Source organism: Pseudarthrobacter sp. DSP2-3-2b1 (assembly GCF_049895945.1).
GTDB lineage: Bacteria > Actinomycetota > Actinomycetes > Actinomycetales > Micrococcaceae > Arthrobacter.
Genome location: NZ_JAFCTI010000014.1, coordinates 57061 through 111850, shown reverse-complemented (window position 1 = coordinate 111850; position 54790 = coordinate 57061). Strand labels below are relative to the sequence as shown.

General features: G+C 65.8%; 57 protein-coding genes and 2 riboswitches (2 of these 59 running past the window's edge). Of the genes, 29 read left to right on the top strand and 28 right to left on the bottom strand.

Translation table 11 applies throughout. The annotated features are described in order from the left end of the window. The 6 genes in view from ACP7AX_RS16335 to ACP7AX_RS16310 are tightly spaced (at most 48 nt apart) and all read left to right on the top strand, a layout consistent with a single transcriptional unit that may run on beyond the window. Positions 1-923, top strand: the 3' portion of a protein-coding gene (locus tag ACP7AX_RS16335) for a fumarylacetoacetate hydrolase family protein (protein WP_426227898.1). The gene continues 559 nt to the left of window position 1, outside the view; the window shows 923 of its 1482 coding nt (coding positions 560-1482); its start codon lies off the left edge, out of view; its stop codon occupies positions 921-923. 7 nt (positions 924-930) lie between these two features. Then, positions 931-1605 (top strand): GntR family transcriptional regulator, encoded by a 675-nt coding sequence (locus ACP7AX_RS16330; protein ID WP_426227896.1) that lies wholly within the window; start codon positions 931-933, stop codon positions 1603-1605. Between the two features lie 48 nt (positions 1606-1653). After that, positions 1654-3168, top strand: coding sequence for a 5-carboxymethyl-2-hydroxymuconate semialdehyde dehydrogenase (gene hpaE, locus ACP7AX_RS16325; protein ID WP_131683222.1), 1515 nt, complete (start codon positions 1654-1656; stop codon positions 3166-3168). A 30-nt stretch (positions 3169-3198) separates the two neighbouring features. Beyond that, entirely contained in the window at positions 3199-4296 is a 1098-nt protein-coding gene (gene hpaD, locus ACP7AX_RS16320; protein ID WP_131683223.1) for a 3,4-dihydroxyphenylacetate 2,3-dioxygenase, read from the top strand. 2 nt (positions 4297-4298) lie between these two features. After that, a complete protein-coding gene (gene hpaH / locus ACP7AX_RS16315) occupies positions 4299-5084 on the top strand; it encodes a 2-oxo-hept-4-ene-1,7-dioate hydratase (RefSeq protein ID WP_426227860.1) in 786 nt (261 codons plus the stop codon). Beyond that, a complete protein-coding gene (locus tag ACP7AX_RS16310; protein ID WP_426227858.1) occupies positions 5069-5926 on the top strand; it encodes an HpcH/HpaI aldolase family protein in 858 nt (285 codons plus the stop codon). Before hpaH ends, ACP7AX_RS16310 begins: the two co-directional genes overlap by 16 nt. 6 nt (positions 5927-5932) lie before the next feature. Here ACP7AX_RS16310 and urtE read toward each other — a convergent pair whose 3' ends face one another. The 12 genes from urtE to ACP7AX_RS16250 all read right to left on the bottom strand — a co-directional run bounded on the left by urtE (position 5933) and on the right by ACP7AX_RS16250 (position 17272). Beyond that, on the bottom strand, positions 5933-6625 hold the full coding sequence (gene urtE / locus ACP7AX_RS16305) for an urea ABC transporter ATP-binding subunit UrtE (RefSeq protein ID WP_426227856.1): 693 nt from the start codon (positions 6623-6625) through the stop codon (positions 5933-5935). Further along, the gene (gene urtD / locus ACP7AX_RS16300) at positions 6625-7464 is read right to left on the bottom strand and encodes an urea ABC transporter ATP-binding protein UrtD (RefSeq protein WP_426227854.1); all 840 of its coding nucleotides are present in this window, start codon (positions 7462-7464) and stop codon (positions 6625-6627) included. Before urtD ends, urtE begins: the two co-directional genes overlap by 1 nt. Then, entirely contained in the window at positions 7461-8696 is a 1236-nt protein-coding gene (gene urtC, locus ACP7AX_RS16295; RefSeq protein ID WP_426227852.1) for an urea ABC transporter permease subunit UrtC, read from the bottom strand. The genes urtD and urtC overlap by 4 nt, the downstream gene beginning before the upstream one ends. Further along, a complete protein-coding gene (urtB, locus tag ACP7AX_RS16290) occupies positions 8693-9577 on the bottom strand; it encodes an urea ABC transporter permease subunit UrtB (RefSeq protein WP_426227850.1) in 885 nt (294 codons plus the stop codon). Before urtB ends, urtC begins: the two co-directional genes overlap by 4 nt. A 36-nt stretch (positions 9578-9613) precedes the next feature. Continuing rightward, positions 9614-10879, bottom strand: a complete 1266-nt coding sequence (urtA, locus tag ACP7AX_RS16285; RefSeq protein WP_426227848.1) for an urea ABC transporter substrate-binding protein — start codon at positions 10877-10879, stop codon at positions 9614-9616. 368 nt (positions 10880-11247) lie between these two features. After that, on the bottom strand, positions 11248-11619 hold the full coding sequence (locus ACP7AX_RS16280; RefSeq protein WP_426227894.1) for a hypothetical protein: 372 nt from the start codon (positions 11617-11619) through the stop codon (positions 11248-11250). A gap of 148 nt (positions 11620-11767) precedes the next feature. Continuing rightward, positions 11768-12193, bottom strand: a complete 426-nt coding sequence (locus tag ACP7AX_RS16275; protein WP_426227846.1) for a heat shock protein transcriptional repressor HspR — start codon at positions 12191-12193, stop codon at positions 11768-11770. A gap of 15 nt (positions 12194-12208) precedes the next feature. Further along, positions 12209-13183 carry a DnaJ C-terminal domain-containing protein gene (locus ACP7AX_RS16270; RefSeq protein WP_426227844.1) on the bottom strand — a complete coding sequence of 325 codons (975 nt, stop codon included), beginning with the start codon at positions 13181-13183 and terminating at the stop codon, positions 12209-12211. A 271-nt stretch (positions 13184-13454) separates the two neighbouring features. Further along, positions 13455-14168 carry a nucleotide exchange factor GrpE gene (locus tag ACP7AX_RS16265; RefSeq protein WP_426227842.1) on the bottom strand — a complete coding sequence of 238 codons (714 nt, stop codon included), beginning with the start codon at positions 14166-14168 and terminating at the stop codon, positions 13455-13457. A 2-nt stretch (positions 14169-14170) separates the two neighbouring features. Continuing rightward, positions 14171-16042, bottom strand: a complete 1872-nt coding sequence (dnaK, locus tag ACP7AX_RS16260; RefSeq protein WP_426227840.1) for a molecular chaperone DnaK — start codon at positions 16040-16042, stop codon at positions 14171-14173. A 223-nt stretch (positions 16043-16265) separates the two neighbouring features. Further along, positions 16266-16436, bottom strand: coding sequence for a hypothetical protein (locus ACP7AX_RS16255; RefSeq protein ID WP_426227838.1), 171 nt, complete (start codon positions 16434-16436; stop codon positions 16266-16268). A gap of 98 nt (positions 16437-16534) precedes the next feature. Continuing rightward, a complete protein-coding gene (locus ACP7AX_RS16250; protein WP_426227836.1) occupies positions 16535-17272 on the bottom strand; it encodes a TetR/AcrR family transcriptional regulator in 738 nt (245 codons plus the stop codon). Positions 17273-17406: 134 nt separating this feature from the next. Between ACP7AX_RS16250 and ACP7AX_RS16245 the strand changes: the two genes are divergently transcribed. Further along, positions 17407-18336, top strand: coding sequence for an NAD-dependent epimerase/dehydratase family protein (locus tag ACP7AX_RS16245; protein WP_426227834.1), 930 nt, complete (start codon positions 17407-17409; stop codon positions 18334-18336). A gap of 29 nt (positions 18337-18365) precedes the next feature. Here ACP7AX_RS16245 and ACP7AX_RS16240 read toward each other — a convergent pair whose 3' ends face one another. Next, on the bottom strand, positions 18366-20573 hold the full coding sequence (locus tag ACP7AX_RS16240) for an MMPL family transporter (protein WP_426227832.1): 2208 nt from the start codon (positions 20571-20573) through the stop codon (positions 18366-18368). 141 nt (positions 20574-20714) lie between these two features. Between ACP7AX_RS16240 and ACP7AX_RS16235 the strand changes: the two genes are divergently transcribed. The 6 genes from ACP7AX_RS16235 to ACP7AX_RS16210 all read left to right on the top strand — a co-directional run bounded on the left by ACP7AX_RS16235 (position 20715) and on the right by ACP7AX_RS16210 (position 26179). Continuing rightward, entirely contained in the window at positions 20715-21230 is a 516-nt protein-coding gene (locus ACP7AX_RS16235) for a MarR family winged helix-turn-helix transcriptional regulator (protein WP_426227830.1), read from the top strand. Positions 21231-21289: 59 nt separating this feature from the next. Then, positions 21290-22111: a methyltransferase domain-containing protein gene (locus tag ACP7AX_RS16230; RefSeq protein WP_131683235.1), complete on the top strand. Its 822-nt coding sequence runs from the start codon at positions 21290-21292 to the stop codon at positions 22109-22111. Between the two features lie 80 nt (positions 22112-22191). Further along, positions 22192-22644, top strand: a complete 453-nt coding sequence (locus ACP7AX_RS16225) for a hypothetical protein (RefSeq protein WP_426227828.1) — start codon at positions 22192-22194, stop codon at positions 22642-22644. A gap of 92 nt (positions 22645-22736) precedes the next feature. Further along, complete coding sequence (locus tag ACP7AX_RS16220; RefSeq protein ID WP_131683237.1) at positions 22737-23360, top strand: LysE family transporter; 624 nt, start codon at positions 22737-22739, stop codon at positions 23358-23360. A gap of 115 nt (positions 23361-23475) precedes the next feature. Next, a complete protein-coding gene (locus tag ACP7AX_RS16215) occupies positions 23476-24036 on the top strand; it encodes a low molecular weight protein-tyrosine-phosphatase (RefSeq protein WP_426227825.1) in 561 nt (186 codons plus the stop codon). A gap of 16 nt (positions 24037-24052) precedes the next feature. Continuing rightward, positions 24053-26179 carry a chorismate-binding protein gene (locus tag ACP7AX_RS16210; protein ID WP_426227823.1) on the top strand — a complete coding sequence of 709 codons (2127 nt, stop codon included), beginning with the start codon at positions 24053-24055 and terminating at the stop codon, positions 26177-26179. Between the two features lie 27 nt (positions 26180-26206). Here ACP7AX_RS16210 and cls read toward each other — a convergent pair whose 3' ends face one another. Continuing rightward, a complete protein-coding gene (cls, locus tag ACP7AX_RS16205) occupies positions 26207-27679 on the bottom strand; it encodes a cardiolipin synthase (protein WP_426227892.1) in 1473 nt (490 codons plus the stop codon). 98 nt (positions 27680-27777) lie between these two features. Between cls and ACP7AX_RS16200 the strand changes: the two genes are divergently transcribed. From ACP7AX_RS16200 to ACP7AX_RS16190, 3 genes are all read left to right on the top strand, one after another. Continuing rightward, entirely contained in the window at positions 27778-28719 is a 942-nt protein-coding gene (locus ACP7AX_RS16200; protein ID WP_426227821.1) for an aminodeoxychorismate lyase, read from the top strand. Positions 28720-28998: 279 nt separating this feature from the next. Beyond that, positions 28999-30042 carry an NAD(P)-dependent alcohol dehydrogenase gene (locus tag ACP7AX_RS16195; RefSeq protein ID WP_426227819.1) on the top strand — a complete coding sequence of 348 codons (1044 nt, stop codon included), beginning with the start codon at positions 28999-29001 and terminating at the stop codon, positions 30040-30042. Between the two features lie 139 nt (positions 30043-30181). After that, positions 30182-30670: an NUDIX domain-containing protein gene (locus tag ACP7AX_RS16190; protein WP_426227818.1), complete on the top strand. Its 489-nt coding sequence runs from the start codon at positions 30182-30184 to the stop codon at positions 30668-30670. Here ACP7AX_RS16190 and ACP7AX_RS16185 read toward each other — a convergent pair. Then, a complete protein-coding gene (locus ACP7AX_RS16185; protein ID WP_426227817.1) occupies positions 30660-32192 on the bottom strand; it encodes a family 43 glycosylhydrolase in 1533 nt (510 codons plus the stop codon). The two genes, ACP7AX_RS16190 and ACP7AX_RS16185, sit on opposite strands and share 11 nt — an antisense overlap. 203 nt (positions 32193-32395) lie before the next feature. Between ACP7AX_RS16185 and ACP7AX_RS16180 the strand changes: the two genes are divergently transcribed. Beyond that, on the top strand, positions 32396-32860 hold the full coding sequence (locus tag ACP7AX_RS16180) for a pyridoxamine 5'-phosphate oxidase family protein (RefSeq protein ID WP_426227815.1): 465 nt from the start codon (positions 32396-32398) through the stop codon (positions 32858-32860). A gap of 31 nt (positions 32861-32891) precedes the next feature. Here the strand turns inward: ACP7AX_RS16180 and ACP7AX_RS16175 are convergent, their stop codons facing one another. Then, positions 32892-33602 carry a TetR/AcrR family transcriptional regulator C-terminal domain-containing protein gene (locus tag ACP7AX_RS16175; protein ID WP_426227813.1) on the bottom strand — a complete coding sequence of 237 codons (711 nt, stop codon included), beginning with the start codon at positions 33600-33602 and terminating at the stop codon, positions 32892-32894. A gap of 223 nt (positions 33603-33825) precedes the next feature. On the opposite strand from ACP7AX_RS16175, the gene ACP7AX_RS16170 reads away from it, so the two are divergent. The 3 genes from ACP7AX_RS16170 to ACP7AX_RS16160 all read left to right on the top strand — a co-directional run bounded on the left by ACP7AX_RS16170 (position 33826) and on the right by ACP7AX_RS16160 (position 36185). Then, complete coding sequence (locus ACP7AX_RS16170; protein ID WP_426227811.1) at positions 33826-34080, top strand: hypothetical protein; 255 nt, start codon at positions 33826-33828, stop codon at positions 34078-34080. Positions 34081-34338: 258 nt separating this feature from the next. After that, the gene (locus ACP7AX_RS16165; protein ID WP_131683246.1) at positions 34339-34896 is read left to right on the top strand and encodes a GNAT family N-acetyltransferase; all 558 of its coding nucleotides are present in this window, start codon (positions 34339-34341) and stop codon (positions 34894-34896) included. 92 nt (positions 34897-34988) lie between these two features. Continuing rightward, positions 34989-36185 carry an acetyl-CoA C-acyltransferase gene (locus ACP7AX_RS16160; protein WP_131683247.1) on the top strand — a complete coding sequence of 399 codons (1197 nt, stop codon included), beginning with the start codon at positions 34989-34991 and terminating at the stop codon, positions 36183-36185. 33 nt (positions 36186-36218) lie between these two features. Here the strand turns inward: ACP7AX_RS16160 and opgC are convergent, their stop codons facing one another. Together opgC and ACP7AX_RS16150 are read right to left on the bottom strand one after the other, a co-directional pair. Further along, positions 36219-38696 carry an OpgC domain-containing protein gene (opgC, locus tag ACP7AX_RS16155; RefSeq protein ID WP_426227808.1) on the bottom strand — a complete coding sequence of 826 codons (2478 nt, stop codon included), beginning with the start codon at positions 38694-38696 and terminating at the stop codon, positions 36219-36221. 139 nt (positions 38697-38835) lie between these two features. After that, the gene (locus ACP7AX_RS16150) at positions 38836-39171 is read right to left on the bottom strand and encodes a hypothetical protein (protein ID WP_426227806.1); all 336 of its coding nucleotides are present in this window, start codon (positions 39169-39171) and stop codon (positions 38836-38838) included. Positions 39172-39459: 288 nt separating this feature from the next. After that, a riboswitch (SAM riboswitch) is annotated at positions 39460-39575 on the top strand. A 13-nt stretch (positions 39576-39588) separates the two neighbouring features. On the opposite strand from ACP7AX_RS16150, the gene ACP7AX_RS16145 reads away from it, so the two are divergent. The 4 genes from ACP7AX_RS16145 to ACP7AX_RS16130 are packed head-to-tail and all read left to right on the top strand — an operon-like array spanning position 39589 to position 41986. Continuing rightward, entirely contained in the window at positions 39589-39846 is a 258-nt protein-coding gene (locus ACP7AX_RS16145) for a DUF1737 domain-containing protein (protein ID WP_131683249.1), read from the top strand. Continuing rightward, positions 39843-40253, top strand: coding sequence for a rhodanese-like domain-containing protein (locus tag ACP7AX_RS16140; protein WP_426227804.1), 411 nt, complete (start codon positions 39843-39845; stop codon positions 40251-40253). The genes ACP7AX_RS16145 and ACP7AX_RS16140 overlap by 4 nt, the downstream gene beginning before the upstream one ends. Then, positions 40254-41462: an O-succinylhomoserine sulfhydrylase gene (locus tag ACP7AX_RS16135; protein WP_426227802.1), complete on the top strand. Its 1209-nt coding sequence runs from the start codon at positions 40254-40256 to the stop codon at positions 41460-41462. 5 nt (positions 41463-41467) lie between these two features. Then, the gene (locus ACP7AX_RS16130; protein ID WP_426227800.1) at positions 41468-41986 is read left to right on the top strand and encodes a methyltransferase family protein; all 519 of its coding nucleotides are present in this window, start codon (positions 41468-41470) and stop codon (positions 41984-41986) included. On the opposite strand, the gene ACP7AX_RS16125 is transcribed toward ACP7AX_RS16130, so the two are convergent. Together ACP7AX_RS16125 and ACP7AX_RS16120 are read right to left on the bottom strand one after the other, a co-directional pair. Continuing rightward, the gene (locus ACP7AX_RS16125) at positions 41945-43150 is read right to left on the bottom strand and encodes a glycoside hydrolase family 26 protein (RefSeq protein WP_426227798.1); all 1206 of its coding nucleotides are present in this window, start codon (positions 43148-43150) and stop codon (positions 41945-41947) included. The genes ACP7AX_RS16130 and ACP7AX_RS16125 overlap by 42 nt on opposite strands. A 62-nt stretch (positions 43151-43212) precedes the next feature. Then, complete coding sequence (locus ACP7AX_RS16120) at positions 43213-44103, bottom strand: LysR family transcriptional regulator ArgP (protein ID WP_426227796.1); 891 nt, start codon at positions 44101-44103, stop codon at positions 43213-43215. A 69-nt stretch (positions 44104-44172) separates the two neighbouring features. Between ACP7AX_RS16120 and ACP7AX_RS16115 the strand changes: the two genes are divergently transcribed. Both ACP7AX_RS16115 and ACP7AX_RS16110 read left to right on the top strand, forming a co-directional pair. Then, the gene (locus ACP7AX_RS16115) at positions 44173-44796 is read left to right on the top strand and encodes a LysE family transporter (RefSeq protein WP_131683255.1); all 624 of its coding nucleotides are present in this window, start codon (positions 44173-44175) and stop codon (positions 44794-44796) included. Positions 44797-44970: 174 nt separating this feature from the next. Further along, entirely contained in the window at positions 44971-45633 is a 663-nt protein-coding gene (locus ACP7AX_RS16110) for a hypothetical protein (protein ID WP_426227793.1), read from the top strand. Positions 45634-45640: 7 nt separating this feature from the next. Here the strand turns inward: ACP7AX_RS16110 and ACP7AX_RS16105 are convergent, their stop codons facing one another. Together ACP7AX_RS16105 and ACP7AX_RS16100 are read right to left on the bottom strand one after the other, a co-directional pair. After that, positions 45641-46870, bottom strand: a complete 1230-nt coding sequence (locus ACP7AX_RS16105) for a glutamate--cysteine ligase 2 (protein ID WP_426227791.1) — start codon at positions 46868-46870, stop codon at positions 45641-45643. 61 nt (positions 46871-46931) lie between these two features. Next, on the bottom strand, positions 46932-48455 hold the full coding sequence (locus ACP7AX_RS16100; protein ID WP_131683257.1) for a UDP-N-acetylglucosamine 1-carboxyvinyltransferase: 1524 nt from the start codon (positions 48453-48455) through the stop codon (positions 46932-46934). 234 nt (positions 48456-48689) lie between these two features. Here ACP7AX_RS16100 and ACP7AX_RS16095 point away from each other — a divergent pair, with 234 nt between their 5' ends. Continuing rightward, positions 48690-49553 carry a hypothetical protein gene (locus tag ACP7AX_RS16095; RefSeq protein ID WP_426227789.1) on the top strand — a complete coding sequence of 288 codons (864 nt, stop codon included), beginning with the start codon at positions 48690-48692 and terminating at the stop codon, positions 49551-49553. Positions 49554-49581: 28 nt separating this feature from the next. On the opposite strand, the gene ACP7AX_RS16090 is transcribed toward ACP7AX_RS16095, so the two are convergent. From ACP7AX_RS16090 to ACP7AX_RS16080, 3 genes are read right to left on the bottom strand one after another with little or no spacing between them, the layout of a single operon-like run. Continuing rightward, a complete protein-coding gene (locus ACP7AX_RS16090) occupies positions 49582-50376 on the bottom strand; it encodes an energy-coupling factor transporter transmembrane component T family protein (RefSeq protein WP_426227787.1) in 795 nt (264 codons plus the stop codon). Then, a complete protein-coding gene (locus ACP7AX_RS16085) occupies positions 50373-52007 on the bottom strand; it encodes an ABC transporter ATP-binding protein (RefSeq protein WP_426227785.1) in 1635 nt (544 codons plus the stop codon). The genes ACP7AX_RS16090 and ACP7AX_RS16085 overlap by 4 nt, the downstream gene beginning before the upstream one ends. Then, positions 52007-52660, bottom strand: coding sequence for an ECF transporter S component (locus ACP7AX_RS16080; RefSeq protein ID WP_426227783.1), 654 nt, complete (start codon positions 52658-52660; stop codon positions 52007-52009). The genes ACP7AX_RS16085 and ACP7AX_RS16080 overlap by 1 nt, the downstream gene beginning before the upstream one ends. A gap of 67 nt (positions 52661-52727) precedes the next feature. Continuing rightward, a riboswitch (TPP riboswitch) is annotated at positions 52728-52869 on the bottom strand. A gap of 57 nt (positions 52870-52926) precedes the next feature. Here ACP7AX_RS16080 and ACP7AX_RS16075 point away from each other — a divergent pair. Both ACP7AX_RS16075 and ACP7AX_RS16070 read left to right on the top strand, forming a co-directional pair. Beyond that, positions 52927-53469: a heme-degrading domain-containing protein gene (locus ACP7AX_RS16075; protein ID WP_131683261.1), complete on the top strand. Its 543-nt coding sequence runs from the start codon at positions 52927-52929 to the stop codon at positions 53467-53469. 36 nt (positions 53470-53505) lie between these two features. Continuing rightward, positions 53506-53769 carry a DUF4235 domain-containing protein gene (locus ACP7AX_RS16070; protein WP_108598066.1) on the top strand — a complete coding sequence of 88 codons (264 nt, stop codon included), beginning with the start codon at positions 53506-53508 and terminating at the stop codon, positions 53767-53769. Positions 53770-53804: 35 nt separating this feature from the next. On the opposite strand, the gene mnhG is transcribed toward ACP7AX_RS16070, so the two are convergent. The 3 genes in view from mnhG to ACP7AX_RS16055 are tightly spaced (each overlapping or abutting the next) and all read right to left on the bottom strand, a layout consistent with a single transcriptional unit that may run on beyond the window. After that, positions 53805-54212 (bottom strand): monovalent cation/H(+) antiporter subunit G, encoded by a 408-nt coding sequence (mnhG, locus tag ACP7AX_RS16065; RefSeq protein ID WP_131683262.1) that lies wholly within the window; start codon positions 54210-54212, stop codon positions 53805-53807. Further along, the gene (locus ACP7AX_RS16060; protein WP_131683263.1) at positions 54202-54480 is read right to left on the bottom strand and encodes a monovalent cation/H+ antiporter complex subunit F; all 279 of its coding nucleotides are present in this window, start codon (positions 54478-54480) and stop codon (positions 54202-54204) included. Before ACP7AX_RS16060 ends, mnhG begins: the two co-directional genes overlap by 11 nt. Then, on the bottom strand, positions 54477-54790 hold the 3' portion of the coding sequence (locus ACP7AX_RS16055) for a Na+/H+ antiporter subunit E (RefSeq protein ID WP_426227780.1). The gene runs 232 nt beyond the window's last position; the window shows 314 of its 546 coding nt (coding positions 233-546); its start codon lies off the right edge, out of view — the gene reads right to left on this strand; its stop codon occupies positions 54477-54479. The genes ACP7AX_RS16060 and ACP7AX_RS16055 overlap by 4 nt, the downstream gene beginning before the upstream one ends.

Sequence of the window (54790 nt, the reverse complement as noted above, 5' to 3'; positions counted from 1 at the left end):
CCTCCGTCGCCAAACCGGGGGACGTGCTTGAGGTGGAAGTCAGCACCGCTGACGGGCGTCTGACCACGGGCCGCCTAGTCACCACGGTGGAGGAAGGCACGACGCCGTTCGCCGGTTTTGGTGCCCAGCCGCAGGCTGATGACGTCCAGCGTGAGGAGGCGTACGGTTCGCGTGAAGCCGCGGGTCTGGCACCGGAGGCAAGTGCCGCCGTCGGGCGTGTCCTTTCCGCTGAACTGAAGGCAAAGCTGGAGAGCGTCTGCACCGCCACCCTGTCCTCCCAGCTGCGCAAGCGCGGGCTGAACAACGTCAGCATCGACGGCCTGACCTCCACCCGGCCGGAAAAGCGGATCGTGGGCCTGGCCAGGACCCTGCGCTACGTCCCCAACCGCGAGGACCTGTTCACGGCCCACGGCGGCGGTTTCAATGCCCAGAAGCGCGCCATCGACTCCGTGAACGAGGGCGAAATCCTGGTCATGGAGGCCCGAGGCGAAAAGGGCACCGGCACCATCGGTGACATCCTCGCCCTGCGGGCCGAGGTGCGTGGCGCCGTCGCGATCATCACCGACGGCGGCGTCCGCGACTTCTCCACGGTGGCAGCGATGGAGATGCCCACGTACTATTCCAACCCGCACCCCGCCGTGCTGGGCCGCCGGCACATCCCATGGGACACGGACATCACCATCGCGTGCGGCGGCACCACCGTGCAGCCCGGCGACATCATCGTGGCCGATTCGGACGGCATCCTGGTCATCCCGCCGGCGATGGCCGAAGAGCTCGCGGATGATTCGATCGCCCAGGAGCGCGAGGAAACGTTCATCGCAGAGATGGTGCAGCAGGGCCACAGCGTGGACGGGCTCTACCCGCTGGGCAAGGACTGGCGGGCGAAGTATGAGGAATGGGAAGCAGGCAAAGCCCGTGATTGAAGGAGCACTGACTGAAACAGCTGTGGCCGCCGGCAATGCAGGCAGCAAGTCGGAACAGGCCTACCGCGCTGTCAAGGCACGGATCGTCGAAGGCGCCTACACGCCCGGCTACCGGCTGGTCCTGGGCGCCATCGCCAAGGACCTCGGCTTCAGCGTGGTACCCGTCCGTGAAGCCATCCGCCGGCTCGAGGCCGAAGGCCTGGTGACCTTCGAACGCAACGTAGGCGCCACCGTGGCCGGCATCGACCCCACCGAATACCTCTACACCATGCAGACCCTGAGCATTGTGGAGGGAGCAGCCACCGCCATCTCGGCCCCCCTGATCGGCGCGCAGGACATCCAGCGGGCCCGCAGCATCAACGCGGAAATGCGCGAATGCCTCAAGCACTTCGATCCCGTCCGCTTCACCCACCTGAACCAGGACTTCCACAGCGTCCTGTTTGAACACTGCCCCAACCCGCACATCCTGGACCTGGTCCACCGCGGCTGGAACCGGCTCGCCTCGCTGCGGTCCTCCACCTTCCGCTTCGTCCCCGGCCGCGCCAACGAATCCGTGGACGAACACGAGGCGCTGCTCCGGCTCATCGAAACAGGGGCCGACGCGGACACCATCGAAAAGGCCGCCCGGCTTCACCGCTCCACCACCCTGGACGCCTACCTCGCCCAGGCCAGGAGCATCTGAGCAACCCGTACACAGCAGTACATCCGCGTACCAGTAAGGAAGAAAACAATGTCGTTTACAGCCGAACAGACCACGAAGCATTACGTGCCGCAGGACCTTCCCACCCATATCCAGCACTACATCAACGGCCAGTTCGTTGACTCCGTGGGCGGGGCGACCTTCGACGTCCTGGACCCGGTCTCCAACCAGAACTACGCAACGGCCGCTGCAGGACAGAAAGAGGACATCGACCTCGCTGTCGCCGCAGCCCGGGAAGCGTTCACCAACGGCCCGTGGCCGAAGATGAAGCCCCGCGAACGGGCCCGGATTCTGAACAGGATCGCTGATGCCGTCGAGGCCCAGGAGGAGCGGCTCGCCGAACTGGAAACGTTCGACACCGGCCTTCCCATCACCCAGGCCAAAGGCCAGGCGCTGCGTGCGGCCGAGAACTTCCGCTTCTTCGCGGACCTGATCGTGGCCCAGTTCGACGACGCCATGAAGGTCCCGGGCTCCCAGATCAACTACGTGAACCGCAAGCCGATCGGTGTGGCCGGGCTCATCACACCGTGGAACACCCCGTTTATGCTGGAGTCCTGGAAGCTGGCCCCGGCCCTGGCCACCGGCAACACCGTGGTCCTCAAGCCAGCCGAGTTCACGCCGCTGTCAGCTTCCCTGTGGGCCACCATCTTCAAGGAGGCAGGCCTTCCGGACGGTGTGTTCAACCTGGTCAACGGCCTCGGCGAGGAAGCCGGCGACGCCCTGGTCAAGCACCCGGACGTTCCCCTGATTTCCTTCACCGGCGAGACCACCACAGGCCAGACCATCTTCCGCAACGCCGCAGCCAACCTCAAGGGCCTGTCCATGGAGCTCGGCGGGAAGTCCCCCTGCGTTATTTTTGCAGACGCCGACCTGGACGCCGCGATCGATTCCGCCCTGTTCGGGGTCTTCTCCCTCAACGGCGAACGCTGCACCGCAGGCTCCCGCATCCTGGTGGAACGCGCCATCTATGACGAATTCTGCGAGAAGTACGCCGCCCGCGCCAAGAACATCGTGGTGGGCGATCCGCATGATCCCAAGACCCAGGTGGGTGCGCTGGTGCACCCTGAGCACTTTGAGAAGGTCGCCTCCTATGTGGAGATCGGCAAGTCCGAAGGCCGGCTGCTGGCCGGCGGCGGACGGCCGGAAGGCCTCCCGGAAGGCAACTACATCGCACCCACCGTGTTTGCCGACGTCGCCCCCGACGCCCGGATCTTCCAGGAGGAGATCTTCGGCCCCGTCGTCGCCATCACCCCGTTCGAGAACGACGACGAAGCGCTCGCCTTGGCCAACAACACGAAATACGGCCTGGCGGCCTACATCTGGACCCAGAACCTGACCCGGGCGCACAACTTCGCCCAGAACGTCGAGGCCGGCATGGTGTGGCTGAACAGCCACAACGTCCGGGACCTGCGCACCCCGTTCGGCGGCGTGAAGGCCTCGGGCCTGGGCCACGAGGGCGGCTACCGCTCCATCGATTTCTACACCGACCAGCAGGCCGTCCACATCACCCTTGGCACCGTCCACACCCCCAAATTCGGCGCTTAGCAACACCCCTTTCAAAGAAGAGAGAATCCCATGACCAACTTCGTACCCACCCCCACCGTCCCGGCACCGGACATCGTCCGCTGCGCCTACATGGAGATTGTGGTCACCGATCTCGCCAAGTCCCGCGAGTTCTACGTCGACATGCTGGGCCTGCACGTCACCGAGGAAGATGAAAACAACGTCTACCTGCGCTGCCTCGAGGAGTTCATCCACCACAACCTGGTGCTCCGCAAAGGACCCATCGCCGCCGTCGCCGCCTTCGCCTACCGCGTGAAGTCCCCCGCCGAGGTGGACGCCGCCGAGGCCTACTACAAGGAACTGGGCTGCCGCACCGAACGCCGCAAGGAAGGCTTCACCAAGGGCATCGGGGACTCCGTCCGGGTGGAGGACCCGCTGGGCTTCCCCTACGAATTCTTCTACGAGGCGGAGCACGTCGAACGCCTCACCCAGCGCTATGATCTCTACTCCGCAGGTGAACTGGTCCGCCTGGACCACTTCAACCAGGTCACCCCGGACGTGCCCCGCGGCCGGAAGTACCTGGAGGACCTGGGCTTCCGCGTCTCGGAGGACATCCAGGATTCCGACGGCGTGACGTACGCAGCGTGGATGCACCGCAAGCAGACCGTCCACGATACCGCCCTGACCGGCGGCAACGGCCCGCGGATGCACCACATCGCGTTCGCCACCCACGAGAAGCACAACATCATCCAGATCTGCGACAAGATGGGCGCCCTGCGCATCAGTGACAGGATCGAACGCGGCCCCGGACGCCACGGGGTGTCCAACGCGTTCTACCTCTACATCCTGGATCCGGACGGCCACCGCGTGGAGATCTACACCCAGGACTACTACACCGGCGATCCGGACAACCCCGTGGTTACCTGGGACGTGCACGACAACCAGCGCCGTGACTGGTGGGGCAACCCGGTTGTCCCGTCCTGGTACACCGAAGCGTCCCTGGTCCTGGATCTGGACGGAAACCCGCAGCCCGTCATCGAACGCGAGGAGAAGAGCGAGATGGCCGTGACCGTGGGGGCCGACGGCTTCTCCTACACCCGCAAAACAGAAGGAGAAGGGGCCGGCGCTACTGAACAGAAAACCGGCTTCAAGCTCGGGGCGCAGCTGTAGCCATGCTGGACGCCAAGACGATTGAGGCCATCGCGGACGAGCTGCTGGAGGCCGGGCGTTCCCGCAAGCCGGTCCCCCGCCTGACCGCCCGCTACCCGGGAATGACCGTGGAGGACTCCTACGCGGTGCAGCAGCTCTGGCGGCGACGCAACGAGAAAGCCGGCCGGACTCTGGTGGGCCGAAAGATCGGCCTCACGTCAAAGGCCATGCAGGCGGCCACCGGCATCACCGAACCGGACTACGGCGCCATCTTCGATGACATGGTCCTGGAAACCGGCTGTTCGGTGCAGTGGGACCAGTACTCGCACCCGCGGGTGGAGGTGGAGCTGGCGTTTGTGTTGAAGGACGGGCTGAAGGGCCCGGGCTGCACCATTTTCGATGTCCTGAAGGCCACTGATTACGTGGTTCCGGCCCTGGAGATCCTCGATTCGAGGATCGAGATGGAGGGCCGGACCATCGTGGACACCATCTCGGACAACGCCGCTATGGGTGCCATGGTGATCGGCGGCAACCCGGTGAAACCCGACGCCGTGGATCTCCGCTGGGTCGCCGCGATCCTCTACAAGAACCAGACAGTGGAGGAAACCGGTGTTGCCGCCGGGGTCCTGGACCACCCGGCGAATGGTGTGCACTGGCTGGCCAACAAGATCGCCGCGCACGGGGATTCACTCAACGCCGGGGACATCATTCTCGCCGGCTCTTTCACCCGGCCCATGTGGGTATACAAGGGCGATACCGTCCACGCAGACTACGGACCTCTGGGAGTTGTGACATGCCGCTTCGAATAGAAGACACGTTCCGGGATGCCCTGCGCAATGAAAAGGACGAAGCAGGCCGTCCGCTGGCCGGGATGTGGGTGTGCTCCGGCAGCCCGCTCATCGCCGAACTCTGTGCCGGGTCGGGGCTGGACTGGCTCCTGATCGATGCCGAGCACAGCCCCAACGGGCTCGAATCCGTTCTTGCCCAGCTCCAGGCCATCCACGGCTACCCAATCCACACGCTGGTCCGGCCGCCCGTGAACGATGTTGTGGTGATCAAGCAGTACCTGGACCTGGGTGTGCAGAACCTGCTGATCCCCATGGTGAACTCCCTGGCGGAGGCCGAAGCCGCGGTGGCCGCCACGCGGTATCCGCCCCAGGGGGTGCGCGGAGTTGGGTCTGCCCTGGCCCGCGCGGCCCGCTGGAACAGGGTCCCGGACTACCTGGCCCGGGCCGGGGAGACCATCAGCGTCACCGTCCAGATCGAGTCCGGCGCCGCCGTGGAGGCAGTGGAGGAGATCCTGAAGGTGGACGGAGTGGATGCCATCTTCCTCGGCCCCTCGGACCTTGCCGCCTCAATGGGACTGCTCGGCCAGCAGGACCACCCCAAGGTGCGCGCCGCCGTCGAACTTTGCCTCAAAGCAGCCCAAGCAGCCGGCAAACCCGCGGGCGTGAACGCCTTCAACCCCGACACCGCGCAGCGGTACCTCGACGCCGGCGCCGACTTCATCCTGGTGGGCGCCGACGTCGCCCTGCTGGCGAGGGGATCCGAGGCCCTCGCCGCGCAGTACATCAAGGCGCCCCTTGTGACCAAGACCGGCGAGACTGAGCGCGGGGAGACTGAGCGCGGCGAGACTCCTGCGAGCTACTGAGCCATCTCAGATGAGCATTGCTTGCCGCACATTGGCGGCCGATTCTGCGCCGCCGGCACCCGAGGAGGAGACCCTACCGGCAGAAAGAACGTGGTAGCTATCGGCAGCATGGAGGGCAAAGCCGATGTGCTGCTCTACCAGGAGGATGCTCATGCCGTCGCGCTGGGAAAGCTTGACGATGGTCGCCTCGATCTCGGCCACAACGTTGGGCTGGATGCCCTCCGTTGGTTCGTCCAGGATCAGCAGGCGCGGATCGGTGATCAGGGCCCGGGCAATGGCCAGCTGCTGACGCTGGCCGCCCGAAAGGAGTCCTGCCCGCCGTGCCAGCAGCGGCCGCAGCGCGGGAAACATCTCGAGGGCCTCCGCCACTCGTCCTGCACCGTTCTTCCGCCCGTCCGCCACGAGCTGCAGGTTCTCCATGACGGAAAGCTGCCCGAATGACTGCTGGCCCTGCGGCACATAAGCCATGCCACGCGCCACCCGCTGATGCGGGCGGAGGGCGGAGATGTCCTCACCGTCCAGCGTGATGCGTCCTGCCATGGGTTTGAGAAGTCCGACGACGGCGCGCAGCAGCGTCGTTTTGCCGGCACCGTTGTGCCCCAGGACAGAGACAACGGCTCCGTCGTCAACGGACAGGCTCACCCCCGAAATCACCTGGGTGCGGCCGTAGCCGGTCTGAAGATTTTCGATTTTCAGCATCAGTGGCCTTCCGTTCCCGAGGTGCCTGAGGTGCGAGCGACTCCGGAGGTGCCCGAGGTGCCCAGGTAGACGTCCTGCACCTTCGGGTCCGCCTGCACCTGCGCCACGCTTCCCTCGCTGAGGACCTTTCCGGCGGCAAGGACTGAGACCGACGTCGCGTATTCCCGGACGAAGTCCATGTCGTGCTCAATGACCAGGGTGATCCGGCTGGCTGCGATGCGCCGCAGCAGCTCGCCGGTTTCACTCCGCTCATCCTGGCTCATGCCCGCAATCGGTTCATCGAGCAGGAGCACGTCTGAGTTCTGGACCAGCAACATGCCGATCTCCAGCCATTGCTTCTGGCCGTGGGCCAGGATGCCCGCTTGCTTGTCCGCCGCCCCTTCCAGGCCGATGATTTCCAGGGCCTCCTCCACGGCCGGCTCCACGGACTTCCGGCGGCGGAGCATCTTCAGCGGCCCGCGGCCCGAGCCCGCCGCAATGTCGAGGTTCTGGAGCACTGAAAGGTTCTCAAACACGCTGGCGGTCTGGAACGTGCGTCCCACGCCAAGCCGGGCGATCTGGTGCACTTTGCGGCCCAGGATCTCTGTGCCGGTGTGGTTCACTGACCCCGTGGCCGGTACCAGCCCGGTGATGGCATCGATGACGGTCGTTTTCCCCGCACCGTTGGGGCCGATCAGGAACCGCAGGTCGCCCTGCATCACGTTGAGGTTGACGTTGTCCACGGCCAGGAACCCGTCAAAGGTAACCGAGAGGTCGCGGACTTCAAGGTACTTGGGCCGTCCGTGGCGCAGTCCGCCGGCCTGTGGCTCCCCCTCGGGAAGCAGAGTGGGCGTAGTCATCGGCTGACCTCCTCGGACTTGGTTGTTCTCGTGCCAGCTCCGGAGTCCGGTGCTGCCGGAGTTTGGGCCGCCGCGTCAGTCGCTGCGGGGGATGGTGCTGCGGGGCTCGGGGCCGCATGGCTTGGAGCCCCAGGGCTTGGAACCGCGGGTGCCGCTGCTTCCTGTCTGGCCGCCGCCTGCGGGGTTCCGCGCCGCCGCCGCACCAGCGCCGGCAGGGAGGCAAGCCCGCCAGGCATGAACCCGATGACCAGGACGAACAGCAGCCCCTGGAAGTACACCCAGAAAGACGGGAAAGTGGAGGACAGGCTGGACTGGGCTGCGGCGACGCCAACCGCGCCCAGGACCGGCCCCAGCAGGGTGGCCCGGCCGCCGATCGCCACGCCGATCAGGAAGGCGATGGATGGGATCACGCCCACATCCGCCGGTGAGATGATCCCGACCAGCGGGACGAACAGGGCCCCTGCGATGCCTGCCAGAATGGCTGCAACCACGTAGATGACAGTCTTGACGGTGGCGGGATCGTAACCAAGGAAACGGACCCGCTCCTCCTGGTCCCGGACTGCCACCAGCAACTCGCCGAGCCTACTGTGCATCAACTGCCGGGCAGCGGCGAGGGAGAGCAGGAGGATTACCGCCGCGATCATGTACAGCATGAGCTTGTTGTTCGGGTCCTTCAGGTCGAAGCCGAAGAAGGACCGGAACCCGTTGAGGCCGTTGGAGCCGCCGGTGGTGGCCTGCTGGCCAATCAGGAACACGGCAAAGGCGGCCGCCAGGGCCTGGCTGAGGATCGCGAAATAGGCGCCTTTGACGCGGCGCTTGAAGATGGCCAATCCCAGAATCAGCGCCACCAGGCCCGGCACCAGCACCACGGCCAGCAGCGTCACCGCGGGGCTGCGGAACGGTTCCCACCAGCCGGGCACCTCGCCGCTGCCGTAAAGGGACATGAAGTCCGGAACCCCGGAGCCGCCAAAGAGTGACGCGTCGGCCAGTTTCATGTGCATGGCCATGATGTAGGCGCCAAGACCGAAGAACACCCCCTGGCCCAGGGTCAGCATCCCGCCGCGGCCCCAGGCCAGGCCGATGCCCACAGCCACGATGGCAAAGCAGAGGAACTTCCCGAGCAGGGCAAGGTTGAACGCGGGGAGTACTGCAGGTGCAATCCCCAGGAGCAGGACCGCGCCGAGGGCGAATCCGGCCGCGGTTCCCATCCGTCCGTGCAAAAGGCTTTTCATGCGAGGCTCCTCGTTTTGAGGCTGAAGATGCCCTGCGGCCGGAGCTGGAGGAACACCACAATCACGATCAGGATCAGAACCTTGCCGATGCTGGCCGTCGTCGAATACTCGAAGACGGACTGCAGTACTCCCAGGGAAAACGCGGCGATCACAGCTCCCTTGATCTGGCCGATGCCGCCGGCCACCACCACCAGGAAAGCGTCCACGATGTAGTTGGTGCCCAGATACGGGCTGGTGGAGCCAATCAGGGTGACCGCGACTCCGGCGATGCCGGCCAGGCCAGACCCGATGAAGAAAGTCAGCTGGTCGCTGCGCCTTGTAGACACCCCGGAGGTTTCGGCGAGGTCGCGATTCAGGACAACAGCCCGGATCCGACGGCCAAGCGGAGTTGCCTTCAGCAGCAGGACCAGGCCAGCCAGGCACACCAGCGAGAGCGCCAGGATAAAGAGCCGGGTCAGTGGGATGGGGGCGCCGAGCAACTCGATGTTCCCCTGCAGCCAGGCCGGCGCCCGGACATCCACGCTGGGTGCGCCGAAGATGTCACGTGCGGCCTGCTGCAGGATCAGTGCCACCCCGAACGTGACCAGGAGGGTGTCCAGGGGCCGGTGGTACATACGGCGCAACAGCACCGCCTCGAGCACCAGCCCCAGGACACCTCCCACCAGGAAGCCTGCGGGAATGGAAACCAGCAGCGATACCCCGGCGTCGGAGATGGCCCGCTGGACCACGAAGGCCGTGTACGCGCCGGCCATCATGAACTCACCGTGGGCCATGTTGATGACCCCCATCTGGCCGAAGGTTAGCGAGAGCCCCAGTGCTGCCAGCAGCAGCACCGAGCCGAGGCTGAGTCCGGCGAACATCTGCCCTATCAGGAGTTCCATTCCAGCAGGCCTTTCGTCGCTATTCTGGCGCTGCCGCTACTTGGCCAGGTCCTTGGCCCAGTCGTACGTGGCCAGGAAAGGATCCGGTTCAACCGCCGCAGGCGATGACCACACCGTGTCGATCAGGCCGTCCGCATTGATCTTGCCAATGCGCGGGGTTTTGGTGATGTGGTTGTTTTCCCCGTTGACGGTGACCAGGCCTTCAGGCGCCTCGAAGGTCACCCCGTCCGCAGCGGCCTGCACCTTGTCCACCTCGAAGGATCCGGCCTTCTCCACCATGGCTTTCCACAGGTACAGCGAGGTGTAGGCGGCCTCCATGGGATCGCTGGTCACCCGCTCGGAGCCGAACTTGGCCTTGAACGCGGCAACGAACTTCTTGTTGGCCGGGGTGTCCAGGGTCTGATAGTAATCCCACGCAGTCAGCTGGCCCTGCACGTTGTCCAGGCCGACGCCGGGCACTTCCTCCTCGGCGATGGAGACGGAGACCACGGGCATGGTGTCCGCCATTAGGCCGACGCTCTTGTACTGGCGGAAGAAGGCCACGTTGCTGTCGCCGTTGAGGGTGTTGAAGACCGCATCGGCTTTGGAGTCGCGAACCTTGTTGACGATGGTTGAGAATTCGGTGGAGCCAAGCGGGGCGTACTCTTCCCCGAGGACTTCGATGCCTTTTGCCTCGGCGTACGCCTGGATGATCTTGTTCGCTGTGCGCGGGAAGACGTAGTCACTTCCCACGAGGAAAAGTGACTTGGTCCCCTGCTCGGCCAGGTAGTCCAGGGCCGGAATGATCTGCTGGTTGGTGGTTGCTCCGGTGTAGAAGATGTTCTTCGACGACTCCAGGCCCTCGTACTGCACCGGGTAAAAGAGCAATGCGTCGTTGGCCTCAAACACGGGGAGCATCGCCTTGCGGCTGGACGAGGTCCAGCCGCCGAACACGGCGGCGGTGCAGTCCTGCTGGATCAGCTTTCCTGCACGCTCCGCGAACTTGGTGGGTTCGCTGGCGCCGTCTTCGCTGATGACCTCCAGCTGTTTGCCCAGGACTCCGCCGGTAGCGTTGATCTCCTCGGCAGCCAGGGTCAGGGAGTCGAAGACTGTGCTCTCGCTGATGGCCATGGTGCCCGAGAGCGAGTTGATGAACCCCACTTTGACGCTGCTGCCGGACGTGTCAACGCAGGAAGTGCCGCTGCTGGCGGTGGACCCCGCCGACGCCGGATCCGCGATCTGGCTGCCGCAGCCCGCCAGGACAGTGGCCATGGCGGCTGCCGCCAAGGGAAGGAAAGCGCGTTTGGTGACCGAAACCCTCATGTGTACCTGCTTTTCACTCCGCCGTTGCGCTGGGCAGCGGCTCGCCTCCGAGGTCCGTCAGAAGGGACCCCTTGCGATGAATGTAGGAGCGAAATGTTTCGGCGCCTGCGGTGTTGGTTTCGAGACAGTTTCCGGACTGTTGCCACGGCTGGCCTTGAGCGATGGTGAACACCGGACGAGGCACCGGGAACCGCGGAAAAGCGGGGGCTGAGAGTTAACCTGCGGGAAACCTGCCAGAACGTAACCTTGGCCCACCCGCGGGACACAATCAGTCAAGACCACCGATAAAACGGCTCTGACCTGTGGATATGCGTTGATGACCGCGCGGCAGGGCCGCCGTCACAAGCCGAAGAGGTGAACCCGGGAGGCTACCCCATCGCGGGCGCCACGGAGGTGCCACCGCTGAACTGCCGGCGGGCCCAGCGCGCCAGCTTCTTGCCCTTGCCCTTCCACCAGCTGTCCTCGTCCTTGTCGTGGTGCAGGCGGAAGATGATCGCCACCATCACGAACATCGACATGCAGACATCCATCCAGGACCAGGACAACGCGTCAATCAGAACGCTCATGCCGGTAGCGATGATGGCCGGAATGGCCAGCGTCCGGAACACGGTGCTGGCCAGGTAGCGCCGGTGCGACCGCGGCACGGACAGCGCCCGCACCATGTCGAAACAGACGCACACCACCACGATGGTCTGGCCGATGGCGAGCAGGATCAGCCCTGCCGTGGACCCTGCGAACATATGGACTGAAGAACCGAACACGAGAAAACCCCCCGAGGCTTGAACCTGCAGCTGTGAGACCAGCAGCAGTTTCCATTCAAGACAGTGGGGGCGGAACCGTCACGAGTAGTGAGTACTCTAATTTTCGACGCGGGTGCGTGCACTGCAGCTACGTGCCCAGCGCCCGGGGGCGCCAGATCACCACTGCCTGGGAGCGGCCACGGGGCCGCTGGCCGCGGGCCAGGCTGACCACGTCACCGGCTGCACCGGCGGCAAAGATCCGCTGATCCAGGGGATTACGACGGCGGCCCAGTTCCTCGGTCAGTTCACTCACCCTGTGCTGCAAGGCGGCCACCTGGTTCTCCAGCTCCAGGATCCGTTTAATGCCTTCGAGCGAGACCCCTTCATGGGACAGCCGCTGGACCTGGCGCAGCATGTTGACGTCCCGCTGTGAGTAGCGGCGGGACTTCCCCGGTGCGCGGCTGGGCGAGACGATGCCCAGCCTGTCGTACTGCCGGAGGGTCTGCGGGTGCATGTCCGCCAGTTCAGCCGCCACGGAGATCACGAAGATCGGCTGGTCAGCGCTGATTTCCAAGGTCCGCTCCGTCGCCTACAGCCGGGCCTTGGCGGCCAGGCCGCTCCGGACATCGGCGTCCGCGGTTGCTTCGGCGAACGCCTTCACGGCCGCCTCGGCCTCCTTGTTGAGGTTCTTGGGAACCGCGACGTCGATGGTCACCAAAAGATCACCGGTGGCCTTGGTCGTCTTCACGCCGTGGCCCTTCACCCGGAGCGTGCGGCCGGAAGGGGTGCCTGCGGGGACACGGACCCGGACCTTTTCCCCGTCCAGGGTGGGGACCTCGATGTCGGCGCCCAAAGCAGCTTCCGGGAAGGTGACGGGAACGTGGATGCGGAGGTTATCGCCGTCGCGCGTGTAAAAATCGTGGGGCTTGACGGAAACGGCTACCACCAGGTCGCCGTTGCCTGCGGGGCCGGGCTGGCCCTTGCCGCGGACGCGGACTTTCTGGCCGTCCTTGATGCCTGCCGGCACGCGCACGTCGATGACTTCGCCGTTGGGCTCGCGCAGGCCGATGGAGGTGCCGCGGATGGAGCCTGCGAAGGAAATGGTGGTCGAAGCGGTGCGGTCCGCACCCTTCTGCGGGGTCCGCTGGAAACCGGGCTGGGCCCCGAAGCCGCCGCCACCGAACAGGTCAGCGAACTCGGGCGGAATCCCCCCGGCCGTGCTGAAGCCACCGGCGTGGCGTCCGGTGCTCCCGGTGAACAGGCCACCGAACATGTCCTCGAACCCGCCGTTGGCGGCACCGGTGCCGCCTGGAGCAAACCGTGCGCCGCCACCCATGGCCCGGATAGCGTCATACTGCTGCCGCTCATCAGGATCGGACAGCACGGAATAGGCCTCGGAGATGTCCTTGAACTTCTTCTCCGAGGCAGCGTTCCCGGCGTTGGTATCCGGGTGGTGCTGGCGGGCAAGCTTCCGGTAAGCCTTCTTGATGTCGGCGTCGGAAGCGTCCTTGGCGATACCAAGGATCGCGTAAAAGTCCTTGTCCACCCAATCCTGGCTAGCCAATGGCGTTTCCTTTCAAAGTCCTATAACTAACAGCTCTTCGCAGTACAGGGGCCCCCGCCCCTACGCGTGGTGGCTCGGTCCTGACGGACCAAGCCACCACGCTCCGGCAGGCCCGATGCCACTCCCGGGGCCCCTGTACCGCTGCGAGCTTTGTGGTTACCTCACCTTAGGCGAGATGACCGCCAGCGCGGAGGCCGGATATGGGGCGGCGGTGTGGAGGGCACCGCGAAGCGGGCACCGCCCCATATCCGGCGTAGCGCATGGGTGACCCTTACGCCGGAACTGCGACGATCACTTGTGCGGCCCGGAGGACGCGGTCGCCGGAGCGGTAGCCGGAGCGGAGGACCTGGCTGACGGTGTCAACCTCGATGTCCTCGCCGGGCTGCTGGATGAGGGCCTCGTGGACAGTGGGATCAAACTCCACGCCGGTCTCATTGATCCGGACCAGGCCGTACGTCTTCAGCGCGTTCTCCAGCTTGGTGGCGATCGCGGCGAACGGGCCGTCGGCCAGGTCACCGTGCTGGCGGGCAGCATCGACGTCGTCCAAGACCGGCAGCAGGGAGTTCAGGACGCCGATGACGGCCATCTCCCCTGCCACGGCGCGGTCACGTTCGACACGCTTGCGGTAGTTGACGTACTCGGCCTGGAGGCGAAGAAGGTCATTCTTCAGCTCCGCCGCTTCAGCATGGCCTGCTCCCGGCGCTACGGATTCCTCAGCCGGCACCTCGATGCCGTTGAGGATTTCCTCGGCCTGGGCCAGGGCGTCGCCGTCGGTGTCAACAGGTTCGGCCGCCGGGGACGCCGGCTCGCCAACCGGCGCGGCGGCGTGGTGCTCGCCCTCCGGGTGCCGTGCCTGCCCGGTCACCGGGTCAACCTTGCGGTTGTCCCGGATGACCGGCTCCTGGTGGCCTTCGCCCTGCTGGCGTTCCTGCTGCTCCTGGCTTGCGGATGAGTTGTGCTCTTCCTCGTTACCGTGGTGCGGCATGGCTACTTCTTCGCTTCGTCTTCGTCGATGATCTCGGCGTCGACGATGTCTTCGTCAGCCTTCGCGCCCTCGGGGCCCGCTGCGCCTTCGGCACCTGCAGCGCCGGTAGCGCCATCAGGGGAACCTGCCTGGGCGTAGATGGCCTCGCCGAGCTTGCCCTGGGAAGCCTGCAGCTTCTCGAATGCGGTCTTCACCTCGGCGTCATCGGTGCCTTCGAGTGCCTTCTTGAGGGCGTCGACATCGGCCTGGACCTCGTTCTTGACCTCTTCCGGCAGCTTGTCGGCGTTGTCCGCGATCAGCTTGTCCACGGAGTAGGCGAGCTGCTCGGCGGTGTTGCGGGTGTCGGTCGCCTCGCGGCGGGCCTTGTCCTCGGCTGCGTGCTCCTCGGCGTCCTTGACCATGCGGTCAATGTCTTCCTTGGACAGCGCGGTGCCGCCGGTGATGGTCATGGACTGTTCCTTGCCGGTGCCCTTGTCCTTCGCCGAGACGTGCACGATGCCGTTGGCGTCGATGTCGAAGGTGACCTCGACCTGCGGGACGCCGCGCGGAGCCGGGGCGATTCCGGTCAGCTCGAACGTGCCCAGCGGCTTGTTGTCGCGGGTGAACTCACGCTCGCCCTGGAAGACCTGGATGGCCACGGACGGCTGGTTGTCATCCGCCGTGGTGAAGGTCTCGGATCGCTTCGTGGGGATGGCGGTGTTGCGCTCGATCAGGTGCGTCATGACGCCGCCCTTGGTCTCGATGCCGAGGGACAGCGGGGTGACGTCGATCAGCAGGACGTCCTTGCGCTCGCCCTTGAGGACACCGGCCTGGAGTGCAGCACCGACGGCCACAACCTCGTCAGGGTTGACGCCCTTGTTGGGCTCCTTGCCGCCGGCGAGTTCCTTGACGAGCTCGTACACGGCAGGCATACGGGTGGAACCGCCCACCAGGACGATGTGGTCGATCTCGGAGAGCTTGATGCCGGCTTCCTTGATGACGTCCTGGAACGGCTTCTTGGTGCGGTCCAGCAGGTCCTTGGTGAGGTCCTGGAACTTGGCGCGGGTCAGCTGCTCATCCAGGTGGACCGGGCCGTCAGGGGTGACGGACAGGTACTGGAGGGAGACATTGGTGCTGGTGGAGGACGAGAGTTCCTTCTTGGCCTGCTCCGATGCCTCACGGAGGCGCTGCAGGGCGATCTTGTCCTTGGACAGGTCGATGCCCTTGACCTTGAGCTGCTTGAGCAGGTAGTCAACAACGCGCTGGTCCCAGTCGTCGCCGCCGAGGTGGTTGTCACCGGCGGTGGAGCGGACCTGGATGGTGGAGAAGTTGTCTTCGTCCTTGCCCACTTCGAGCAGGGATACGTCAAACGTTCCGCCGCCGAGGTCGAAGACCAGGATGAGTTCGTCTTCCTTGCCCTTGTCCAGGCCGTAGGCCAGTGCTGCTGCGGTGGGCTCGTTGACAATGCGCAGGACGTTCAGGCCCGCAATTTCGCCGGCCTCCTTGGTGGCCTGGCGCTGGGCGTCATTGAAGTAGGCGGGCACGGTGACGACGGCGTCGGTGACCTTTTCACCCAGGTACGACTCGGCGTCGTTCTTCAGCTTCATGAGGATACGGGCGGAGATTTCCTGCGCCGTGTACTTCTTGTCGTCCACCGAGACGGACCAGTCGGTGCCCATGTGGCGCTTGACCGAGTGGATGGTGCGGTCAATGTTGTTGACGGCCTGGCGCTTGGCGATCTCGCCAACCAGGACTTCGCCGGACTTGGAGAATGCAACCACCGACGGCGTGGTGCGGCCACCCTCGGCGTTGGCAATTACGGTGGGCTCGCCACCTTCGAGAACGGAGACGACGGAGTTGGTGGTTCCGAGGTCAATACCTACTGCACGTGACATGTGTTGCTTCCTTCTTCTCTGGGAAACTTGCTTTCCGCCCAGTCATTGAGCGTTCTGGACTCAACTCTACTCGCGGCACGAAAGCTGTCAACCCAAAGTTGAGTCACCTTCGCTCAACTTTGGATTGTGGGGCAGTTTTTTGCGCGGAAAAGTCCCGGAATGACGGGGCTACCCGGCCCCTCAAAGGCTGAAAACGGACTAGTTCGCTGTGCGTGAACGGACCCTAGGAGTCCCGCTCCTCGTCCACTTCCACCTCACGGGCAGCTTCCGGCACGGGCCGGTCTCCGGCGTCGGCTTGGGCGTGGCCGCCTTCTTCATACTGGTCACCTTCACCGTCCAGGCCCGGCTCGGTGCTGGCCTTCCGGCGGTCATCCTCGGGTACGGTCTCAGTCATGGCATGCCTCTCCGTTGAGTTCCGTGTGTGCGTCGCGGGCGCTCTGGCAGTCTACCCAGCACCGCCCGGCTAAGACAGGGCGAACCATTCTGCCCCCATCAGGAGCGGAGGCCGGCCACCCTCGCGAGTACCGCGAGATGGTGCTCAAACAGCTCGTCGCGGGCGCTGAACGTGTCCGCGCCATACTGGCCGAACACCTCGAAGCTCACCGTTCCAAACAGTGACGTCCACACGAGGGCGCCGTTCGCCAGGACTTCGTCCGGTACTTCAAGCCCCAATTCCGTACGGATCGCCGCCAGGTCGGCGGACAGTGCGGAAGGCACGACGGCGGGACCCGCTTCCTGGATCAGCGCACCGGCCCGGTAGGCAGAGTTGATAGTGCCCACCAGCCTGAAGACCACCCGCGTTCCGGGCATCATGGTCTGGCCGGCGGGGGCCTGGTAGCCGGGCACCGGGCTGCCGAACAGGAGTCCGTAGCGGGCCGGCTCCTTCAGGGCCCATTCCCGCACTGCCCTGCCGAGCGCCAGGAACCGGCCGGCGAAGTCACCCTCGTGCACCTCATCCACCGCGGCGTCGACGGCGTCGCCCAGCTCGTCGTAGGCATCGACCAGTAAGAGCGTGAGGAGCTCGTCGCGGTTGGCCACGTAGCGGTAGACGGCCGACGAGACCACCCCGAGGTCCCTGGCCACAGCGCGGAGCGACAGGGCCGCAGCACCATCCGTTGCCAGGTGCGCCCGCCCCAGCCGGACGATATCCGCGATGGTTTGGGCGCGGGCCCGCTCCCGTGGCGTCCGCTTGGTGGGGATGGTGTCCGTGCTGGCGCCAGGGTCGGTCATGGCTCCAGCATGCTGCACAGCCAGAACACCGTCAACACTTGAGAGCAGTGCTCTTGACTGCAGGGAAACTGGGCGCCAGACTAAAAGGAGAGCACAGCTCTCGTGGTCAGGTAATGCTGATGGAGGAGAAAGTCATGAACGAAGTACACGTAGTCACCGGGGCAGGACCGGTGGGCTGGACCGTCGCCGGGCAGCTCGCGGAAGAGGGTAAAGATGTCCGGGTTCTCACCCGCTCGGGCAGCGGGCCGGAGCACCCCCGGGTGGAACGGCTCAGGGCGGATGTCCGGGATCCTGCCCAGGTGCGGAACGCACTGGCCGGGGCAGCTGCGGTCTATCACTGCACCCACGGCTCCTCCTACAGTGCGAAGGCGTGGCAGGCAGAACTCCCCCTGGCCGAACAGACGGTTCTGGCCGCAGCAGGGGCGGCGGGCGCCGTCGTGGTCTTTCCTGAAAGCCTCTATTCGTACAGCACACCGGAAAGCCGAATGACCGAGGCGGGCCCTCGAAACGCACCGGGTGGTAAACGCGGGGTGCGGACCAGACTGCTGGAGACAAGGGCCGCGTCAGCCACCAAGACCGTGAGCATGGTGTCCAGCGACTTCTTCGGCCCGCGGGTGCGGGGTGCGCATGCGGGCGAGCGCTTGGTCCCCGCCGTACTGGCGGGCAGGAAGGTCTGGGTTGTCGGCAGTGCTGACCTGCCGCATTCGTTCACTTACGTGCCGGACCTGGCGGCGGCGATGATCCACGCGGCGCGCACGCCCACGCTCTGGAACAGGGTGTGGCACGCGCCCACCGGCCCGGCAGTGACCCAGCGGCAGTTGGCGACAGCGTTCACCGACGCCGCCGGGGTGCGCGCCCCGAGGATCGGGACCATGCCGGGCTGGGCCTTCCGGGCAACGGGAGTGTTCTCCCAGGACGTCCGGGAGCTGGCGGAAACGCTCTATCAGTTCGAGAAGCCCTTTGTAATGGACTCCGCAGAAAGCCAGGCCGCTCTTGGCCTGCGCCCCACCCCGCTTGCCGACGCAACCGCAGCAACGGTGGCCTGGTGGCGGGCGCAGGGTTAGGACCACGCCCGCAGTGATGCAGCGGCAGGCTACCGGCGCCCGGCGCCCTCAAGATCGGTTTCGAGGCTGCCTCGGGCGTCGCGTTGAACGGCCGCATCCAGCTCAGGCTTGCCGGGCTTGCTGGGCCACCAGATGCGCGGGCCGATGTCGTAGGCGAGGGCGGGAACCAGCAGCGAGCGCACCAGGACGGTGTCCAGCAGCACGCCGAACGCCACAATGAAGGCCAGCTGCACCAGGAACATGATGGGGATGATGCTGAGTGCGGCGAACGTGGCCGCCAGCACCACGCCGGCTGAGGTGATGACACCGCCGGTGACGCCGAGCCCGCGCAGAATGCCCGGACGGGTCCCGTGTTTCAACGACTCCTCCCGCACCCGGCTCATCAGGAAGATGTTGTAGTCCACGCCAAGGGCCACCAGGAACACAAAGCCGAACAACGGAACGGTGGCATCTGCGCCCGGGAAGCCCAGGAGGTTGTTGAAGACCAGGGCCGACACGCCCATGGCCGCGCCATAGGACAGGACCACGGAGAGCACCAGCAGGACCGGGGCCAGGACGGAGCGCAGGAGCAGCATCAGGATGACGAGGATGACCACCAGGACGATGGGGATGATGATCACCAGGTCACGCTGGGCTGTGGTGTTGGTGTCCAGCGCAGTTGCCGTGACGCCGCCAACCAGCGCACCGGCGTCGACCGTTTTGACCTGCTGGCGCAGGACCTTGACGGCGTCCTCGGCCTGGATCGAATCCGCGGCGTAGTTCAGGGTGGCGTTGATCAGCACCTTCCCCTCGCGGACATCCGGCGAGCTCGGGGCGCCGGGGGCTCCGGTGATGGGGACGCTGCCGGCGGCAAGGAGGTAAGCGTCTCCGACGCCGTCGGCCGCCTTGACCTTCGCCAGCACCTCGTCAGCGTTGGTAGCGTCCGCAACCACGACGGCGGGGCTGCCGCTGCCGGCGTCGAAATGGCGGGCAAGGGCATCCTGGCCGTCAACGGCGTTGGAAGCGGAGAGGATAACGTCCGTCTGCGGCACACCGTTGGCCTTGAGCTGCAGGATTCCGGCCGAAGCTGCGAGCAGGAGGAGGACCGAGGCCACCCAGACGGTCCGGGGCCGGCGCGAAACCAGTGAACCGGTGGCCCGCCAGAGGCCCTTTTGCCCTTCCAGGCCGGTGACCAACTCGGGTTCGCGCTCGTCCGCCGGAACCAGCTTGGGAACAAACGGCCAGAAGGCAGCCCGGCCCAAAAGCGCCATCATGGCCGGCAGCAAGGTCAGTGCGGCAAACAGCGAGCACAGGATGCCGGCAGCGGCCACCGGACCGAGACCCTTGTTGGAGTTCAGGTCCGAGAAGAGGAGGCACAGCAGGGCGATGATGACCGTGGCTCCGGAGGCGAGGATGGGCTCGAACGAGGCCTTCCAGGCGGTCAGCACGGCTGAGGTCCGGTTATGCGTGTGGGTCAGGGCTTCCCGGAACCGGGCCACATAGAGCAGGGCATAGTCAGTAGCGGCACCGATCACCAGGATGGAAAGAATGCCTTGGCTCTGGCCGTTCAGCTGGATCCATTCGAGCTTGGCCATCCCGAACACCAACAGGATCGCGGCGCACAGGGCGAACACCGAGGTCAGGAGCACCGCGATCGGCAGGAGCAGGGACCGGTAAACAATCAGCAGGATCACGAAGACAGCACCCAACGCCACCAGCAGCAGAATCCCGTCAATCCCGGCAAAGGCGCTGGTCAGATCGGCGGCCAGTCCGGCCGGACCGGTGACAAAGGTCTTCATGCCTTCGGGCGCGCCTTCGGCAATGAAGTCACGCAGTTCCTGCACGGATTCCTTGACCTCACCCGAGGAATCGATGGGCGCGATGAACTGAACGGCTTTCCCATCCTCGGAAGGAATGGGCCCGATCACCGCACTGCCCAGGCCCAGGCCCTCAAGCCCGGCCTTCAGCGAGGCAAGCTCCCCGAGCCCGGCGGGGCTGATGGCAGCCTCGCTCTCAATGACGATGACTGCCGGAACTTCATCGGAGTCCCGGAACTTACTTTGCCAGTCCTGCGCCGCAGTTGCCTCGGCACTCGCCGGCAGGAAGGAAGCCTGGTCATTGGACGAGACCTCATCGAGCCGCCCGAAGGTTGGGCCACCCACCCCCGCAATGGCCAGCCAGGCCAGGACCAGCACCGCGGGAATAAGCCAGCGCAGCCAGACCGGAACCCGCGCTTTGTGTTGGGGAGACGATTTCATGATTCCTTCAGAGCTCGGGGCGGGGGACGGGATACAATTGATTCCATCATAGAGTATCTCCACCATGGAGATAAGCGACTCGGGGAAATCCGTGCCGTAATATCCCTCAGGGCACCAATCAGCAAGAGGAGGAACGCGCATATGGCAAAAGAAGCGTTCCAGCGCCCGGCGAACAGCGCCCCTCAGTCTTTGGTGCGGCTACTCCAGGACTTCACGCTTGAGGCGAACCGCTATGTGGATACGGCCGGCGGCCGGAACGACATGCACCGGACCGACCTCAACGCGCTCGCTGCGATAATGCGGCATTCCGCCAAGGGAACCGTGGTCACGCCCGGCATCCTTCGCAAGGAACTCCACCTCAGCTCCCCCGCCACCACCGCCCTGATCGACCGGCTGGTCCAGTCCGGCCACGTCATCCGGGAACGGCTCGGCACGGACCGCCGGCAGGTCCAGCTCCGCATGACCCCCAAGGCGTTCCAGGACGGCGGCGCCATGTTCATGCCGCTTTCGCGCCACATGGGCACTGCCATGGCCGCCTTCGGCGAGGAGGAACTGGAGACCGTCACGCGTTTTATGACCGCCATGGTGGAGGCCACCATAGCCGCCCGTCAGGAAGCGTCCGACGGCGGCCCCTCCTCCGCCCCGCCCCTCCCGTAGGCGTGGAAACCACGCGGCCGTTCCTCCCCATTGGGCCGCGGCGGCGGTAGCGTTTGGTTATGAGTGCGCAGCAGCCTGAAGATGACGATGTGTACACCCACGGCCACCACGAGTCGGTGGTCCGCGCCCACGCCTCAAGGACTGCGGAGAATTCCGCAGCCTTTGTCATTCCGCACCTGACTCCCGGCGTCAGCGTGCTTGACGTCGGCTGCGGACCGGGCAGCATCACATGCGATTTCGCGGCTCTGGTTTCCCCCGGCAAGGTGACCGGACTGGACCGCTCGCCGGACATCATCACCCAGGCCACGGCGCTTGCCACAGAACGCGGCGTGGCCAACGCCGAGTTTGTGGCCGGCAATATCTATGACCTCGACTTTGAGAACGAAACGTTCGATCTGGTGCACGCCCACCAGGTGCTGCAGCACCTGACCGATCCCGTGGAAGCGCTCCGCGAGATGCGCCGCGTGGCGAAGCCGGGCGGAATCGTGGCAGTGCGCGACGCCGATTTCCACGGCATGAGCTGGTACCCCGCCATCCCCGAACTGGACGAATGGATGGACCTCTACCAGCGGATCGCCCGCCGCAACGGGGCAGAGCCCGACGCCGGCCGCCGCCTGGTTTCCTGGGCCCAGTCAGCGGGGTTCACCGACGTAGCCCCCACCAGCAGCAACTGGCTTTACGCCACGAGTCAGCAGCGGCGCTGGCAGGCACGGGTCTGGGGCGAGCGGGTGCTGCATTCGGCCTTCGCGGAGCAGGCGCTTGAGTACGGCTTCGCCAACCCCGCGGACCTGGCGCGCATCTCAGCGGGCTGGCACCGCTGGGGGTCTACCGACGACGGCTGGTTCCTGATTCCGAACGGTGAGGTCATCGCCCGCGCCTGATGCTTCCGCATCAGGGCCCGTTATCCACATAGCCAGGTTTTGGCGGTGCGCGAGCATCGGGCCGCGCATAGCCTCGAAGCATGATCATTCAAGCAGGCTTTGACCTTCAATTGCTTGCCCGTCTGCTGATTGCGCCCGAGGGCAAGGTCAAGCCCAAGCTCGTGGTGATTGTGCTGGACGCCGACATGCAATTGGCGGACCTTCGGGTTGTCAGTCACCAATTCGATGGACTGCTGGAGCCACACTTCGAAGCCATCCTGGATCAGCTGGATCCGGACGGGACGCGGTTTTTTGCCATCGCCCATGCCGGTGCCTGGCCGGAGTGCCCGGAAGCCAACGCGCCGATCCTTGAAGAAGCACACGCGCTGAGAATCCTCGCCCATCAGCACGGATTCCTCATGATCGGGCACTTTGGCCTTGACCGTGCAGAATCCACGTCCAATGGGCCTTACTACTACTTTGACCGCTACCATCTGGGCCTCCCGTGCACCATGGACCATTGGGTGCATTCAAGGCAGGGCCAATGTGAATGAACCTGCCAGCTCCCCGGGCCCGAATTGTGGCCACTTCAGCCGGTTCAGCCCTCTGGCGAAGTCTGCGTGTCAATGCGCCCTAAACTTGACTGGTGCAATTCTCCCTTTGGCTCGCATTGGCGGGCGCCGGCGTCCTGATCAGCTTCACTCCCGGCGCGGGCGCCATCAACACCATGAGCAACTCGCTGACCTCAGGCTTCAAGCGCTCCATCTGGGGAATCCTCGGCCAGCAGGCAGCCCTGGTAATCCACGTGGTGATTGTGGCTTTGGGCGTGGGGGTTCTAGTGGCAAGTTCGCCGGTGGCATTCAACGTGATCCGCTACGCCGGCGCCGCCTACCTGGTGTACCTGGGCATCCGGCAGTTCCTCAGCAAGCCGGACCTGGATCAGGAGCAGGCAGCCGTCCTCCGGAACGAGCCGGCATGGTCGATGTTCCGGCGGGGCTTTTGGGTCAATCTACTCAACCCCAAGGCGATCGTCTTCTTCCTCGCCTTCACGCCCCAGTTCATCCGCCCGGAACAGCCGCTCCTCCCGCAATACCTGGTCCTCACAGCCACCGTAGTGGCCATCGACATCCTGGTCATGTGGTTCTTTTTCGCCCTGGCTGCCAAGTCGTTCCAGCGCTTCACGCACAACGCCCACGGGCAGAAAATCCTGAGCCGGATCTTTGGTGTCCTCTTTGTGGCGGTGGGCATTCTCCTGGCCTTGATTCACTAGGCCGGAGCGGTCGGGACCCGGAGTTTACGGGATTTACCGAGTCATTGACAAAAGTTGTAAATTCCCTTTAATCCGCGCTAGCCAAGACCGCCGCCCGTCCTTCATGCTTAGCTCCATGAACTCACCGTCGAGCCAATACCGCATCATCGCTGTATGCACCGGGAATATCTGCCGGTCACCCATGGCCGAGCTGATGCTGGCCGCAGCGCTCCATGCGGAAGGCCTGGACCATGTGGTGTCTGTGGACTCGGCCGGGACCACCGGGTATGAGGCGGGGCGCCCCATCGACCCCCGGGCCGCCCGCAGGCTGGCCATCACCAAACTGAGTTCAGAAGCCCATGTTGCCCGTGAATGGCAGGCATCCTGGTTCCGCGAGCGGGACCTGATCCTAGCCTTGGACATAGACCACTACGCTTGGCTGCGCGAGGCTGCGCCGGACCTGGAATCCATGAACAAGGTACGCATGCTCCGCAGCTTCGATCCGGCGGTGGCCGGCAGCGACCTGCTGGACCAGGGCATCGAGGATCCCTGGTACGGCGGCCATGCCGATTTTGATGCCGTGTGGCAGCAGATCCACAGCGCCGTTCCCGGCATTGTGGAACACGTCCGCGCGGCACTCCACCAGGCTGCACCGCCCGCCCACCGGACGTCGCCGCGGCAGCAGCTGATCCAGTAGCGGTACGCTCTATTTCATGACCCCCGCACCTGTGATCATCGCCATTGACGGGCGATCCGGCGCAGGGAAGACCACTCTTGCCATCGAACTGGCAGCACTGCTGCGGAACCACCACAAGGTGGCGCTCTTCCATCTCGAGGACATCTACCCCGGTTGGAATGGCCTCACGGCAGGGATCGAGCGCTACGTTTCGACAGTGCTCACGCCATTGAGCCGCGGTGACCATGCCAGATGGATCAGCTGGGACTGGGCCAACCACTATGACGGCGACGCCCGGGTCACTGCACCGGCTGAAATTGTCATCGTGGAGGGCGTGGGGGCCGCCGCCAGGGAGGCACGGCCACTGCTCAGCGCCGTCATCTGGGCCGATTCTCCGGCCAGCGTCCGGCGCGTACGGGCTCTCCAACGCGACGGCGGAACCTACGAACCCTTTTGGGACCAGTGGGCCGCGCAGGAGGAAGAATGGCTGGCGGGGGACGATGTCCCTTACGAGGCTGATATCCGCGTGCTCAACAAAGCAGACGGGTCAGCCCCGCCGGACGTGCTGCAGGCCCTCACGTACCTGCCCGCCCTCGGTCCGGTGCTGATCCCGGAGCTTGCGGCCCGCCGCGGCCTTAGGCTCCGGGCAGAGCGGCTTGAATACCGGCCGGACGCCCCAACACTGTTCAGGACGCTGTACGGGAACTCCGAAAACGCCGTCTGGCTGGATTCGTCCAATGCCTCCGCGGTCACCGCTGAGCCTTCCCCCGGCGACACTGCCCCACTGCCCGCCGAGGCCGCGCTCTCCGCCGCCAGGGAGCGCAGCCGCTTCAGTATCCTCGCGGACGACGCCGGGACGTACGGCCAGGCGGTCACCCACCGTTCCGGCGAAAGCCTGATGACGGCCGGCTCCGCCACCTCCCGCGTGCGCGGCCCGTTCTTCCGCTGGCTTGATACTGTCTGGGGCCGCAGGGCGCTCCGCACCCCGGACGGCTACCCCGGTGACTTCACCCTCGGCTGGCTGGGCTGCCTGGGTTATGAGCTCAAGCGCGAAACCGGCGGGACGGACGTGGCCGCGCCCACCCCGGACGCAGCACTGATTTTTGCGGGCCGGGCAGTCGTCCTGGACCACGCAGACGGAACGGCCTGGCTCCTCGCCTTGGAGGCCCCGGATGCCGATGAGTGGCTGGAAGCCGCCCGCACCGCCGTGGCTGCAGCAACAGCCCCCGCCCCGGATCCCATGCCCACACCAGTGTCCAGCGGTATCACACCAGTGTCCGGTGGCATTTCCTTCAGCAGCCGCGACACCGAGGACGCGTACAAATCCAAGATCGCCGCGGCCCAGCACGAAATCCACGAGGGAAATTCGTATGAGGTCTGCCTCACCACCACCATGACGGCCCGGGTGCCCGCCGCCGAGGCTGCGCCGTTGCCGATATACCTCGCGCTGCGGCGGAAAAACCCCGCGCCGTTCGCCAGCTACCTGCGGTTCGGCGGCCTCTCCGTGGCCAGCACGTCACCGGAACGGTTCCTGAAGATCACGTCCGACGGCGGCATGCGCGCCGAACCGATCAAAGGCACCCGCCGCCGGGGCGCCGATCCCGAAAGTGACAGGCAGCTGCGCGAGGACCTGGCGGGCTCGCTGAAGGACCGCGCCGAGAACATTATGATCGTGGACCTGCTGCGGAACGATCTCAGCCACTTCGCCGAACCCGGCACCGTCACCGTCAGCCGGCTGTGTGAGATCGAAAGTTACGCCACCGTGCACCAGATGGTCAGCACCATCGATGCGCAACTGTTGCCAGGCTCGCCGAGGGCCGAAGCGGTGGCCGCGTGTTTCCCGGCCGGCTCCATGACCGGCGCCCCCAAAATCAGCACCATGGCCATCCTTGACCGGCTCGAAGACGGACCACGCGGGCTGTACTCCGGCGCGATCGGCTACTTTTCGTTGAACGGCGCCACGGACCTGGCCGTCGCCATCCGCACCCTGGTGACCACCACCGGGCCTGGGAACGGCAGCAACACTGAGCCGACGGCGGTCCTGGCACTCGGCGTCGGCGGCGCCATCACGGCTGATTCCGTGCCGGAGGAGGAATACGACGAAATCCGGGTGAAGGCCCACGGCGTGCTCTCCACGCTGGGCGCAGAATTTCCCACCAACTGAACAGTCCCCACCACCTGCCCGGGAGGGCTACTGGACGGTTGCCGTCAGCCTCGCCACGTTATCCACGTACCTGGCTGCCAGCGGACGCCGCACCCAGTCCTTAAGCAAGAGCTCGCTGGAAATATCGCGGTAGGTGTTCTCGACTGCACGCATGCTCTTGACGATGTCCCCTCCCAGCAGCATCACCGAGACCTCCATGTTCAGCGAGAAGGACCGCATGTCCATGTTGCTCGAGCCCAGGACGGCCACTTCGTCGTCGATGGTGAAGTGCTTGGCGTGCAGCACAAACGGCGCCTGGTAGAGGTAGATCCGGACGCCGGCCTCCAGCAGCGCCTCATAGTAGGAGCGCTGGGCGTGGTGGACCAGGAACTGATCGCCCTTTTCGGAGACAAACAGCTCCACATCCACGCCACGCTGGGCCGCCGTGGTGATGGCGTACAGCAGGGAATCGTCCGGCACAAAGTACGGGCTGCAGATGGAGATCCGGTGCTGCGCTGAGTAGATGAGGGTGTTGAACAGGCGCAGGTTGTTTTCCGTGATGAACCCGGGGCCGCTGGGCACCACCTGTGCGGTGACGTTGCCCGGTTCCGGGTTGGCGGGGAGCTGCAGCTGGTATTCCAGGGACTCGTCGGTTTCGCTGAGCCAGTCGGTGGCAAAGACAACGTTCAGGGTGGTGACGATCGGCCCGCGCAGGCAAGCCATCAACTCCACCCATTCGCGGCCGGCTTTGCGGTGCCGCTTGTTGTTGTAGGACGGCTCAATCAGGTTCTGCGAGCCGGTAAAGGCGATTTCGCCGTCGATCACCATGATCTTGCGGTGGTTGCGGAGGTCCGGCCGGCGCCACTGGCCCTGGGTGGGCAACAGCGGGAGCATCCGCCTCCACTGGATCTTGCCGGCCTTGAGCCGCTTCAGGAAGTTGCGGTACCCCGCCACCCGGAGCGTGCCGATGTGGTCAAACAGGACCCGGACTTCCACGCCCCGCTCAGCGGCCTCCTCCAGGGCGGTCAGCAGATCGTTGGTGATGTGGTCCGTGCTCATGATGTAGAACTCGGCGTTGACGAACTTCTTGGCTTTCCGCACAGCCTCCGTCATGGCCAGGATCGAATCGGGATACCCGGGGATGAGGCTGACGGAGTTGCCGTCCACCATGGGCAGTGAGCCCAGCCGGCGGTTCAGTTCGCCCGCGGACTTCACCCACTCCGGGCCGGGGTAGTCACTTTCGACGTCGGCGAGCGCCGAGATGCCCGAGCGCACCCGGGTGTTGACGATCTCCTGCTGCTGCCGGCGCCGGCTGGAGAGCTTGAAGTTGCCGAAGAGCAGGAAGAGGATCAGGCCAACGAACGGGACAAAGAAGATGCCCAACAGCCAGGCCATGGCCGTGGTGGGGCGCCTGTTGCCGGGGATGATGCCAACGGCCAGGACCCTGATGATCAGGTCGGCCACGCCGAGCAGCACCACAACCCATCCCGGGGCCGTACCCAACAGCGAAACTGGCCACAGCACTCGATTTACCCCCGCAGTAAGCACCCCGGCGGACGGATTCCGGCCGGGGCAATGACCCCCAGCTTATCGGCGCCGGGCCCGACTAAGCTGGAGCCATGACTTCTCCTGCCGCTGTGGTGCTTGTTTTCCTGGACCCGGAGCTGCCGGCCGGCCGGCTGGCCGATGCTGCCCAGCCGCAGCTGCTGGCCACGGACCAGGGCGCCACGCGCGGCGACGGCGTGTTCGAATCGATGCTCGCGGTGGGCGGTGCGGTCCGGAAGCTGCAGGCCCACCTGAACCGGCTCGGCGGCTCGGCCGAGGTCCTCGATCTGGTGATTCCCGGCCAGGAACGGTGGCGTGCGGCCATCGAAACCGGCCTGGCAGAACACCGGACCCGGCACCCTGCACCGGCAGAGTCCGAGGACGAACTGGTGGTAAAGCTCATAGCCACCCGCGGAGTGGAAGGCGCAGACTCCCCCACCTGCTGGGTCCAGGTTTCTCCTGTCGGCGCCGCCGGACGCCGCCAGCGCGAGACAGGCATCGACGTCATCCTGTTGGACCGCGGCTATGACAGTGACGTCGCCGAACGCGCGCCGTGGCTGCTGCTCGGCGCGAAAACGTTGTCCTACGCCGTGAACATGGCGGCCCTCCGCCACGCCCGCAAGCAGGGCGCGGACGACGTCATCTTCATTTCCTCGGACGGCCGGGTCCTGGAGGGCCCCACCTCCACCGTGCTGCTGGCGCACCTGGAAACAACCGACGACGGCGACGGCGGCACGCGCACCATCCGCCGCCTCATCACGCCGCAACTGGACAGCGGCATCCTCCCCGGAACCTCCCAGGGAGCCCTGTTCACAGCCGCCAAAGCTGCCGGTTGGGAACTGGGCTACGGCCCGCTGGAACCCCAGGACCTGCTCGACGCCGACGCCGTGTGGCTGATTTCCAGCATCAGGCTGCTCGCCCCGGTCAACCACATCGACGGCAAGGAAATCGGAACCCCGGCCCTGCAGAAGCAGCTGACTGCCGAGCTCAACGCCCTGTACGCCGGGATTCAGTAGCGCTTTCCCGGGTTTCAGCTCTTCCACGATTCGAACGACGGCGGGCGCCCTTGATAGGGTGGAGACCGCCCTGCACGCGGATGTGCCCATGGATCTGGCTCCGCGAGGGGATTCCGGCGCCGCACCTGCGCAACTCTTCCGAAGCCTGGACCTGCAGTCCGCCCACTGTCCCGCCGCCGTGGAACCACCGCTGACCGTAAGTCAGCCCATCCTGTCCTTGGCCGGCGAATAATCCTTTCCCGCTCCCTGAATCATTCGAACAATCAGCACTGGAGAAGAATGCTTACCGTTAACGCTTACGCTGCACCGTCCGCTACCGGGGACCTGGTCCCCACCACCATCGAACGCCGCGACGTCGGCCTCCACGATGTGCTCATCGACATCAAGTTCGCCGGCATCTGCCATTCCGACATCCACACTGTCCGCGGCGACTGGGGACCCCAGAGCTACCCGCTGGCACCCGGCCACGAAATTGCCGGCATCGTCACCGAGGTGGGTGCCGAGGTGACCAAACACAAGGTGGGCGACCGTGTGGGTATCGGCTGCATGGTCAACTCCTGCCGCGAATGCGCCAACTGCGTCAAGGGCGAAGAGCAGTACTGCCTGGCCGGAAACGTCGGCACCTACGGCGCTGTGGACCGCGACGGCACCATCACCCAGGGCGGTTACTCCACCCACGTCGTCGTGACCGAGGACTTCGTGGTGCGAATCCCCGAAGGAATAGAGCTCGACGTCGCCGCGCCCCTTTTGTGCGCGGGCATCACCACTTACTCCCCCTTGCGGCACTGGGGTGCCGGCCCCGGCAAGAAGGTCGCCGTCGTCGGACTCGGCGGACTCGGCCACATGGCCGTCAAGCTCGCCCACGCCATGGGCGCAGAGGTCACAGTGCTCTCCCAGTCGCTGAAGAAGCAGGAGGACGGCCTCCGCCTGGGCGCCGACCACTACTACGCCACAAGCGACGAAACCACCTTCACCGATCTGGCCGGCAGCTTCGACCTGATCATCAACACCGTCAGCGCCTCGATCAACATCAGCTCCTACCTGCAGCTGCTGTCCCTCGACGGCGCCCTGGTGAACGTTGGCGCACCGGCTGAACCCCTGCCCGTCAACGCCTTCGCGCTCATCGGTGGACGCCGGTCCTTCGCCGGATCAATGATCGGCGGCATCCGGGAAACCCAGGAGATGCTGGACTTCTGCGCCGAGCACGGGATCGGTTCCGAGATCGAGGTCATCCCGGCCGGCAAGATCAACGACGCCTACGAGCGGGTCCTCGCCTCGGACGTGCGCTACCGCTTCGTGATCGACACCGCGACCCTGAGCTGATCCTTGCTTGGCCGCTTGAGCTGACCCTCAAGCGGCCAAGCAAACCGAACAAGTAAACGGAGGCGGGCACCGGCGAGGCGCCCGCCTCCTTTGCTGCCCCCGTCCCGCCCAGGTATAGCCTTGGCGGGGAGGAACAGAAATGGCCGTTCGAAGTGCAGGAATCCTGTTGTACCGGCGCGACCCGGCAAACGGGCTTGAAGTCTGGATAGCCCATATGGGCGGACCGTTCTGGGAGCGCAAGCCGACCCATTCCTGGTCAATCCCCAAAGGCGAGTACGCGGCCGGTGAGGATCCGCTGCTGGCCGCTTTGCGTGAGTTCACAGAGGAGATCGGGACGCCCCCGCCGCCCGTGAACTACCTGCCGCTGGGCGGGTTCCGGCAGCCGTCAGGGAAAATCATCACCGTTTTCGCAGCTGAGTCGGACTTCCAGCCCGAACGGATAGTGAGCAACACCTTTCCGCTCGAATGGCCCAAGGGTTCAGGAAATATCCAGGATTTTCCCGAAGTGGACGACGCCCGGTGGGTGGCCGAACCCGACGCCCGGATCAAACTGGTGAAGGGCCAGCTTCCGGTGCTGGATGCTCTCCTGAAGCATCTGGGTGAGCCCGCGTCCGGGCCTACGGACTGACTGCTGAATACTCGAAGCGTTCCAGCACGGCACTGCCGCCACTGGCTGATACACCAATGACCCGGCCGGTGAATCCGCCGGCTACCTCCGTGGACAGATAGCGGCCGTCGAGCCGGGCCAGCACCGTCAGCTTCCCGTTAACGCGGAAGCCAAGCGACACTTCGTCGGGCCCGCAGTTCTTCCCGGGCCGGCCTGCCGACGGTGCCTCGGCGCAGCCGATCTCCAACTCCAGGGGCGAACCGCCCAGGCGGTGCTCCGCTGTCGCGATTTCCTGCTGCAGCGGGCCGATCCGTGCCAGCGCCCGGACGCTTCCGCCGTCAACCTGGACCGTGTACCAATGCGAGCCGTCGACCCTGAGCACCAGTTCAGCGGCCCCGTCCACCGGCCTGAGAGTGGCGCGCGCCACCCACGTTTCGTCGCGCACCCGCGTGGCGAGCAGCGGCGCGGTGTCCGCCGCCGCGTCCTCCCCCACGCCGGAGAGGTGGCGGCCGGCGCCGGGGGCATGCCGGCTGAACGACGCCGGATCGTTGCCCGGCGAAATCCATCTCAGGTGCAAGGCAGCGGACGAAAAGTCATCCCTGAAGGACGTGTCCGCCGTCGGGATCCTGAAGCGCTCCTCCTCGAAGCGGGGCCAACCGTCCTGCCATTCAATCCCGGCAAGGAACGTCTCCCGGCCGAGCACGTGATAGCCGGGGCTGGAGCCGCGGATCCGCACGCCCAGGTGGACTGCAGCCCAGCCGCCGCCGGGGCCCTGCACAAGGTCCGCGTGCCCCACGTTCTGAACGGGGGTGCCCAGGCTGCGGTGGCTGAAAACGGGGTTCTCAGGGTGCGGCTCGAATGGCCCGGTGGGGGACGCGCTCCTGCTGATGGAAACTGAGTGGCCCCGCTCGGTGCCGCCTTCGGCGATCATCAGGTACCACCAGCCACCCGTCCGGTAGAGGTGTGGGCCTTCGGGGTGCGCCAGGCCCGATCCCTGCCAGAGTTTTCGGGGGCTCTCCAGCAGCCTGCCCTCCTCCGGATCCAGCCGCGCCTGGACCACGCCCGAGCCGCCTTCGCCGGGGCCAAAACCCAGCCAGGTGAGGTAGCAGGTTCCCTCGTCGTCCCATGCGATGTCCGGATCGATGCCCGGTGTTCCCGCAATCGGGACCGGTTCGCTCCACGGCCCGGCGGGATCCTCGGCGTGGAACAGCAGGTGCCCGCCGCCGAAATCGCTCATGTTGGTGGTCACGAACCAGAATCGTCCGTTGTGGTGGCGGAGTGTGGACCCGAAAATGCCGCCCGACCGGCGCCTGTCCCCGGCCACGAACTGGCTCCGGCGGGTCAGGACGTTTCCGATCTGTTCCCACTGGACCAGATCGCGGCTGTGGAAGATCGGCGCCCCGGGAAAATACTCAAAGCTCGAGGTCGCCAGATAAAAATCGTCCCCCGCACGGCAGATTGTGGGGTCAGGGAAGAAACCGGGAATGACGGGAGTCAGGGAGCCCGGCTTGAGGCCCCTGCTCCCGGGGTTGCTGTCTGTCACTGAGCTTCTTCTGCCCTCCGCCGGGGGCCTGGGGAAACACCAGACCGGAAGCATTCACCGTACCTGCCCGCGCAAAAGCGACGGGAGCCTGGTTCCAATGGCCGAAACGACAAATCCGGCCGCGGGAAATCGGGCCCGCGGAATGTGACCAATTGCTGGTCAGGCCCTGTTGGGCCGGGAGTCCGGGCCGTAAGGTGTGGTGCATGAACTCGCACACGGAGCCGAACATCAACCTGACGTTTGACGAATGCTGGGAACTGCTCGCCAACGACGCCGTGGGCCGCCTGGCCCTTGTTGTTGACGGCCACCCCGAGATCTTTCCGGTGAACTATGCCCTGGACCGCAGGAGCATCGTCTTCCGGACCTCCGCCGGGACGAAGCTGTGGGTAGCCTCATCGGAGCGGCCTGCCGCCCTTGAAATCGACGGCTACGATCCGCACACCGAGGAGGCATGGAGTGTTGTGGTCCGGGGCGACACAGCGCTGATCGAGGACCAGGGTGAAAAGGACACCGTCGATTCACTCCAGCTGGAACCCTGGCAGCCCGGAAGCAAGGAACACTACATCCGGCTGAATGCCCGGGCCCTGACCGGGCGCCGCTTCAAAGTCAACAAGCCCGATGTGTGGAGCACCAGGCTCTCCGACCGGCGCCGGGCGTCCTTCGAGTAACACCCGGGCGCCGTTCGCGTTTTGCCGGCAGTCAGACTTTTGCGGGCGACGCCTGGCGCGAAAGGTTTGATTCGAGGCCGGAAAGCAGGATGGTGATGCCCTGGTCCAGCTCGGCCGCGCCGTCGTAGTCAGCCAGGACAGGTGCCAGGGCACGGAGCCGGGGGAAGTCCCGGGCCGGCAGCCTGTGCAGCCCCAGCCGGAGCAACGCCTCGTTTTCCTCAGGATCCACAATGAATTCCTGGAGCTCGTTGAGGATATGCCCGTACAGGAAGCCGTAGTAGGCCCGGTAGACATGCAACGCATCCGTGGGTTCGAACCCGGCGTCGACCAGTAGCGAGAGGATCTGTTCCAGCGGCCGTAAGGTGCCCAGCGGCCGGAGCCCGAGTGGCGTGGACAGCGGCCTGGTCACGAGCAATGGGACGACGTTGGGATGCCTCAGGGCCAGGAGCCGCAGGTCATGGGCGATCCTGCGCAGCTGTGCCTTCCAGTCGGGATCATGGGGAAAGATCTCGAGCTCGTTGAAGACCAGCTCCGAGACCCCGTCCAGCAGTGCCGCGCGGTTTTCGGCGTAGCGGTAGAGGCTCATGGGATCGCAGTTCAGCTCCTGGCCCAGACGACGCATGGTGAGCGTGTCAAGGCCCGCACTGTCCACCAGTTCCAAGGCCGTCGCCAGCACAAGTTCCTTGCTCAGCCGGGTTTTTTGCCCGGGAGCGTCGGGGGCTGGATTCTTCGGGGATGGCATGGAAATTCCGTCCTGTGTAGGTGTTGCCTCCAGTGCCAACAAATAATCAAGACGCTTGCTGAATCTGAAGTCTACGACTACAGTCTACATTGTAGGGAAGCAGCCGGAAATGGTTTTCCCTGTTGACCTCGTCGACACCCCGGACTCCCAGTGCAAGGTGTTCAGGCACGGCTGCTGTAGCCGAATGGCAGCTACAAAACGCACCTCGCGGAAGAGAGCCTCCATGGCACATTCCCAGTACGACACATTCCTTTCCGAAGCCACCTCTTGCGATACCGAATCTGAAGTAACCCTTGATAAAGACCCCCTGTACGGCCTGTACACCAGCTGGTGCTACATCAACGAACGCTCCCCCCGGACCGAATCCGTTTTCTGGGCGGCCATGAAGGACCGCATCCGCCCCGACCACAACGGTTTGCGGATGAAGGGTCCGGCCGCTGCCGACTACATTCTGACCAGCTACCCGGGCCTGGTCTAGCCAATGAACGCCCCAGCCTGTTCCTACGTTCCCCGGGGCGCCCTGCAGCCCCGGGGCAGCCTTCCGTGGTGCGCGGATTGCGACACAGACCAGCACCTGAGTGTCAGATCCGTGGTGGTACTTGACGCCCGCAAGGATACGTTGGCGGCTGATATCAACTGCGGCCGCTGCCAGGGCTCAAGGGTTCTGGCAACCACCGCAGCGTTTGTGGCGGCACTTCTCGCCCGGGCGTAGGCAACCGTGACGCAGGAGAACCTAATGCCCACGGATCTCACGCTGCCGCTGATCCCGGGAGTCTGGATCCGCCTGCTCCGCCGTACCGATGCAGCCGGCATGAGCCTGGCGTACAGCCGGAACCGCGATCATCTTGCACCTTGGGAGCCGTCCCGGGATGAGACATTCTTTTCGCCCGGCCATCAGCTGAACATCATCCAGGCCAAACTCGCCCAGCTTTCGGTGGGCCAGGAGATCCCGTGGGTACTGGTGGACGGCGCCGAGTCCGCGAACATCATCGGCGCCGTGACAATGACCGGCATCGTCCGCGGCCCGTTCCTCAGTGCCAACCTCGGGTATTGGGTGGATGCCGGCCTCGGCCGCCAGGGAATCGGCTCGGCGGCCGTCAGGTTTGCCGCCAAACAAGCCCGGGAAAGCCTGGGGCTGCACCGGGTCCAGGCTGCCACGCTGCTCCACAACGAACCCTCACGCAGGATCCTCCGGAGCACCGGATTCCAGGAGATCGGCGTTGCACCGGAGTACCTGAAGATCGCCGGCCGGTGGCAGGACCATTTGCTGCATCAGCTGATCCTCCCCGCCTGAAGCCGCGCGAATGTGGGCCCTCAAACGGACCGACGGATTTCGCCTAAGCTGGCCCTGAGACCACCTGGATCCGCAGCACTGAAAGGCACATCATGGGCAACGACGCTCACATTCCCGTCATCCTCGGCGGTGCCCGTACGCCCTTCGGCAGGTTCCGCGGCGGGCTTTCCCCGCTTACGTCCAGCCAGCTGGGTGCGCACGCCATCCGGAACGCACTGGAACGCTCGGGAGTGGCACCGGAACAGATCCAGGCCGTGATTGTGGGCCAGGTGATCCAGGCCGGAGCAGGCCAGGGGCCCGCGCGCCAGGCGAGTCTCGCCGCCGGCATTGGCTGGGATGTGCCCACCGTGACCATCAACAAACTGTGCCTGTCCGGCCTGACAGCCGTGATCGACGCCGCCCGGATGATCCGCGCGGGCGAGGCCGATTTCATCGTGGCAGCAGGCCAGGAGTCCATGACCAACGCCCCGCACCTGCTGCCCCGGCTGCGGGCCGGTGTGGCGATCGGCGATGCCCCGTTGCTGGATTCCCTGAATTTTGACGGCCTGCAGGATCCGGTGTCCGGTGAACTGATGGGGTCCGCAACCGACGCCCGGAACGCCCAGCTCGGCATCAGCCGGCAGGACCAGGACGCTGTTGCCGCCCGGTCGCACCAACGTGCCGAGGCCGCCAGGGCGGCCGGCATTCTGGCCGCGGAGATTGCCCCGGTGGAGGTGCCGCAACGCCGCGGCCCCGCCACCGTCATAGATGCTGATGAAGGCATCCGCGCCGGCACCACCGCTGAGGCCCTGGCGGAGTTGAAGCCCGCGTTCTCCAAAGACCCGTCAGCCACCATTACTGCAGGTTCCTCGTCTCCGCTGTCCGATGGCGCGGCTGCCGTGGTGGTGGCCAGCAAGGCTGCGGCGGAGGCGGCCGGCCTCACGTGGATTGCGGAGATCGGGAGCCATGGTCAAACCGCGGGACCGGACGGCTCCCTGCACTCCCAGCCGTCCCGCGCCATCGAGCGGGCGCTCAAACTTGAGGGGCTGGGCGTGGATGACCTGGACCTCATTGAGATCAACGAAGCGTTCGCGTCGGTGGTGCTCCAGTCCGCCAAGGATTTGGGGATCGATGCCGGGAAGATCAATGCCGACGGCGGCGCCATCGCTCTGGGCCACCCTGTCGGCGCCTCCGGGGCCCGCCTCGTGCTGCACCAGGCACTCGCGCTGAAACGGCGCGGCGGCGGGACCGGAGTAGTGGCCCTGTGCGGCGGCGGCGGCCAGGGCGACGCCCTGATTCTCAGAGCCTGAGACTGGTCCGCGGGGCGTCAGGTGGAAGTGGCGTCAGGTCGGGATGATCCGGAAAAGGAAACGCTTCCGCACCATGAGCCAGAGCAGTCCCAGGATCACTGCGTAGGCGGCGGTGTTGATTAGGACATCACCCTGGCGCAGCACCGGGATGTTGGCGATGACTGCTATGAGCAGCACGTGCATGACAAAGACGTACAGGGTGGCCCGGCCCAGCGGGATGAGGAACCAGCCCAGGGCTCGCTGCACCGGCTTCCAGTAGGCGGTGAGGAACGCGTACGCGGCGACCACCAGCACCAGGACATTGACCAGGCGTCCGGGGGCCAGGTACGTCCGCGCAAAGTAGGACTCGTACATGGTCCGGTAGGCGCTGTCCGGAATAACGGCCAACCGGATATCGAAGCCGTTTGCCAGGTACGGATTGCCCCAGGACAGGAAAGCGAAAACGGTTGCGGCCACGGTGCAGGCCACCACTGCCCACGGGTTTGCCGTCAGCCACGCCACGACTTTCCGCCGGTGGAAACCCGCAACGAGGCCGATCACAAACAGCACCTGCCACACCAGCAGGGGAAACGAGTCCTCGAACTGGGAGGGCAGCAGGCGGAAGCGTGTGGTTGCGCCCAGCGCATAGATACCCAGCGTTGCCGCCAGCACCCACCAGGCTTTGCCGCGGTTGAGCGCAGCCAGGATCAACGGGCTGGCCAGCAGCAGGATGACATAAAGGCCCATCACATTGAACTGCCACGGCCCGAACTGGAGCAGCAGAATGGCGGGAAGGAGCTGGGGCGGCACCGGAAACTGGAAGAGGGATTCCATGCCCGCATAAAGATCGTAGGTCCGCCCGGCAGCGTCATGGCCGGCGCCCCCTGTGCCTTGGTCTGTGTAGGACGTGAGGGAATCGGTCTGGAAAATTGGCGCCAGCGAAACCAGGAAGATGCCGAGCAGGACCACCAGGGCAGTGACATAGAGCTTTCCGGCCCGCCGAACAGTCAGGTCCACTACCGTGCCGAAATCCTCTTTGACCCGCGGCCCATAGACCATCCCCACCACCAGTCCGGAGAAGAGCACGAACAGCTCAGCTCCGGAAACAAAGCCCACCGCCTCCTGCGTCAGCAGCTGGAACAGGGACGTCATACCGAGGTGGTTCACCACCACAAACACGATGGCGAGGCCGCGCAACAGGTCCACGCGGGAGTCCCTTTTCGACGGGTCGGTGTAGCCCCACGCGCCAACCGCCGAGACTCTTCGAGGGATCTGCCACAGCGCTAGCAGCAGGATGAGCAGGGCCGCTCCCACACTCCAGGCGGCGGCGCCAGTCAGGGTGTTGGCCTTGGAGTAGGCCTGCCCGGCCTGGACTTCGGTGACCGGCCCCGTGACCAGGCCTGACGCATCGAGCCGTGCCCGCGCGGCTGCCGCCACGTCCGGGTTTCCTGTGATGGTCCAGTCGATGCTGGCAACACCGGTGTCCCGGGTGCTGACCCGCTCGTCCCAGACCACGGCGGCTGTCCTGCTGAAGCGCGCGGACGTGGCCAGGTCAAGTGTCTGGTCCCACCAGGCGCCCTTGATCCCGGCTTCCCCGGCACCGCCGGTGGACGGGCTGTAAAAAGCCGCCGTCTGCAGGAGGAACGGCTTGTTCCGCTGCTCAACGTAGCTGGCGTAGAAGTCCTCGTTTCCGGCGCCGGCCAGCATTCCTGCCAGCTCCCCGTCAGCGGGCACGGTGTTGACGGCGGACTTCCCGGCAGTGTCGTCGTGGTAAGCCGAAAGGCCCACCCATTCGACGGCGTCGTCCCCGGGATAATAGGGCGCGTAGGCACCGTCGGCGCTGTCCCAGACGCCGTCGCCGTTGGTGTCCAACAGGGCGAAGCCCTGGCTCCCGGCGGCAGGGGCGTTGCGGTTCCGTTCGAAAGGGTAGTCCCGCCCAAGGTAGGGCTCCCACACCATGACGGTGCCGGCGTCGTCCGTTTCCTTAAACGCGGCAGCTACCGCCCGGAACGCAGAGCGATACGCGGCCGGCTGTTGCCCCCAGTCAACCCAGCTGCCGTTCATATCCGGGGCAAAGCGCACCAGCAGCTGGCCCTGGAAACCCGCCGAGATGCCGGCAACTTCAGCAGCGAAGGCGTCCCCCGCCGCCGCGTCGAGCTGATCAAGCGGAACAGTGGGCTTGACGGTCAACATGGCGTGGGAGCCCACGGCGGCGGCCTGGTCCAGGAACTGCCGGAGATTGACCTTTTCTGCGTCGCGGAACGGAATGGAGATGTCGTGGCCGAAGACGGCGGGGGTGGCCCCCAGCCGTTCGGCAAAGGATTCGGCGGAGTCCTGGCCCCATTCGAGGACAACGCCCAGCAGGGGCTTGCCCTCCTCCGGAGCCGGCCCGGGTTCGGCGGCTGCGGCAGCACCGGCAGGCAGGAGGCCGAACAGGATGAGCAGGGCTGCAACGAGGGCTGCCGGAAACGGGTTGCGGAGACGGGGTACGTCCGACGGCGGCAAACGTCTGACTACGGTGGCTGGTGGCATGCTGGTGTGGACCCTCCCCCAGGACGGCTTATCAGTGATGGCGGCCGGTGCCCCCTGCGAAAACTCTATCGGTCCTGGCGGGTCCGGGTGCCGGCCCCAAGGGCCGGAAGGTCCAGGCTGCCGTGCGCGCTGACCGGCCTTAGCCGGCCACGATCACCAGCGGGACCAGCCGCTCCGCGCATGAAACGCGGACCAGCGCCTGCGGCCCGGACGCCACCCTGTTATTGACTCCGGTATCGTCGCACCAGTCCACGCCGTAAGGGTAGGCGGACACCCCGGCCTTGCCCGCGGCCATTCCCGCCGGGACAGTGAACACCAAGGTGAAGCCGCCGTCGTCGGTCATGGGGGCCAGTTCCTCCAGGACGTTGACTCCGGCAGCGTCCCGGACCGTCACCTGGACTTTGGCGTCCGCACCGTAGCGCGCATCGCACACTGTGTCCTGGGCGCTGACGGTGACCTGTGCTCCGGGCCTCACTTCGGCCGGCGAAACAGTGTAAGTAGGCGGCATGCAGGGCGGCGGTGCCCAAACATCCCGGCAACCGGCCACGCCAGCCAGGATCGAAGCGCCGCAAAGCGCGGCGGCCGCCAACCGCGCAGCGGCGCCTCTCCTACCCGGTGTCCTGCTGATGTCCGCCATGAACCTGATTGTCCCGCCCGGATGCGGAGGGAAGAAGCACGCGCAGGTTACGAAAGTCCGGGTTGGTTACGCAACATGACGGCGGCGGCGGTGCGGCCGGGTGGGCCGGATGTTACGTTTTTGGGGAGTAATGAGAACCGGCGCCAAGCCCTGACTGGCCGGTCGGCAACCCTCCCTTTCGCGGCGGGGTGCCTCAGGTGAATACTCGGCATATCGACCCATTCGAGCTGCAAGCGTGAAAGAAGGAGTTCCGTCGTGTCTGACGCCCCCGCCCCTGAAGAGAAACTGTCGTACCGGCTTGTCACCGGGCCGGACGACAGGTCCTTCTGTGAACGGATTTCCGCTGCCCTGGCCGAAGGGTATGTCCTGCACGGCAGCCCGGCCGCAACGTCCAACGGCGGCCAGGTGATTGTTGCGCAGGCCCTCATCCTGCCCTCTGCCATCGCCACCGCTGACGCCGCCGTCGCCACTGCTGTGGACGATCTCGACTTCGACGGCGAGGGCCACGCATGAGCTACGCCGGAGACCTCACCCCGCAGGAAGCCTGGGCCAAGCTGGAGCAGGGCGCCATCCTGGTGGACGTCCGCACCGAAGGCGAATGGGCGCACATCGGCATCCCGGACACCAAAGCTACGGACAACGATCCCCTGTTCATCCAGTGGACGTTCCCGGGCGGGATCCCCAACCCGGATTTCCTCACCGACCTCACCCAACAGGCACCGGAGGACTCAACCACCGAGCTCGTGTTCCTCTGCCGCTCTGGCCAGCGGTCCATCGCGGCCGCCATCGCCGCAACGCAGGCAGGCTTCACCTCTTTCAATATTCTGGAAGGTTTCGAAGGCGAGCCGGACCGCTATGGCGAGCGCACTGTCAACGGCTGGAAGAACCGCGGCCTGCCCACCAACCTCGGAAGCAACTAAGTGACCTTCAACAAAGATGCCGCCGGCTGGAGCCCTGACACCCAGGCCGTCCGCGGCGGGCTGGACCGCACGAATTTCCAGGAGACCACCGAGCCGGTGTTCCTGAACTCGGGCTTCGTTTACGAATCCGCCGCCGCAGCCGAGCGCGCCTTCACGGGCGAGGACGAACGCTTTGTCTACTCCCGTTATGGCAACCCCTCCGTGGCCACCTTCCAGGAACGGCTCCGCCTGCTCGAAGGCACGGAAGCCTGCTTTGCGACGGCGTCGGGCATGTCCGCTGTTTTCACCGCCCTGGGTGCGCTGCTGGCGGCCGGGGACAGGGTGGTGGCCGCACGCTCGCTGTTCGGCTCCTGCTTTGTGATCCTGAACGAAATCCTGCCGCGCTGGGGCGTGGAGACTGTCTTTGTGGACGGTCCTGATTTGGACCAGTGGCGTGAAGCCCTGTCCGAGCCCACCACGGCCGTCTTCTTCGAATCGCCGTCGAACCCCATGCAGGAGATCGTGGACATCGCGGCGGTCAGCGAACTGGCGCACGCTGCCGGGGCCACCGTGGTCGTAGACAACGTTTTTGCCACTCCCCTGCTGCAGCGCTGCGGCCAGTTCGGCGCGGACGTGATTGTCTACTCCGGCACCAAGCACATCGACGGCCAGGGCAGGGTCATGGGCGGGGCCATCCTGGGCACCAAGGAATTCATCGACGGCCCGGTCAAGCAGCTCATGCGCCACACCGGGCCTGCGCTGTCCGCGTTCAACGCCTGGGTGCTCACCAAGGGCCTGGAAACCATGGCGCTGCGCGTGAACCACTCCTCAGCGTCCGCACTTCGGCTCGCGGAATGGCTGGAACAGCAGCCGGCCGTCAGCTGGGTCAAGTACCCCCTGCTGAAGTCGCACCCCCAGTACCAGCTTGCCGCCCAGCAGATGAAGGCCGGTGGCACCGTCCTCACGCTGGAACTCGCGACGACGGGCGGCCGCTCCGGGAAGGAGGCCGCCTTTGCGCTGCTGGATGCCCTGCGGATCATCGACATCTCCAACAACCTCGGCGATGCCAAGTCGCTGATCACCCACCCGGCCACCACCACCCACCGCGCCATGGGTCCCGAAGGCCGAGCCGCCATCGGTCTCAGCGACGGCGTTGTACGGCTTTCGGTCGGCCTGGAGGACGTGGACGATCTCATCGGCGACCTCGAACAGGCGCTCAAGCAGATCTAAGCATCATGACCGGAAAGCGGGACCGGAAGCGGCTGCTCTCCAACATCCCGTTGCCCGAACAGAACCTCGCCGGCCTCGCGGCGGGCCTGGTACTCCAGCGTGTCGTTCCGCTCCGGATCGGCCGTCCGTCCGGCCCTGCGTCTCCACTGCTGACAACGGCGGGTGCCGCTTCGCTGGCGGCCGGTGGAACGCTCGTCACGTGGGCCTGGTTTGCCGCGCGGAACACCCGACTGGCCCATCCCGAAGCCTTGGTGACCGGCGGACCCTACGCTTTCTCGCGCAATCCGATGTACCTGGGCTGCGCGCTGATCCAGCTTGGAGCTGGACTGCTGCAGAACAATGCCTGGATGGTTGCAGCCCTCCCGGTGGCGTCCGCCGCCATGCACCGCGAGGTGCTCCGGGAAGAAGCCTTTCTGGCTGAGGCTTTTGGCGAGCGGTTTACACAGTACCGGCGGTCGGTTCCCCGGTACGCGGGTTCGGCGCTAGCGCCGGGCAGCCAGTGCCGCCGAGAGGGCAGACGCTGAGGCGGCGCTGCTGTTGATCCGCCAGTCGGTCTCCTTATTGAGGTTGAACCACACGAAGCCGGAGACATCCGGCTGTGTCCTCAGGTAGGAGACCAGCGCCGCATTCCACTCCGGCTTGCTGCCACCGGTTTCGGTGCTGGCCGTTTCGGTGATGACAATCTGTTTGCCGGGGGCGATGATCCGGAGCTCCGCCAGGTGCGGACCGAACACGGCGACAGGCAGTTGCCAAGAACTCCACACCTGGGTGGTTCCCCAGTTGTAGGCGTCCAGGCCCACGGTGTCCACGTACGCATCGCCGGGATACAGTGCGGAGTTTTCAACCGATCCGCCTCCGTTGGGCGCCCACACCCAGTTCACATTGGTTGCTCCGGCGGCGCTGACAAGAGCGTGCACGTGCCGCCACGCCTGAACATAGTCACCGGGACTGTTGCCGTTGACCGCTTCGGCCCACGGGTACCAGTCGCCGTTCATTTCGTGGGCGAAGCGAAGCATTACCGGCTTGCCCCAGGACGCAAGGGCGGCTGCCCACTGGCTGATGTAAGGATCGAAATCTCCCGCGGTGATGCGGGCCAGTGCATAGGCCGGCTGGGTCACTCCGGCACCGGCGATCCATGGTTCCCAGGTGAGCAGCGGCATTGCGCCGCGCTGCACCACCGATTCCAGTTCAAAGACGGGCGGGGCCTGCCGGAAGTCCTTGTAGGAGAGCACGATTCCCGGGCTTTCCCCCACCAGTGCCGCCACTGCGTCAAGCTCGGCGCCGGAGGCAGCCCCGCCTGGGGTGGCGACGCCGAACCGAAGGAACGCCGAACTGACCGGCGGCACACCGGCGAGGACGCTGAACGTTGTGGTGGCGGACATCTTGCCGGAAGCCGCCACCAGTACCACAGGACCCTGCGCGGTCAACCCGATGGTGGCCACCACACTGAAAGTCCCGTTCTTGCCGGTCTGGAAAGCCACCGGCGATGAGCCTCCTGTAATGGTGCCCGCGGACGATCGCGGAAACCCGGTTCCGTTGAGCGTCACACTGCTGCCGGGCGGACCGGCGGCGGGTGTGAGGCTCACGGCAGGAGCCGGGGCTGCGGTTGCAGCACTCGCGCCCACTCCCACGCTGGCAGCAGCCAGCCCGATTCCCAGCAGCGCGCTGCGTCGCGTCGGATAATTCATGCATCGTCCCCCTTGTAGTCGATGCGTTCCTGGACGCGCCGTTGGTCAATAGTATGGCCGCATCAGCGGAGGTGTTTGGCCGCCGTCTCACGGACCGCCGCGGACAACTGGTTCAGCAGGAGTGAATCGATCTTCCAGCGCTGCCAGTACAAGGAAACGTCAAGAGGATGCTCCGGGGCCAACTCCATGAGGTCCCCGCTCCGAAGGTCTGCCAGGCACTGCTGCTCCGGCAACAGCCCCCAGCCCAGGCCCAGCCGGATGGCCTGGGCGAACTCGGCCGAGGACGGAACATAATGCCGCGGTGCAGCCAGGACCGCGCCAGTTACCGCCGTGAAGAATTCATCCTGCAGGTGGTCCTTGCGGTCGAAGTCCACCACCGGCACCCGGCTGCCTGCCGCGAGTTCCGGGCCGGCCGGCCACCAATGGCTGATGTAACCGGGACTGGCCACAGCCCTGTACCGCAGGGCGCCCAGCGCTTCCACGCTGCAGCCTTGGACCGCTTCCGGGGTGGCGGTGACCGCGGCCATCACCATGCCGGTCCGCAGGAGTTGCGTGGAATGCTGTTCGTCCTCCCGGTGGAGCTCAAAGGAGGCGCCGAGGCCCGGAGGCAGGCTTGCCAGTGCAGGTAAAAACCATGTGGAAAGAGAATCCGCGTTCACCACAAGCGGGATGGGCCTGCTCTGTTCTCCGTCGCGGTCCCCGAGTTCCTGCCGGGCATCCCACTCCAGTTGCCTGACCTGCCGGGCGAACCGCAGGACCGCCTCGCCGGCCGGCGTGGGGCGGGCCGGGTTGGTCCGCTGCAGCAGGATCTGCCCGGCAGCATCCTCCATCGCTTTGAGCCGCTGGGAGATGGCCGACGGCGTGACGTACAGGGTGCGGGCGGCGGCTTCCAGGGTGCCGCCCTCCACCACGGCGGCAAAGGTCCGGAGCTGCTCCAACTGAAAGGTCTTCATTAGACTTCCTTAATAGAGCTAAGAATCATTAGCTGGCGTAATTGTAGCCCCGGCCGTACGTTGGAAACCATGGAACTCACTGCCCTCGCGTCCGCTGTCGCCCTCGGCTTCGGCACCGGCCTGGCCCTTATCGTGGCGATCGGCAGCCAGAACGCCTTCGTGCTGCGGCAGGGCATCCGCGGTGAGCACGTCGCCGCCGTCGTGCTCGTCTGCAGTGTCTCCGATGCGGTGCTTATCGCCGCGGGGATTGCCGGCGTCGGGGCGTTGATGGAGACGAGTCCTGTGGTGGTGAACGTGGCGCGCTATGCCGGGGCGGCGTTCCTCGTGGGGTACGGCGTGCTGGCGGCCCGGCGGGCAATCCGCCCGGGGGCGCTCACGGCCTCCGGCAAGGAGCCCGCCCTACGATCCCGGGCGGCCATCGCCACTGTGCTGGCCCTGACGTGGCTTAACCCGCATGTCTATCTGGACACCGTGCTGCTGCTCGGTTCCGTGGCCAACCAGCAAGTTGAGGAGTTGCGGTGGTGGTTCGGCGGCGGGGCAATGGCGGCCAGCCTCGGGTGGTTCTGTGCCCTGGGTTTCGGAGCCCGGGCCCTGCGTCCGTTCTTCGCGCGGCCATCCTCGTGGCGCATCCTGGACGGCTTCGTGGCTGTTGTCATGCTGGCGCTGGGAGTCCGCCTTGCGCTGGGAGCCTGAGCCCCTGCGGTTCATCCCCTGCTGGTGACCAGGCCTGTTAACCCGGCCTCTTGACAGACCTGTTGACCGCCCTGTTGACCGCCCTGTTGACCGAGGGGCCGGTGCGGCGTAGCTTCGTGCTCACCAACCGCGATGCCGCTGGGCCACCGCATCCGCCGGACCCGGGAGCCACCAATGACCGGAAAAGAATCGCCCCAAGGCATCAGGCCCTACCGCAAGGCCGGAGCAGTCATCGTTGCGGCAAGCACCTGCTGGGGAATCGGAGTTTCCTTCGTGGGGATGGTGCACGCCACCAGGGACCCGGCAGCCAGGCTGGCGATGCTCCAGGACAGCCGGGGGCCCTGGATACTGGGCCAGTTCCTTGCAGCCGCGGGCACCATGGCCGTGCCGGTCGGGTTCGTCCGGTTTGCCCAGGCCGTCCGGTCCGGCCCCACGAAAACCCTTGCCACGGGCGCGGCGGCCGCACTTGTTGCCGGCGCCCCCTTGTTTGTCGTGGCCTTGGCGGACCGCGCCGCGGACCTCGAAAAGTTCGCTTACCGGCGCGGCGCAAGCTGGCCCTTCCTCACCTACTCCGGACTCCATGTGGGGGCCCTCGCTGCCTTGGGTGCGGGGCTGCTGCTCTCGCCGCTCAAGCCTTGGAGCGGCCTGACCGCGGCCTCAAGCGCGCCCCTTTTCGGCGCCATCCTGGCCGGGACGAAGGACATCCCGCCATTTGTTTTCTACCTCGTGGAAGGGGCCATCGGAGCGCAGCTGATGCGCTACGAAGAAGTGTCCCCCGCGGCACCTGCACCACACGAGAACGCCGCGAAGGAGAACGCCGCACAGGAGAGCCCGTAGCTGGAGATCAGGACTGACGGACCCTGAGCAGTTCCGGGGCGTCGTCCACCTCAGGCAGGCCGGAGGTGCCGCGCATCGTGACGCCGACGGCGTGCGCCACGACGGCGCCCATCCCGCCGTCGTCGGGGTCTGAGTTTTCCCGGGCGGAGTCCCGCACCCGGCGCTGTTCAGACGAGCCGGTGCCGCGGGCAATAATGTCCTCGACGCCCTGCCGGGCCAGGGCAAGCTCACCCTGTTCCTCGAGCACGGGCGCCAGATAGTCCACCAGCGAGCGCACCACCTCCACGGCGGGCGCGGGCCGGAAGGTGCCGAAGTCCAGCAGTTCGCCACTCAGCCCGCTGCTGCTCGCCTGCCAGGCCGCCATCCGCAGCAGCACTGTGGGCACCGGCGCGGGATCAACGCCCTCGCGCCAGTCCCGGCTGGCGGATTCCACCAGGGCCCGCACCAGAACCGCAATCAGGGCGGCGTCCTCCGCACGGAGGCAGACATCAGCCACCCGGACCTCCACGGTGGGGTGGTTCCGGGACAGGCGGGCATCGAAGTAGAGCATGCCTTCATCCAGCATCACCCCGCTGTCCAGCAGGCGCGTCACCACGCGCCGGTAGGCGGAATAGGTGCCGTAAATGGTGGCGGGCCCGGAGGTGGGCCACCGGTTCCAGGCCTGGGTGCGGTAGCTTTCGAACCCTGTTGGCACCCCGTTCCAGAACGGCGAGTTGGCACTCAGGGCGGTGAGGACCGCCAGCTTGTCCCGTATCCGGTCCAGGACGGCCACGCCCTCCTCAGGTGACTCGATGAAGGTGTGCACGTGGAAGCCGCAGGTCAGCTGCTCCTGCGCCGTCAGGCCAAAACGCTCCAGCATGCGGGCGTACCGGGCGTCCGGGGTGGTGTGGCTGGTGGACGCCAGCGGGGACGTGGCCAGCGCAGCCACCCGCGCGCCATGTTTCCGCGCGGCCTCGTCCGCCAGGAGCCGGCCGGCCCGGATCTGCGGCAACAGCTCGGCGTACTCCAGGCACGGACGGGTCTGGGTCTCGATCTGCTCAAGCTTCAGCTCGGCACTCAAGCCCATTTCGTCGTCGTCGTAAGCGGTTTTGTCCTTCGTCCCCAGGACGCGCGGATCCTCCGGAGCATCATCAGCGGCAAGCCGGCGGCCCGAAAGCAGGGCATCCGCTAGGGCAAGCGGCTCCCCCGTCTCCGGATCAACGATCAGGAGTTCTTCCTCGACGCCGAATGTTCGCATGCTTATATTGTGCTTCAACCGCCGCCCGGTTCGCCGAGTTACGGCCCATCATGACGCACCGCTAATCCTGGAAGTACTCCACCTTGGCGCCGATGGCGTTGAGCCGCTCGGCCAGATCCTCGTAGCCGCGCTCGATCACATAGATGTTGCGCAGCTCGGACACGCCGCGGGCGGCAAGCATGGCCAGCAGCAGGCAGGCGGCCGGGCGGAGGGCCGGCGGGCAGCCCACCTCGGCGGCACGCCACTTTGTGGGGCCGTTGACGTAGATCCGGTGCGGGTCCAGCAGCTGCACCTGGGCGCCCAGCTTGTTCAGTTCCGTCAGGTAGATGGCGCGGTTCTCATAGACCCAGTCGTGGATCATGGTCTGGCCATGCGCGTTCGCAGCAATGACAGCAAAGAACGGAAGGTTGTCGATGTTCAGGCCAGGGAACGGCATGGGGTGGATCTTGTCTTCGGGTGCGCGCAGCTCGGAGGGCTTCGTGGTCACATCCACCAGCCTGGTACGGCCGTTCCGCGCCATGTACTCCCCGGAAACCTCCAGCTGCTGGCCCATCTGCTCCAGGGTGGCCAGCTCGATCTCCATGAACTCTATGGGAACCCGCCGGATGGTCACCTCGGAGTTAGTGACGATGCCGGCGGTGATGAGGCTCATGGCCTCAATGGGGTCCTCGGACGGGAAATACTCGATGTCGACGTCGATGAACGGCTTCCCGGTGATCTTCAGGGTGGTGGTGCCCACGCCGTCGATTTTCACACCCAGCATCTCGAGGTAGAAGCAAAGGTCCTGGACCATGTAGTTGGGGCTGGCGTTGCGGATGACCGTGGTGCCCGCACGGTGCGCTGCTGCCATGATGGCGTTCTCCGTGACGGTATCGCCCCGTTCGGAGAGGACAAAAGAGCGGTCCTGCGTGTCCGGTTTTGGAGCCTGCACGCTGTAGAAGCCGGCAGTGGCCTCAACCGACAACCCGAACTGGCGCAGCGCCTGCATGTGCGGTTCCACCGAGCGGGTGCCGAGGTCACAGCCGCCGGCATACGGCAGGCGGTATTCAACGGACTCATCCAGCAGCGGACCGAGGAGCATCAGCACACTGCGGGTGCGGCGCGCAGCGTCCACATCCATGCCATCCAGGTTGAGTTCCGCCGGCCGGCGCAGCTGGAGATCGGTGTCATTGAGCCACGTGCACTCGACGCCGATGCTGGTCAGCACTTCGACGATCCGGTTAACCTCTTCGATCCGGGCGAGGCGGCGCAGCACGGTGGTGCCGCGGTTGATCAGGCTGGCGCACAGGAGCGCCACCCCGGCGTTCTTGCTGCTGTTGACGTCCACGGCTCCGGACAGCGTCCGTCCGCCCTCGATCCGCAGGTGCGTCATCTGGGGCCTGCCCACGTTGACCAGGCTGCGCCCAAAAATGGTTTCCAGCCGCTGGATCATCTTGAGGCTGAGATTTTGCTTGCCCTGCTCCATCCGCGCAACGGCGCTTTGGCTGGTCCCCATGGCGGCTGCGAGCTGCCCCTGGGTCCAGCCCTTCTCTGTGCGGGCGTCCCGGAGGGTGGCGGCAATGTGTTCGGCAGCTTCCTGAGTCATGGCTCGAAAATATCACGGATGAGTTATTCAGGACGCTGAAAGCCCATTTTTGGCGAGAATCATCACATAATATCCGTCTCATGCGATATCAGTGCGCTTACCTCTGGCTCCTTGACCCGGCTTGACGGGCGGGGGAGACTGAAAACACCGGCTTCGCAGTCACCGTGTTTCGGGGCGCAGTCAGCCCCACCATCCGGACAGACTTTCTGCCGCCGGCAACAGTGGAGGTCAGCGATGCACGAAAACCCGAGGCACGGGTACTCGCTGCGGGGACACATTGCCGTTGGCTTCCGCCTCGCTTTGCTCGCCACTTTCTGCCTGCTGATGACTGCTCTGGGCCTGGCGATGGCTCCGGCGGCAAGCGCCGCCCCGTCCCCCGGCGACGGCGCCGAGCAGGCTCTGGGCAACGACATCTCCTGGCCCCAATGCGGCGAAGACTTCCCGGATGCTCCGGCCTTCGGCATCGTGGGCGTGAACAACGGCCTCGCGAACACCACCAATCCCTGCCTCGCCGAACAGCTCCGCTGGGCCGAGGCAATCAGCGTGAATCCGACCAGCCAGCCATCGGTTGCCCTCTACGTCAACACCGCCAACCCGGGCCTCGCAGGTTCCTGGTGGCCCACCAGCAACGAATACCCGGCCGGCCAGGCTGTCGCCAACCCCTACGGAACATGCAAAACGAAGGATGTTGGTGCAGCCTGCGCGTACATGTACGGCTACGCCAAGGCCTACGACAACGCCCACACCCGTGGCATCGAGAGTCCGGAGGAGTACCTCTGGTGGCTTGATGTGGAAACGGACAACAGCTGGTCTACAGACCGGAACGCCAACCGGGCAGTCCTCGAAGGCATGACAGCGTTCTACCAAGGCATCGGGGCCGGCGTCGGAATCTACTCCTCCAGTTACCAGTGGAGGCTGATCGTGGGGATCGTCGAGGAGTCCAGCAACCTCTACGGCCTGCCCAGCTGGCTGGCAGGCGCCCGCACTGCATCAGGGGCGGAAGCCAAGTGCTCGGATGCCCCTTTGACGGCCGGCGGTGACGTAGCGCTGACCCAGTTCGTGTCACACGGCTTCGATTACGACTACTCGTGCGATTAGCTGCTGGTGCAGTCAGCTACCCGCGCGGTCAGCGCCAGACGAAGTTCCAGGTCCCCGCGCTGACGGCTGAGACTACGGCGGCAGCCGCGATCAGCACCCCGCCCAGCACAACCCAGACGTCCATGACCGAGTAGGTGGATTCACGGGCCCAGGTCCTTTGCGCGCTCCCAAAACCGCGGGCTTCCATGGTGACGGCCAGCCGGGAAGCCCGGCGGATGGCCTGCACCAGCAGCCCGAAACTCTGGCCCAGCGTTGCCCGCATCCGCTGGAGGGGACTGCCGTGCGAGCCCACGCCCCGGGCCCGCCGCGCCATCCCGATGGTCTGCCATTCTTCAGCCATGAGCCCCACCAGCCGCATGGCCGCCAGGGTGCCGAGCACAAAGCGGTGCGGCAGTTTTGCCTTCTGGGCAAGCGCGTCGGCGAGGTCGGTCGGGTCAGTGCAGCTCATCAGCAGGATGGCCGGCAACGCGATCGCCAGCCCGCGGAGCATAAAGCCAACCCCCAGCTGCAGCGAACCTTCGCTGATGGACCAGATGCCGACGTCGAGCAGTACAGCGCCGCTGTCCGCCGCCACAATCGCGGTGCTCCAGCCGCCCAGGGCTGCCGCGAGGATGAGCGGCCAGCCCCGCTGCCACAACAGGCGGAGAGTCAGCCCTGCAAGGGGAAAAAGCGCCAACTCGGCCACCAGCGCCGTTGTAGCCGAGACCCAGTCGATGGAAAGGGCCAGCACCAGGGTGATCAGGAAGACTGCCGCGAACTTCACCAGCGGGTTGGCCCGGGTGAGGACGGCATGGTTGCCGCGCAGGTTCAGTTCTGCCCTCATGAGGCACCGGCGTTTAGGCGCGCCCCGCCGAGGGAGGCCGGGCCAAGGTGCAGTTCCGTGCCGCCCAGGACAGCGCTGAACTCCTGATCGTGCGTCACCGAGACCACCGCGGTTCCGGCATCGAGCAGTTCAGAGAGGAAAGACGCAAGTTCCGCCCAGGTGTTGGCATCCTGGCCGAAGGTCGGCTCGTCAAGGACCAGCACCTTGGGGTGGGCTGCCAGGACCGTAGCCACAGAAAGCCGCCGCTTTTCGCCGCCGGAGAGCGTATACGGGTTGGCTTCCACCAGATGCGTCAGGCGAAGCCTTTCCAGCAGGTCATCCACCCGTTCCTCCCCGTGACCCAGATGCCGCGGGCCGAACATCAGCTCATCCAGCACATTGCCGGTGACGAACTGGTGTTCGGGCTCCTGGAAGACCGTTCCGATGCGGGAAATCAGTTGGTTTGCCTTCCACTTGAAGGGGTCGATCCCGGCTCCCTGGCTGAGATCGACGGCGGCGGAAACCTTGCCGCGGACCGGTGCGAGCAGGCCGGCGAGGGTCAGGGCGAAAGTGGATTTTCCGGCGCCGTTGGGCCCCGTCACCGTCAGTGCTTGGCCTGCCCGTACCTGTGCGGTCACGCCCTCCTGTACCGGCACCGGCGGGATGGTCCTGAAGCCCCGGCGGCGCGGACGCTCGCGTGAGACTGCCAGGTTTTCGGCGGCGAGCAGCAGGTTCCCGGAGCCGGCGGAGGTGCGGGTCCGGGTGGGCGGGAGGTATCCCGGCACCCAGACACCGGCCCCGATCAGCATCTCCCGCGCCTCGGCGAGCACCTGGTCCGGCGGGCCGTCCAGCAGGACCGCCGAACCGTTGGCCGAGCCGGGCTGCAGCACCACAATCCGGTCCACCAGGTCCTTCCACACGGACACCCGGTGTTCCACCACCACCAGCGTTGCGCCGGTCTTGTCCAGGCAGCGGCCCACCGCGTCACGGACTTCGAGCACCCCTGCGGGATCAAGGTTGGCCGTCGGTTCGTCGAGCAGGATCAGCCCGGGCCGCATCGCCAAAATGCCCGCGAGCGCCAGGCGCTGCTTCTGCCCGCCGGACAGGGCCGACGTCGGGTGGTCCAGCGGGAGCCCCGCGGCACCCTGCCGTGCGGTTCCAAGCGCCGCGGCGCCATGCTGTGCGGCACCCTGCCGTGCGGCACCAACACCGCCGGCGGCACTCCGGAGCCCGACGTCGTCGAGCGCTTCCTGCACGCGCCGCCAGATCTCGTCCCGGGGAACCGCCAGGTTTTCGGCGCCGAAAGCGACGTCGTCACCGACTCGAGAGAGAACCACTTGGGTTTCCGGGTCCTGCTGCATCAGCCCGGAGCGGCCGCGCTGCCCGCGGGGAACTCCGCCGTCGATCAGCAGCGAACCGGTCTCGTCGGCGTCGTCCCCTTCATCCCCCAGCACCCCGGCGAGGGCGTGCAGCAGAGTGGATTTGCCTGCGCCGGAAGGGCCCAGCAGGAGCACCCGATCGCCCGGAGCAATATCGAGATCGAGCCCCTGGACGGCGGGGGCTGACCGGCCGGAGTGGCGCCAGCCCCAGCCGCGCGCGGTCACCGCGGCGGGGCGCACCAGTGCCGCGGTGCCGGCGTCGGAAGCGGCCATCAGCTGAAGACAGGCTCCGAAGCTGCCTTTCGTGACGCAAAGGAGCTAAGCACGCCGGTCCGGGCCAGGCCACGGGTGGCGATCCAGGACAGCGCACCGGCAATCACAGCGCCGGAGATGGTGCAGAACACGATGTAGGCCAGCTTGTCACCGGGTTCATAGGCGATGTTCCAGCCCCACGGGAGGAAGGAGTCGTTCAGGCCGCAGAACAGTCCGGCCCCGGCGCCGGCCAGCAGCGCGACGATCAGGTTGTACTTCTGGTGCAGGAACGGCGCGAACCTGAACCTGCCGTACACCAGCAGGAAGAACACCAGCTCGGCGCCCAGGCCCTGGAGGACTCCGGAGATCAGCACCGTGGCGCCGTACTGGGAGCCCATGATGAGCTCGCCGGTGGCCGCTACGGTTTCGCAGAAAAGTGCTGCGCCCGGCTTGCGGATGATGAGCATGCCCAGCACCGCGGGGATCATCCAGCCGCCGGCCAGCAGGCCGGTGAGCGGGGGGTAAACGGCGTTCATCGGCGCGGAAACGATGCCCGCGCCCTGCGACCATGCCCAGAAAATGACGCCGCCGGCGATCGCGATAAGCGCGGCCACCACAATGTCTACGACGCGCCAGGTATTGCTGGTCTTTTTGTTCAATGCTGCAGTGCTCATGTTGGTCCTCCTGAGGAACAGGAGGGGAAAGTGCATCCCGGCACGCGGCGTTGCCGCCGTCGCCGGACACTTCGAGAACTCGACTCCCTTGCGCCGGTACTAACCGGATCAGGTTCGAGGGTCTGCGGCTGTCCGCACTCTCAGCGCCCACCTACGGTTCCCTGGCTATGCCAGTGATGTCCGACGGCGGCGCTCCCCTGTCGTAAATAAATCTGCCCTGTTGGGCGTGGTCCAGTTTACACCGCCGGAGGGGTAGATTGTGGGCCATGACCTCCGACCCGTCCTCCGTTACAGCATTCGATCCCGACTCCGGCGAAGACCAGCCCCGCGCCGCCCTGGAAGCACTGATAGCGCGGATCGAAGGCGAGATAGCCGAGCTTCAGTTCCCCCGCTTCACCAAGGATGACTCCCTGAACCTGGGTCTCCTGCTGGTGGAGCTGGGCAAGGGCCGGAACATGCCCATCGCGATCGATATCACCAAGGCAGACCAGGTCCTGTTCCATGTGGTGCTGGACGGCGCCACGCCGGACAACGAGCACTGGGTGCGGGCCAAACAGCGCACGGCGGCGCGCTATGAAGTTCCCTCACTGCTGGTGGGCCTGCGGGGCCGCCTGGATGGTGGCCGGATCGAGGACCAGGGCTGGTACGACGAATCGGTTTATGCGGCTCACGGCGGTTCGTTCCCTATTTACGTCGCCGGCGTGGGGGCCGTGGCCACGGTGACGGTTTCGGGCCTGCCGCAGCAGGCGGACCACGACCTTGTGGTGGAAGCTCTGCGGGAGATCCTGGCGTCGATGCGGTTAGGCTAAGGTCAGTCCCTTTTCCGCCCGCTAGGAGTCACAAGAATGAACCTTTTCATCAAGCTGCTTGGCACCGGTGTCAGCCTCGGCGCCGGATTCCTCGGCACCAAGGTAGTCAACGCCGTGTGGGAGAAGTCCACGGGCCGTAAGCCGCCCACAGGTAAGCACGAGGACACCCCCACCACCCTGCGGTCCGCCCTGACCTTCGCGCTCATCTCGGCCTCGGTCAGCACCATCATCCAGGTGCTTGCCAACCGTGGCACCCAGCGCGCCATCACCCGCTTCGCCAAGTCCCAGGACATCGTCTAGCAAATAACACCGACGGCAATCCGGCCGTCCGGCAATCAGTCCGGACGGCTGGCGTCGGACGCTTCGTCCCGGGCCGACTTCGCTGCCTTCTGAACCACGGCTTCCAGCTCATCGGAGCTGAGCAGCTCACGGTGGAGGTGCTTGGTGCGGTAGCCGGCGCGGCCCACCATGTGCGCGGAGACCGGTACCGTGAGCAGCTGGAAGATCCACGCCACCAGGAGCACCGGCCACACCCACACGGTGCGCATCTGCAGGCCGATGGCCGCCAGCAGCAGGAACAGGCCCAGTACCTGCGGTTTGGTGGCTGCGTGCATGCGGCTCAGCAGATCCGGAAAGCGGAGCAGGCCCACGGCTGCGGCCAGCGACATCAGTGCACCCACCACCATGAACACGGCGGAGACGGTGTCGATGATGTTGTCCATCAGGCTGGCGTCAGGATTCATTGGGCTGCTCCTGCCGGCCGGCCACGAAGCGCGCCACAGTAACCGAGCCGATGAAGCCGACGATTGAAAGCGCCACCAGCAGCATCAGGTTGTTCAGGTGCCGGTTGACGGCCATGTCGATGCACAGGGCGGCACCCAGGATGGCGAGCAGGACGTCCGAGGCCAGCACACGGTCCAGCAGCGAGGGTCCGCGGGCAATCCTGAGAATGGCGCCCACTGCTGCCAGGGAGAGAATGACTGCGGTGACAGTCAGGACGGTCTGCATCATGCTGCGGCCTCCTGCCGGACGGTTTCGAGTTCTTCCGCGGTGCCCATGATCCGGATCAGGCCTGCCTCGATGGCGCGGACTTGCTGGCGCAGTTTCTCCACGCCTTCAGGAGTGCTGATGTTCAGCGCGTGGAGGTACAGGGTGGAGGTGGAACGGTCCACTTCCACCACCAGGGAACCGGGGATCAGCGAAATCACGTGCCCTGTGGCGGTGACCACGAGGTCCTGGTGGCTGCGTAGCTGGACGGCCACGACCGCGCTGATCACCTGCGGTCCGCGTACAGCGGCCAGGTACATCACTTCGAGGCTCG

Excerpts from the sequence above, each read along its gene's own strand:
- ACP7AX_RS16225 (WP_426227828.1), top strand. The coding sequence starts at position 22,192 with ATGATCATTCAAGCAGGCTTTGACCTTCAATTGCTTGCCCGTCTGCTG.
- ACP7AX_RS16070 (WP_108598066.1), top strand. The coding sequence starts at position 53,506 with ATGAACCTTTTCATCAAGCTGCTTGGCACCGGTGTCAGCCTCGGCGCC.
- ACP7AX_RS16190 (WP_426227818.1), top strand. The coding sequence starts at position 30,182 with ATGGCCGTTCGAAGTGCAGGAATCCTGTTGTACCGGCGCGACCCGGCA.
- mnhG (WP_131683262.1), bottom strand. The coding sequence starts at position 54,212 with ATGAATCCTGACGCCAGCCTGATGGACAACATCATCGACACCGTCTCC.
- urtC (WP_426227852.1), bottom strand. The coding sequence starts at position 8,696 with ATGAAAAGCCTTTTGCACGGACGGATGGGAACCGCGGCCGGATTCGCC.
- dnaK (WP_426227840.1), bottom strand. The coding sequence starts at position 16,042 with ATGTCACGTGCAGTAGGTATTGACCTCGGAACCACCAACTCCGTCGTC.
- ACP7AX_RS16250 (WP_426227836.1), bottom strand. The coding sequence starts at position 17,272 with ATGACCGACCCTGGCGCCAGCACGGACACCATCCCCACCAAGCGGACG.
- hpaE (WP_131683222.1), top strand. The coding sequence starts at position 1,654 with ATGTCGTTTACAGCCGAACAGACCACGAAGCATTACGTGCCGCAGGAC.
- ACP7AX_RS16140 (WP_426227804.1), top strand. The coding sequence starts at position 39,843 with ATGAGCTACGCCGGAGACCTCACCCCGCAGGAAGCCTGGGCCAAGCTG.
- ACP7AX_RS16105 (WP_426227791.1), bottom strand. The coding sequence starts at position 46,870 with ATGCGAACATTCGGCGTCGAGGAAGAACTCCTGATCGTTGATCCGGAG.
- ACP7AX_RS16180 (WP_426227815.1), top strand. The coding sequence starts at position 32,396 with ATGAACTCGCACACGGAGCCGAACATCAACCTGACGTTTGACGAATGC.
- ACP7AX_RS16095 (WP_426227789.1), top strand. The coding sequence starts at position 48,690 with ATGCACGAAAACCCGAGGCACGGGTACTCGCTGCGGGGACACATTGCC.
- ACP7AX_RS16165 (WP_131683246.1), top strand. The coding sequence starts at position 34,339 with ATGCCCACGGATCTCACGCTGCCGCTGATCCCGGGAGTCTGGATCCGC.
- urtE (WP_426227856.1), bottom strand. The coding sequence starts at position 6,625 with ATGCTGAAAATCGAAAATCTTCAGACCGGCTACGGCCGCACCCAGGTG.
- ACP7AX_RS16175 (WP_426227813.1), bottom strand. The coding sequence starts at position 33,602 with ATGCCATCCCCGAAGAATCCAGCCCCCGACGCTCCCGGGCAAAAAACC.
- ACP7AX_RS16230 (WP_131683235.1), top strand. The coding sequence starts at position 21,290 with ATGAGTGCGCAGCAGCCTGAAGATGACGATGTGTACACCCACGGCCAC.
- ACP7AX_RS16085 (WP_426227785.1), bottom strand. The coding sequence starts at position 52,007 with ATGGCCGCTTCCGACGCCGGCACCGCGGCACTGGTGCGCCCCGCCGCG.
- ACP7AX_RS16090 (WP_426227787.1), bottom strand. The coding sequence starts at position 50,376 with ATGAGGGCAGAACTGAACCTGCGCGGCAACCATGCCGTCCTCACCCGG.
- ACP7AX_RS16130 (WP_426227800.1), top strand. The coding sequence starts at position 41,468 with ATGACCGGAAAGCGGGACCGGAAGCGGCTGCTCTCCAACATCCCGTTG.
- ACP7AX_RS16115 (WP_131683255.1), top strand. The coding sequence starts at position 44,173 with ATGGAACTCACTGCCCTCGCGTCCGCTGTCGCCCTCGGCTTCGGCACC.
- ACP7AX_RS16160 (WP_131683247.1), top strand. The coding sequence starts at position 34,989 with ATGGGCAACGACGCTCACATTCCCGTCATCCTCGGCGGTGCCCGTACG.
- ACP7AX_RS16195 (WP_426227819.1), top strand. The coding sequence starts at position 28,999 with ATGCTTACCGTTAACGCTTACGCTGCACCGTCCGCTACCGGGGACCTG.
- ACP7AX_RS16075 (WP_131683261.1), top strand. The coding sequence starts at position 52,927 with ATGACCTCCGACCCGTCCTCCGTTACAGCATTCGATCCCGACTCCGGC.
- ACP7AX_RS16100 (WP_131683257.1), bottom strand. The coding sequence starts at position 48,455 with ATGACTCAGGAAGCTGCCGAACACATTGCCGCCACCCTCCGGGACGCC.
- ACP7AX_RS16280 (WP_426227894.1), bottom strand. The coding sequence starts at position 11,619 with ATGTTCGCAGGGTCCACGGCAGGGCTGATCCTGCTCGCCATCGGCCAG.
- urtA (WP_426227848.1), bottom strand. The coding sequence starts at position 10,879 with ATGAGGGTTTCGGTCACCAAACGCGCTTTCCTTCCCTTGGCGGCAGCC.
- ACP7AX_RS16200 (WP_426227821.1), top strand. The coding sequence starts at position 27,778 with ATGACTTCTCCTGCCGCTGTGGTGCTTGTTTTCCTGGACCCGGAGCTG.
- urtD (WP_426227854.1), bottom strand. The coding sequence starts at position 7,464 with ATGACTACGCCCACTCTGCTTCCCGAGGGGGAGCCACAGGCCGGCGGA.
- hpaH (WP_426227860.1), top strand. The coding sequence starts at position 4,299 with ATGCTGGACGCCAAGACGATTGAGGCCATCGCGGACGAGCTGCTGGAG.
- ACP7AX_RS16060 (WP_131683263.1), bottom strand. The coding sequence starts at position 54,480 with ATGATGCAGACCGTCCTGACTGTCACCGCAGTCATTCTCTCCCTGGCA.
- ACP7AX_RS16170 (WP_426227811.1), top strand. The coding sequence starts at position 33,826 with ATGGCACATTCCCAGTACGACACATTCCTTTCCGAAGCCACCTCTTGC.
- ACP7AX_RS16120 (WP_426227796.1), bottom strand. The coding sequence starts at position 44,103 with ATGAAGACCTTTCAGTTGGAGCAGCTCCGGACCTTTGCCGCCGTGGTG.
- ACP7AX_RS16215 (WP_426227825.1), top strand. The coding sequence starts at position 23,476 with ATGAACTCACCGTCGAGCCAATACCGCATCATCGCTGTATGCACCGGG.
- urtB (WP_426227850.1), bottom strand. The coding sequence starts at position 9,577 with ATGGAACTCCTGATAGGGCAGATGTTCGCCGGACTCAGCCTCGGCTCG.
- opgC (WP_426227808.1), bottom strand. The coding sequence starts at position 38,696 with ATGCCACCAGCCACCGTAGTCAGACGTTTGCCGCCGTCGGACGTACCC.
- ACP7AX_RS16080 (WP_426227783.1), bottom strand. The coding sequence starts at position 52,660 with ATGAGCACTGCAGCATTGAACAAAAAGACCAGCAATACCTGGCGCGTC.
- ACP7AX_RS16310 (WP_426227858.1), top strand. The coding sequence starts at position 5,069 with ATGCCGCTTCGAATAGAAGACACGTTCCGGGATGCCCTGCGCAATGAA.
- ACP7AX_RS16265 (WP_426227842.1), bottom strand. The coding sequence starts at position 14,168 with ATGCCGCACCACGGTAACGAGGAAGAGCACAACTCATCCGCAAGCCAG.
- ACP7AX_RS16235 (WP_426227830.1), top strand. The coding sequence starts at position 20,715 with ATGGCAAAAGAAGCGTTCCAGCGCCCGGCGAACAGCGCCCCTCAGTCT.
- hpaD (WP_131683223.1), top strand. The coding sequence starts at position 3,199 with ATGACCAACTTCGTACCCACCCCCACCGTCCCGGCACCGGACATCGTC.
- ACP7AX_RS16210 (WP_426227823.1), top strand. The coding sequence starts at position 24,053 with ATGACCCCCGCACCTGTGATCATCGCCATTGACGGGCGATCCGGCGCA.
- ACP7AX_RS16255 (WP_426227838.1), bottom strand. The coding sequence starts at position 16,436 with ATGACTGAGACCGTACCCGAGGATGACCGCCGGAAGGCCAGCACCGAG.
- ACP7AX_RS16125 (WP_426227798.1), bottom strand. The coding sequence starts at position 43,150 with ATGAATTATCCGACGCGACGCAGCGCGCTGCTGGGAATCGGGCTGGCT.
- ACP7AX_RS16240 (WP_426227832.1), bottom strand. The coding sequence starts at position 20,573 with ATGAAATCGTCTCCCCAACACAAAGCGCGGGTTCCGGTCTGGCTGCGC.
- ACP7AX_RS16110 (WP_426227793.1), top strand. The coding sequence starts at position 44,971 with ATGACCGGAAAAGAATCGCCCCAAGGCATCAGGCCCTACCGCAAGGCC.
- ACP7AX_RS16245 (WP_426227834.1), top strand. The coding sequence starts at position 17,407 with ATGAACGAAGTACACGTAGTCACCGGGGCAGGACCGGTGGGCTGGACC.